The organism is Hymenobacter sp. CRA2, from assembly GCF_002007105.1.
Taxonomy (GTDB): domain Bacteria; phylum Bacteroidota; class Bacteroidia; order Cytophagales; family Hymenobacteraceae; genus Solirubrum.
On sequence record NZ_MVBC01000019.1, the window covers coordinates 57,672 to 104,315 of the forward strand.

40 protein-coding genes and 1 pseudogene (1 of these 41 cut by a window edge) are annotated in these 46,644 nt (G+C 62.1%); 15 read left to right on the forward strand and 26 right to left on the reverse strand.

The genetic code is table 11. The annotated features are described in order from the left end of the window. A protein-coding gene (gene dinB / locus B0919_RS22185) for a DNA polymerase IV (RefSeq protein ID WP_078014496.1) crosses the window boundary here: on the forward strand, positions 1-681 show its 3' portion. It extends 402 nt beyond the left edge of the window; the window shows 681 of its 1,083 coding nt (coding positions 403-1,083); the start codon falls outside the window, past its left edge; its stop codon occupies positions 679-681. Positions 682-755: 74 nt separating this feature from the next. After that, positions 756-1,202 (forward strand): hypothetical protein, encoded by a 447-nt coding sequence (locus tag B0919_RS22190; RefSeq protein ID WP_078014497.1) that lies wholly within the window; start codon positions 756-758, stop codon positions 1,200-1,202. Between the two features lie 10 nt (positions 1,203-1,212). Here the strand turns inward: B0919_RS22190 and B0919_RS22195 are convergent, their stop codons facing one another. Both B0919_RS22195 and B0919_RS22200 read right to left on the reverse strand, forming a co-directional pair. After that, positions 1,213-1,869, reverse strand: coding sequence for a sce7726 family protein (locus tag B0919_RS22195; RefSeq protein ID WP_078014498.1), 657 nt, complete (start codon positions 1,867-1,869; stop codon positions 1,213-1,215). A gap of 47 nt (positions 1,870-1,916) precedes the next feature. Next, positions 1,917-2,456: a GNAT family N-acetyltransferase gene (locus tag B0919_RS22200; RefSeq protein WP_078014499.1), complete on the reverse strand. Its 540-nt coding sequence runs from the start codon at positions 2,454-2,456 to the stop codon at positions 1,917-1,919. A gap of 321 nt (positions 2,457-2,777) precedes the next feature. Between B0919_RS22200 and B0919_RS22205 the strand changes: the two genes are divergently transcribed. Both B0919_RS22205 and B0919_RS22210 read left to right on the forward strand, forming a co-directional pair. After that, positions 2,778-4,778, forward strand: coding sequence for an FG-GAP repeat domain-containing protein (locus B0919_RS22205; protein WP_176133180.1), 2,001 nt, complete (start codon positions 2,778-2,780; stop codon positions 4,776-4,778). Between the two features lie 228 nt (positions 4,779-5,006). Continuing rightward, positions 5,007-6,047, forward strand: coding sequence for a LacI family DNA-binding transcriptional regulator (locus B0919_RS22210; protein ID WP_078014501.1), 1,041 nt, complete (start codon positions 5,007-5,009; stop codon positions 6,045-6,047). Positions 6,048-6,202: 155 nt separating this feature from the next. Here B0919_RS22210 and B0919_RS22215 read toward each other — a convergent pair whose 3' ends face one another. From B0919_RS22215 to B0919_RS22235, 5 genes are all read right to left on the reverse strand, one after another. Next, entirely contained in the window at positions 6,203-7,888 is a 1,686-nt protein-coding gene (locus tag B0919_RS22215; RefSeq protein WP_176133181.1) for a sodium/sugar symporter, read from the reverse strand. Between the two features lie 101 nt (positions 7,889-7,989). Further along, positions 7,990-9,300, reverse strand: coding sequence for a xylose isomerase (xylA, locus tag B0919_RS22220; RefSeq protein ID WP_078014503.1), 1,311 nt, complete (start codon positions 9,298-9,300; stop codon positions 7,990-7,992). 102 nt (positions 9,301-9,402) lie between these two features. Continuing rightward, positions 9,403-10,917 carry a xylulokinase gene (locus tag B0919_RS22225; RefSeq protein ID WP_078014505.1) on the reverse strand — a complete coding sequence of 505 codons (1,515 nt, stop codon included), beginning with the start codon at positions 10,915-10,917 and terminating at the stop codon, positions 9,403-9,405. 132 nt (positions 10,918-11,049) lie between these two features. Continuing rightward, positions 11,050-12,696, reverse strand: coding sequence for a glycoside hydrolase 43 family protein (locus tag B0919_RS22230; protein WP_078014506.1), 1,647 nt, complete (start codon positions 12,694-12,696; stop codon positions 11,050-11,052). A 747-nt stretch (positions 12,697-13,443) separates the two neighbouring features. After that, the gene (locus B0919_RS22235) at positions 13,444-13,800 is read right to left on the reverse strand and encodes a hypothetical protein (RefSeq protein ID WP_078014507.1); all 357 of its coding nucleotides are present in this window, start codon (positions 13,798-13,800) and stop codon (positions 13,444-13,446) included. A gap of 162 nt (positions 13,801-13,962) precedes the next feature. Between B0919_RS22235 and B0919_RS22240 the strand changes: the two genes are divergently transcribed. Then, positions 13,963-15,582: a sensor histidine kinase gene (locus B0919_RS22240; RefSeq protein WP_078014508.1), complete on the forward strand. Its 1,620-nt coding sequence runs from the start codon at positions 13,963-13,965 to the stop codon at positions 15,580-15,582. Further along, on the forward strand, positions 15,554-16,612 hold the full coding sequence (locus B0919_RS22245; RefSeq protein ID WP_078014509.1) for a response regulator: 1,059 nt from the start codon (positions 15,554-15,556) through the stop codon (positions 16,610-16,612). The genes B0919_RS22240 and B0919_RS22245 overlap by 29 nt, the downstream gene beginning before the upstream one ends. Positions 16,613-16,755: 143 nt before the next feature. On the opposite strand, the gene B0919_RS22250 is transcribed toward B0919_RS22245, so the two are convergent. The 10 genes from B0919_RS22250 to B0919_RS22295 form a co-directional block, all read right to left on the reverse strand. Continuing rightward, the gene (locus B0919_RS22250) at positions 16,756-17,646 is read right to left on the reverse strand and encodes a universal stress protein (RefSeq protein WP_078014510.1); all 891 of its coding nucleotides are present in this window, start codon (positions 17,644-17,646) and stop codon (positions 16,756-16,758) included. Positions 17,647-17,688: 42 nt separating this feature from the next. Next, on the reverse strand, positions 17,689-18,504 hold the full coding sequence (locus B0919_RS22255; RefSeq protein WP_254846645.1) for a sulfite exporter TauE/SafE family protein: 816 nt from the start codon (positions 18,502-18,504) through the stop codon (positions 17,689-17,691). A 57-nt stretch (positions 18,505-18,561) separates the two neighbouring features. Further along, positions 18,562-19,047, reverse strand: coding sequence for a FixH family protein (locus B0919_RS22260; protein WP_078014512.1), 486 nt, complete (start codon positions 19,045-19,047; stop codon positions 18,562-18,564). Positions 19,048-19,207: 160 nt separating this feature from the next. Further along, positions 19,208-20,620: a cytochrome c oxidase accessory protein CcoG gene (ccoG, locus tag B0919_RS22265; protein WP_078014513.1), complete on the reverse strand. Its 1,413-nt coding sequence runs from the start codon at positions 20,618-20,620 to the stop codon at positions 19,208-19,210. Between the two features lie 311 nt (positions 20,621-20,931). Next, positions 20,932-21,858 (reverse strand): cbb3-type cytochrome c oxidase N-terminal domain-containing protein, encoded by a 927-nt coding sequence (locus B0919_RS22270; protein WP_078014514.1) that lies wholly within the window; start codon positions 21,856-21,858, stop codon positions 20,932-20,934. Beyond that, positions 21,852-22,055 carry a hypothetical protein gene (locus tag B0919_RS22275; protein ID WP_078014515.1) on the reverse strand — a complete coding sequence of 68 codons (204 nt, stop codon included), beginning with the start codon at positions 22,053-22,055 and terminating at the stop codon, positions 21,852-21,854. Before B0919_RS22275 ends, B0919_RS22270 begins: the two co-directional genes overlap by 7 nt. A gap of 96 nt (positions 22,056-22,151) precedes the next feature. After that, positions 22,152-24,356, reverse strand: coding sequence for a cytochrome-c oxidase, cbb3-type subunit I (gene ccoN / locus B0919_RS22280; protein ID WP_078014536.1), 2,205 nt, complete (start codon positions 24,354-24,356; stop codon positions 22,152-22,154). Between the two features lie 349 nt (positions 24,357-24,705). Continuing rightward, on the reverse strand, positions 24,706-25,137 hold the full coding sequence (locus tag B0919_RS22285; RefSeq protein ID WP_078014516.1) for a hypothetical protein: 432 nt from the start codon (positions 25,135-25,137) through the stop codon (positions 24,706-24,708). A gap of 204 nt (positions 25,138-25,341) precedes the next feature. Next, positions 25,342-25,500, reverse strand: coding sequence for a cbb3-type cytochrome oxidase assembly protein CcoS (gene ccoS, locus B0919_RS22290; RefSeq protein WP_078014517.1), 159 nt, complete (start codon positions 25,498-25,500; stop codon positions 25,342-25,344). Between the two features lie 7 nt (positions 25,501-25,507). After that, positions 25,508-27,934, reverse strand: coding sequence for a heavy metal translocating P-type ATPase (locus B0919_RS22295; protein ID WP_254846646.1), 2,427 nt, complete (start codon positions 27,932-27,934; stop codon positions 25,508-25,510). A 274-nt stretch (positions 27,935-28,208) separates the two neighbouring features. On the opposite strand from B0919_RS22295, the gene B0919_RS22300 reads away from it, so the two are divergent. Both B0919_RS22300 and B0919_RS22305 read left to right on the forward strand, forming a co-directional pair. After that, entirely contained in the window at positions 28,209-28,706 is a 498-nt protein-coding gene (locus tag B0919_RS22300; protein ID WP_078014518.1) for a hypothetical protein, read from the forward strand. Between the two features lie 34 nt (positions 28,707-28,740). Beyond that, complete coding sequence (locus B0919_RS22305; protein WP_078014519.1) at positions 28,741-29,139, forward strand: group III truncated hemoglobin; 399 nt, start codon at positions 28,741-28,743, stop codon at positions 29,137-29,139. 57 nt (positions 29,140-29,196) lie between these two features. Here the strand turns inward: B0919_RS22305 and B0919_RS22310 are convergent, their stop codons facing one another. The 4 genes from B0919_RS22310 to B0919_RS22325 form a co-directional block, all read right to left on the reverse strand. Continuing rightward, positions 29,197-30,051 (reverse strand): phosphatase PAP2 family protein, encoded by an 855-nt coding sequence (locus B0919_RS22310; protein WP_217701063.1) that lies wholly within the window; start codon positions 30,049-30,051, stop codon positions 29,197-29,199. Between the two features lie 112 nt (positions 30,052-30,163). Further along, entirely contained in the window at positions 30,164-31,411 is a 1,248-nt protein-coding gene (locus B0919_RS22315; protein WP_078014521.1) for a sensor histidine kinase, read from the reverse strand. Then, positions 31,408-32,085: a response regulator transcription factor gene (locus B0919_RS22320; RefSeq protein WP_078014522.1), complete on the reverse strand. Its 678-nt coding sequence runs from the start codon at positions 32,083-32,085 to the stop codon at positions 31,408-31,410. The genes B0919_RS22315 and B0919_RS22320 overlap by 4 nt, the downstream gene beginning before the upstream one ends. Positions 32,086-32,279: 194 nt before the next feature. Continuing rightward, positions 32,280-33,914, reverse strand: coding sequence for a carboxylesterase/lipase family protein (locus B0919_RS22325; RefSeq protein WP_078014523.1), 1,635 nt, complete (start codon positions 33,912-33,914; stop codon positions 32,280-32,282). 478 nt (positions 33,915-34,392) lie between these two features. Between B0919_RS22325 and B0919_RS22330 the strand changes: the two genes are divergently transcribed. After that, positions 34,393-34,776, forward strand: coding sequence for a hypothetical protein (locus tag B0919_RS22330; RefSeq protein ID WP_078014524.1), 384 nt, complete (start codon positions 34,393-34,395; stop codon positions 34,774-34,776). A 219-nt stretch (positions 34,777-34,995) separates the two neighbouring features. Further along, complete coding sequence (locus B0919_RS22335) at positions 34,996-36,351, forward strand: carboxylesterase family protein (protein WP_078014525.1); 1,356 nt, start codon at positions 34,996-34,998, stop codon at positions 36,349-36,351. A 10-nt stretch (positions 36,352-36,361) separates the two neighbouring features. Here the strand turns inward: B0919_RS22335 and B0919_RS22340 are convergent, their stop codons facing one another. Next, complete coding sequence (locus B0919_RS22340) at positions 36,362-36,787, reverse strand: hypothetical protein (protein WP_078014526.1); 426 nt, start codon at positions 36,785-36,787, stop codon at positions 36,362-36,364. Positions 36,788-37,244: 457 nt separating this feature from the next. Here B0919_RS22340 and B0919_RS22345 point away from each other — a divergent pair, with 457 nt between their 5' ends. The 4 genes from B0919_RS22345 (at position 37,245) to B0919_RS22360 (ending at position 40,294) form a co-directional block, all read left to right on the forward strand. Continuing rightward, complete coding sequence (locus B0919_RS22345) at positions 37,245-38,462, forward strand: site-specific integrase (protein WP_139362324.1); 1,218 nt, start codon at positions 37,245-37,247, stop codon at positions 38,460-38,462. Positions 38,463-38,493: 31 nt separating this feature from the next. Then, entirely contained in the window at positions 38,494-39,366 is an 873-nt protein-coding gene (locus B0919_RS22350; RefSeq protein WP_078014528.1) for a hypothetical protein, read from the forward strand. Positions 39,367-39,512: 146 nt separating this feature from the next. Then, a complete protein-coding gene (locus tag B0919_RS22355) occupies positions 39,513-39,845 on the forward strand; it encodes a helix-turn-helix transcriptional regulator (protein ID WP_078014529.1) in 333 nt (110 codons plus the stop codon). A 26-nt stretch (positions 39,846-39,871) separates the two neighbouring features. Further along, entirely contained in the window at positions 39,872-40,294 is a 423-nt protein-coding gene (locus tag B0919_RS22360; RefSeq protein ID WP_078014530.1) for a hypothetical protein, read from the forward strand. 345 nt (positions 40,295-40,639) lie between these two features. On the opposite strand, the gene B0919_RS22365 is transcribed toward B0919_RS22360, so the two are convergent. From B0919_RS22365 to B0919_RS22375, 3 genes are read right to left on the reverse strand one after another with little or no spacing between them, the layout of a single operon-like run. Further along, on the reverse strand, positions 40,640-42,778 hold the full coding sequence (locus B0919_RS22365; RefSeq protein ID WP_078014531.1) for a DEAD/DEAH box helicase: 2,139 nt from the start codon (positions 42,776-42,778) through the stop codon (positions 40,640-40,642). A gap of 5 nt (positions 42,779-42,783) precedes the next feature. Then, complete coding sequence (locus B0919_RS22370) at positions 42,784-44,109, reverse strand: ATP-binding protein (protein ID WP_078014532.1); 1,326 nt, start codon at positions 44,107-44,109, stop codon at positions 42,784-42,786. Then, entirely contained in the window at positions 44,103-45,602 is a 1,500-nt protein-coding gene (locus B0919_RS22375) for a tellurite resistance TerB C-terminal domain-containing protein (RefSeq protein WP_078014533.1), read from the reverse strand. The genes B0919_RS22370 and B0919_RS22375 overlap by 7 nt, the downstream gene beginning before the upstream one ends. Positions 45,603-46,067: 465 nt before the next feature. On the opposite strand from B0919_RS22375, the pseudogene B0919_RS25775 reads away from it, so the two are divergent. Then, a pseudogene (locus tag B0919_RS25775) lies at positions 46,068-46,415 on the forward strand (DUF3375 family protein); the annotation flags it as partial. A gap of 39 nt (positions 46,416-46,454) precedes the next feature. On the opposite strand, the gene B0919_RS25780 reads toward B0919_RS25775, so the two are convergent. Beyond that, positions 46,455-46,644 (reverse strand): transposase (locus tag B0919_RS25780; protein ID WP_139362026.1); only part of this gene is annotated, 190 nt, incomplete at its 5' end.

A 46,644-nucleotide genomic window follows, 5' to 3' on the forward strand; every position in this document is an offset into this window, starting at 1 on the left:
ATCCTGGAGCAGACGCAGCTGACGGCTTCGGCGGGCATCAGCTACAACAAGTTTCTGGCGAAGTTGGCCTCCGATTACCGCAAGCCCAACGGGCAATTTGTCATCCGCCCCGAGCAGGGGCTGGACTTTGTGGCCGGGCTGTCGGTAGGACAGTTTCACGGCATCGGGCCGGCCACGGCCAAGAAGCTGAACGAACTGGGCATCTTCACCGGCCTGGATTTGCGCAACCAGTCCGAGCTGTTTCTGCGTCAGTACTTTGGCAAGGCCGGCGGCTACTACTACGCCATTGCCCGCGCCGAGGACCACCGCCCCGTGGTGCCCGATCGGGTGCGCAAGTCGGTGGGCTCCGAAACCACGTTTGCCCAGGACCTAACCAGCTACGAAGAGCTGGTGGAAGGCCTGCAGCCCAGCATCGACGAGGTGTGGGAGTACTGCCAGCGCGCCGAAATCCTGGGCCGCACCGTGACGGTGAAGGTGAAGTACGCCGACTTCCAACTGATTTCGCGCAGCCGCACCAGCCTCTCGCCGCTGGCCACGCCCGCGCTGCTGGCCCAGCTCACCGACGAGCTGCTGCGCGGGCTATTGCCCCTGCCCAAAGGCGTGCGCCTGCTCGGCGTGTCGCTCTCGAACCTGGAACCTATGGGCGATATGGCCGGGCGGCAGCTGGCATTTGGGTTCTGAGGGGGTGCTGAGTGCGCGGCTACATTCGGATACCGTGCGCCCGGGTACGAGCCGGCGGCGTAGCTTAGTGGCCTATGCAGCGGACTCCTTGCATCGACGTATACATCCTGTTAGAGCACTTTGATGAAGCTACCATCACCTTTTTTCGGCAGCACTACCTGGAGGGCCTCTCCGATACCCAGGATAAGTATTGGTGGCCCACTGATGCCGAGGAGCACGAAATTGAGCTCGAAACGACGGATATCTGGGAGATGATGCGCTTCCTGCTGGCGCATCCGAGTCGGTACATTTTCTATTTCTCGACCGCCGAGCCAGGCGCCACTAGCACCGGAATGGTGTTTTTCAACTCCGACAAAAGGTTGATTCTAGGCGTGGAAGTGCCGACGGCGCAGGAGCAATACTACCGTCAGAGGCTGTCCGCCGACTTCCATTCAAATCTGCTGCTCAGCTTGGGAGACGAGATACATCGGCCTGATTCCAAGGAGGAATTCATCCGCTGGATGAGCGCCTGCAACGGCTGATCCGCCGATGCTACGCCGCCCGCTTTTTTGCCCCCGGCACGTGCACCGGCCTGCCTTTGGCCCCGCCGGTGGGCTTGGGGCCGCGGGCCTTTAGGCGCTTTTTGGTGGCCCGTTCGGCCTTGCGCACCTCGCGGTTTTCCAGGCGCTGGGGCATACGCGCCATCAGCCGGTCGCGCACGAACTGGGCGAGGTGGGAGAGGGCAATGATCTGGGTGCCGTTGAGCAGCTTCACCATGTCACGGCGGCGCAGCAGGCTCACGTGGTGCAGGCCGTGGTCCATCAGGTACTGCTTCACCTCCGAGAGGCGCAGCAAACCGGCCACGGCGCCGCGCTCCACGGTGGCGTTGTAGCGGGCGGGGCGGTGCTCGTGTAGCCCCGCGGCCGAGGCCACCAGCACGCCTACCCAGTCGGGTACGGCATCGAGAAGCTTGGCGAGGTGCTTTTCCGTGACGACGAAGGTGACAAAGTCGTAAGCCCGGGCGTAGCAGGGCAGCTGCGCGGCCACGCGCTGCAGGGTGTCGCCGTCGCTTTTCAGCTCGTAGCCGTGCATGAAGTGCGCGGTGATGTGCACCACGTCGGCGCGGGTGGTGCCGGTGGGCAGCTCATCCACGTACACGCCGCCCTGAAGCAGCGGATACAGCAGCGCACGGATGTCGGGGTCATTCATGGAACCCCGAAGTTACACCGGCTCGGGCGGTCTGCCAAGCCGGGGCGCTAGGGCTGCGGCGCAGCGGCCAGCGGTTTGGTGAGTACCAGCAGCGTTAAGGCCTGTTTGGGAATGCCGTGCTGCGGGTCGTTGGGGAAGGGCCGCGTTTCGCCGCTGCGCCGGTAGCCGTGTCGCTCGTACCAGGCCACCAGCTCGGGACGGTCGGCCAGTACCGTCATGGTGGCCGTGCGGCAGCGGTGCTGCGCGCCGTAGGCTTCGGCCGCGGCCAGCAGGTGCTTGCCCAGGCCGCTGGCCTGCCGCTCGGGCGCCACGGCCAGCAGGCCCACGTACACCTCGTCGGCCCGAAGCTGCAGGTACACGCAGCCGAGTAGCTGCTGCGCCGCATCCCGCGCCAGCAGAATGCGGGCCTCGGGGGTACGCAGCAACTCGGCGAGGGCTGCCGCGTCGGTGCGCGGCCCTGCGAGCAGGTGGCTTTCGGCCGTCCAGCCCACTTGCCCGGCTGCGCCGCGGTAGGCGCGGTTAACCAAAGCTTCGAGTTCAGAAATATCGGCGGCGGTAGCAGTGCTGAGCTGAACGGGGGAATTCATGGCGCAAAATAATGGCCCGGCCGCATGCTGTGGTTTTTAGAATTCGGTAGCCTGTAAAGGCTGGGTAGACCTGCTGTTGAGTTTAGTTTAATTTTTTTGTGGTTTTGTTATAAAGTTTATAGCTTTCAATCGTAGCGCTACGCCGCCAGTGGTCAACGGGGCAGTTTGCCAGGCAAACTGAGAAGTAGGAGAAGTGCAGGGAACAAGGAAGTGAAGTAGGCCAATCAGAGCTAAGAATTCATACCAGTACCTGTCCGAGGAGCATGCATTCCCATTGTAAACCGCAGTATTATGACCGTATTGAGACACTGTGTACGGCCTTTGTCCCTTGTATTGGTTGCGGCGGCGCCCGCCGCGGCCCAAACCGCTATTAACGACCTTTCGCCCGCCGCCAATGCGACCAGCGCGGGGCAGGCATTGCCAGTAGAAGTAAGCTTCAGCCGCGCCATGCAGGCTAGTGCTGTCTCTGCCTTGCGGGTGTACAGCGCCCAGCGCGGCGGCTGCCGTACGGGTCACAGCGGTACGACCTCCGTCAACGGGGTGCACGTGAACTTTGCGCCCAGCTATAACTGGCGTCCCGGCGAAACGGTGGCAGCTACCGTCACGACGGCGGCGCGCAGCGTCAACAACCAGAACCTGGAAAAAGCCCGCGTGTACCAGTTCACGGCGGCGGCCGGGGGCAGCGGGCGGGGCTTCTTTCTGAGCCCGGGCAGCGCCGCCACGGCTGAGTTGCCCGTGGGGGCTGGTGCCCGCACCATCGCCGCCGCCGACGTGGACAACGACGGCGACCTGGACCTCATTACCGGCGACGCGGCCGCCGACGGGCGCAGCGGTGGGGCTCTCACCATTCGGCTCAACGACGGCCGGGGGGTGTTCAGCCTTGGTGGCGTGTACACCGTCGGCGACGAGTTTACCAGCCTGCTGAACCTCGTGGTGGGGGACGTGGATGCCGATGGAGACATCGACGTGGCGGCGTATTCTTACGGCCCGCAGGCCCGCGGTATGCGCATCTGCCTGAACGACGGCGCCGGGCACTTTACTGCTACCTCCGCCGGGGCGCCCTCCGTGGGGCGCTTCACCTTTGGCCTGACCATGGGCGACGTGGACGGTGACGGCGACCTGGACCTGGCCTCTACCACCACCGACCAAGGGGCCATCTACGTCCGCTTCAACAACGGCGACGGCACCTACGCCGCGACGGGCGCCGATGTGCCCGTGAGCAACGAGCCGCGCAGCGTGGCCCTGGCTGATGTGGATAGTGACGGCGACCTGGATATCGTGGCGAGCTGCGCCCGATTCGGCATAGTGAGCGTGCGCCTCAACAACGGCAGCGGCAGCTTTAGCGGCGGTGGCGACTTCATCGTGGGCGCCAATGCCAACGGCCTGCAGTTGGCCGACCTCGACCAGGACGGCGACCTGGACCTGCTCACCACGAATCTGAACGGCACCGAAGCCAGCCAACTGACCGTGCGCTTCAACAATGGCACGGGCAGCTTCAGCGGTGGCACCCAGTACTACCTCGGCGTCGATGCGCTGAGCGTGAAAACCGCCGACGTGGACGGTGACGGCGACCTGGATGCGCTGGCGCCGAACACGACGGACAATACCGTCTCGGTAGCCCTCAACAACGGCCGAGGGGTATTCGTCATGCAGCCCGCTATCAGCGTGACGACCAACCCCCAAGGCCTGGAAGTGGCTGACCTCGACGGCGACAACGACCTGGATCTACTCAGTGCCAGCGGGGCCGCCGTGAGCGTGCGCCTCAACCAGGCAGCCGCCGCTCCGCTGCCCGTGGCGCTGACGCGCTTTACGGCCGAGCGCCGCGGCTCCACGGCTTACCTGGAATGGACCACCGCCCAGGAGAAGACCAACGCCGGCTTTGCGGTGGAAGCCTCCGCTGACGGCGCCAGCTTCCGCCGCATCGGTTGGGTGGCCGGCCATGGCAACAGCTCCGTGGCCCACACCTACCATTTCACCGATGCGCGCCTGACCCGCTACGGCAGCAATACCGTGTATTACCGCCTGCGCCAGCAGGATACCGACGGCACCGAAACGACCTCGGCGGTGCAGGCCGTGGCCTTGCCGCCGGGCAGCCGCGAGCTGGCCCAGTTGGCGGTATGGCCCAATCCCGCGCGCGAAGCCGTGTGGGTAGAGGGGGCGGCTCCCGGCCAGGCCGTGCAGGTACTGGATGCCATGGGGCGCGTGGTGTTCAGCAGCGTAATGGCGGATTCGGGACCGGCGCAGCTAAGGCTGCCCGCGCTGCCGGCCGGCACCTACGCCGTGCGCTGCGGCCGCGAAACGAGGCGGCTAGTCGTCGAATAAGCCCGTCTGTCCGGCACGCGCGGGGTGCGTCGGCCTGCACGGCAGGTTCGGCGCGCCCCGCGGGGCTTTTACCTGCGCCCTGAACGGAGTAATTCAGTAGCTTCGCTGCCGGTGCCGGGCCGCGTTGGCGCGTATTTTTGCGCCGTCCGAAAGCTGGGGTAGCCGCTGCTACGCTTCCCAGGTCGGCACCTGCTGCCGCGGCCATTCAGGGGCGGGCGCGTTACCACGATGGCCAAAGCAAACAAGCGCGTTTCCATTGCCGACCTCGCCGCGGAGCTGGGCCTGTCCACTTCCACGATTTCGCGCGCCCTCAACAACGCCGTCGACGTGAGCGACGCGACCAAGGCGCAGGTATGGGCCCTGGCCGAAAAGCTAGGCTACCAGCCCAACACCCTGGCCGCCGCCCTGCGCCGCGGCCGCAGTAATCTGCTCGGCGTCATCGTACCGCACATCACCGGGGCATTTTTTCCGGCCATCGTGCACGGCATCGAGGACGTGGCCAGCAAGGCCGGCTACAATGTGCTCATCTGCCAGTCGAACGAGGACGTGGCGCAGGAGCAAAAGCACATCGATGCGCTGCTGCAGGCCCAGGTCGACGGGGTGCTGGTATCCATGTCGAATACCACGCGCGAGCTGACGCACTTCGAAAAAGTGCGCAAGCACGGGGTGCCGCTGGTGTTCTTCGACCGCATGCCCGAGCTGCCCGGCAGCAGCGGCGTGGTGGTGGATGACTACCGCGGCGCTTACCAGGTGATGGAGCATCTGATCAGCCAGGGCTGCCGCCGCATAGCGCACCTCGCGGGCCCGCTGCACCTGAACACCACCTACAACCGCTACCGCGCTTACCACGACGCGCTGCTGGCCCATCAGCTGCCGCACGACACGCGCCTGGTGTACCAGCTGCCCGATTCCAGCGTGGAGGCCGGCATGGCCGCCATGCGCGAACTGCTGCGCCTGCAGCCGCGCCCCGACGCCGTGTTTTCGGCTTACGACTTCCCCGCTGGCGGCGCGCTCCAATTGCTGGAGGAGGCTGCCCTGCGCGTCCCCACTGATGTGGCTTTGGCTGGCTTCAGCAACGAGCCCTTTACCACCATGATCCGGCCGCAGCTAACCTCAGTGGATCAGCGCGGGCAGCAGCTCGGCGAAATAGCGGTGCAGCTGTTTCTGCAGCTGCAAAAGCGCACCGAAAACTTCGCCGGGCAGCGCATCGTGCTCAAGCCCCACCTGATTGTGCGCGAGTCGTCGCGGCGGGAGCCGGTAGCGCAGTAGCTGCCTGAAGCTTATGACACCCTGTTTCCGCATGGAACTAGCTTTAGTGCTACCACAAACTAAAGGGGCTGCTCAGGCATCAAAACCAAACGGCGCCGGCCTGCTACATGGAGCAGGCCGGCGCCGTTGTCATTAGGCGCTAGATGACTCGCGGCTTACCAGTAAGCCGTGTAGAGCACCGTTAGCAGGGCAATGACCACCAGCGAGCCGATGGCGAAGCTGCGGTGCGGGCGGAACATGGCCGTATCCACGATGAGGCCCTTGGGCTGCACGCCGCGGCTAGTTTCGATCAGGCTGATGATGACCATGGCGATGATGCAGATGACGAACACGAAGCCCATCCGGTCGAGGAAGGGAATTTCGTAAACGCCGGCGGCATTGGGCACCGCGAAGCCCAGCGGGGCCAGGAACGACAGATCAACCATGCCCGGAAGGAACTTGAAGAGCACCGAGAGCAGGAAGCCGCCGATGGTGGCAAACAAGGCCGCCGAGGACGTGGTGCGCTTCCAGAAGAAGCCCAGGATGAACATGGCGAAGATGCCCGGCGACACGAAGCCGGTGTATTCCTGGATGTACTGGAAGCCGCCTTTCTTATCAATGCCCAGGTGCGGGGCGATGAGCACGCCCAGAATCATGGCTACTACCACCGTGATTTTACCCACGTTCACCATCTTCTTTTCCGAAGCGTCCACGTTCAGCACCTTCTTGTAAATGTCGAGGGTGAAGATGGTGGCAATGGAGTTGGCTTTGCCGGCCAACGAAGCTACCACGGCGGCCGTGAGGGCGGCGAAGGAGAGACCCTTCAGACCCGTGGGTAGAATGTTGAGCAGCACCGGGTAGGCGCGGTCGGGGTTCAGGTCGTCGCCCGTCCCGAACTCGGTGGCGCCGAACACGCCTTCCTTGTAGAGCACGTAGGCCGCGATGCCGGGCAGCACCACAATAACGGGCATGAGCAGCTTCAGGAAGGCGGCAAACAAGATACCGTTGCGGGCCGTGGGCAGATCAGCACCGAGGGCGCGCTGGGTGATGTACTGGTTGCAGCCCCAGTAGTTCAGGTTCACAATCCACATGCCGCCGAGCAGCACCGTCAGGCCGGGCAGGTCGATGAAGTCGGGGTCGTCGCGGTCCACGATCATGTGGAAGTGGTCGTTGGCGGCCTTGGTCATTTCGGAGAAGCCGGCCAGCACGCCCGTTTGGCCGAAGTGCTCGGCTACCATGTTCAGCGCCAGGTACGTAGTGGCCAAACCGCCCAGAATCAGGAAGAACACCTGAATGACGTCGGTAAAGCCGATAACCTTCATGCCGCCCAGCGTGATGATGACGGCGAAAAAGGCCAGGGCATACATGCAGAAATCCAGGTTCAGGCCGGAAATGCTGCTCACGGCAATGGCGCCGAGGTACAGAATCGAGGTCAGGTTCACCACCACGTACAGCGCCAGCCAGAAAATGGCCATGATCATGGCCACCGTGCTGTTGTAGCGCTGGCTCAGGAACTGCGGCATCGTGAAGATGTGGTTCTTCAGGTATACCGGGATGAAGAACGTGGCCACGATGATGAGCGTAAGGGCGGCCATCCACTCGTAAGTGGAAATAGCCAGGCCGATCTTGAAGCCCGAGCCCGACATGCCCACGAACTGCTCGGCGGAGATGTTGGAGGCGATGAGCGAGGAGCCAATGGCCCACCACGTGAGGGAGCCTTCGGCCAGGAAGTAGTCCTTCGAGTCGCCTTCCACGGTGCCGTCGTGGCCCGTCTTGCGGCGGTATACCCAAATGCCGTAGCCGGCGACAATCAGGAAATAAATGAAAAAGACGACGTAGTCGAGGGTGGACAGCTGGTGCACTGGCGGAGGATTGGAGTAGGCAATGGCGGTAAAAATGAGCAATGCAGCCGAGAGTACCATCCTGTAGAGGCGGTATTCTCGGGCTGCACGGCCCCTTTTTCCTAGATAAAGCGGTTAATCAGGTTCTCCAGGTACTCCTGGCGGCCGCTGACGACGGCGGGCTCCCCATTCTGGGCGGCGTAGTCGCGCAGCTGCTCCAGGCTCATTTGGCCCTGCTCGAAGGCCTGACCGGCGCCCTCATCAAACGAGGCGTAGCGCTGCTGGCGCAGCTGGCGGTAGTCCGATTTCTGCAGCACGTTGTCGGCCGTGATGAGGGCGCGGGCGAAGATATCCATGCCGCCGATGTGGGCGTGGAACAGATCCTGCACGTCAGTGGAGTTGCGGCGGATTTTGGCGTCGAAGTTGATGCCGCCGCCCTGCAGCCCGCCGTGCTCCAGAATCACCAGCATGGCCTCGGTCAGCTCGTAGATGTCGTTGGGGAACTGGTCAGTGTCCCAGCCGTTCTGGTAGTCGCCGCGGTTGGCGTCGATGCTGCCGAGCAGGCCGGCGTCGGCGGCTACCTGCAGCTCGTGCTGGAAGGTGTGGCCGGCCAGCGTGGCGTGGTTTACCTCCAGGTTCAGCTTGAAGTCGTCCTGCAGGCCGTACTGGCGCAGGAAGCCGATGACGGTGGCCGCGTCGTAGTCGTATTGGTGCTTGGTGGGCTCCATGGGCTTGGGCTCGATGAAGAACGTGCCCTGGAAGCCGTTGCGGCGGGCGTAGTCCTTGGCCGTGTGCAGGAACTTAGCGAAGTGTTCCTGCTCGCGCTTCATATTGGTATTGAGCAGCGTCATATAGCCTTCGCGGCCGCCCCAGAACACGTAGTTCTCGCCGCCCAGCGCGATGGTCGCGTCCAGCGCGGCCTTCACCTGCGCCGCGCCGTGGGCCAGCACGTGGAAGTCGGGGTTGGTGGCGGCGCCGTTCATGTAGCGGCGGTGCGAGAAGAGGTTGGCCGTGCCCCAGAGCAGCTTGATACCGGTTTCCTGCTGCTTCTGCTTGGCGTACTCCACCATGGTCTGCAGGCGTCGCTCATTGTCGGCCACGTCGTTGGTGTAATCCACCACGTCTACGTCGTGGAAGCAGTAGTAGGGCAGGCTCAGCTTGGTCATGAACTCGAAGGCCGCGTCCATCTTGGCCTTGGCGCGGCCGATGGGGTCGGCGTCGGCGTCCCAGGGAAACAGGTGCGTCGGCTCGCCGAAGGGGTCGGCGCCGGAGCCGTTGAAGGAGTGCCAGTAGGCGCCGGCGAAGCGCAGCCACTCCTTCATGGGCTTGCCCGCTACTACGCGGGTTTCGTCGTACCAGCGGAAAGCCAGCGGGTTGTCGGTGTCGCGGCCTTCGTATTTGATTTGGGGAATGCTGCTGAAAAGGGTGCTCATATGTAGTGGGAAGTGGGGTGAGTAGTAAAGGCGTAAAGGCCAGTCGGTTAAAGCTAAGGCTAGTTTCCCTCCTCAGATGAGGAGGGAAACTAGCTTCTAGCCCTAGCTCTGGTTATTCGTCAATGCAGCTTGGGGCTGGGGCAGGCGACTTAGCAGTTCAGTTTTCCAGCGCTGGTAAGTCTGTTCATACACCTGCGCTTCGGTGTCAGGCTCGATGCGTTGCAGGCGCTGCACGTGCTGGAAGGCTTCTTCGGGCGTGGCGAAGGTGCCCGCGCCGATGCCCGCGCCCAGCGCCGCGCCCACCGAGCCATCGGTCTGGTACAGCTCCACCGCGAGGCCGGTGGCATTGACGAAGGCCTGCGCGAAAATCTCGCTGAGGAACATGTTGGTCTTGCCGGCCTTGATGACGGTGGGGTGCAGACCGTTTTCGCGCATCAGATCCAGGCCGTAGCGGAAAGCAAAGGCCACACCTTCCTGCGCGGCGCGCAGCAGGTGGCTGGCCGAGTGTACGTTCAGGTCTAGGTGCAGGAAGTGGGCGCCCACGGGCTCGTTGGCCAGCATACGTTCCACGCCGTTGCCGAAGGGTAGGCACAACAGGCCTTCCGAGCCGGCCGGCACCTGCGCCGCGCGCTGGTTGATTTCGGGGTAGCTCAGCTCGCGACCCACCGCCTGCTTTACCCAGCGGTTCATGCTGCCCGCGCCATTGATGCACAGCAGCACGCCCAGCCGCATCTGCTCGGCCGTGTGGTTGACGTGCGCGAAGGGATTCACCCGGGAGAGTTGATCCACGAACAGCTGGTCCGTCACGGCGTAAATCACACCCGAAGTGCCCGCCGTAGCTGCTACCTCGCCGGGGCGCAGCACGTTCAGCGATAGGGCATTATTGGGCTGGTCGCCGGCTTTGTAGGTGACGGGGATACCCACCGTGAGGTCCAGCTCCTCGGCCACCGACTCGCGCAGCTGGCCGTGCGGGGCAAATACCTCGCGCACCGGCGGAATCAGGCCGCGGTCGAAGCCGAAAAAGCGGAACACGTCCTCCGAGAGCTGGTGCTCGGCAAAGTCCCAGAAAATGCCTTCCGACAGGGCCGAAATGCTGGTGGTGGCCTCGCCGGTGAGCTGCAGGGCAATGAAGTCGCCGGGCAGCATCACCTTGTCGATACGTTCATACACCTCCGGTTCGTGCTCCTTCACCCAGGCCAGCTTGGCGGCGGTGAAGTTGCCGGGCGAGTTCAGCAGGTGCGTCAGGCTGCGCTCGGCCCCGATGGCCTGGAAGGCGGCTTCGCCGTAGGGCACGGCCCGCGAGTCGCACCAGATGATGGCGTCGCGCAGCACGTGGTGGTGCTCATCCACCAGCACCAGCCCATGCATCTGGTAGGCAATGCCGATGGCGCCGATGTCGTGCGGGTTGTATTTCTGGGTGGCGTGGGCCAGCAAAATGGCCTGCTTGGCATCCTGCCACCACTGCAGGGGCTGCTGCTCGGCCCAGCCCGGCTGGCGCGTCAGGATTTCGCGCTCCGTGTCGGGGTAGCTCACCGATGCGAGGCACTGCTGCGTGGCGGCGTCCACCACCGAGACTTTCACCGACGAGGTGCCAATATCAATTCCTAGGAGAAGCATGAGTTGTTAGGCGTTAGGCCGTCATGCCGAGCGAAGTCGAGGCATCTCGCGTGCTGATGACAGGTAGTCAACTCAACGATTAGAGCTGCTATCCGGCGAGATGTCTCGGCTTCGCTCGGCATGACGTTCTGATTATTCGATTCTAAACCAGTCGATGTCGGCGCTGCCGCTGTCGTTGAACTTGCCGGGGCGGGTGCAGAACAAGCCGACTTTGGCCCCGATCCACTTGCCTTCCCGGGCCTGAAATTCCAATCCGAGGGGCTGAAACGCCTGCCCATCGAAGCTGTAGCTGAACTGGCACTTGGCGCCCTGCTTCACCGCCACGCGCAGGTAAATGGGCTGCTGAGCCTGGGCCGCGGGCACGGCCACGGCAGGTGTAGTCGTTTCGGCCGAGCCCTTGTCGGCGTCCTTGCACGTGCTCTGGCTGAGCCGCAACTGCCCGCCCTGGTTGGTCAGGCTGATGTAGCTGTAATCAAGGCCCATCATCACCAGACCCAGCTTTTCGCCTTCCAGGCGGGAGTCGAAGCGCAGCTTGGCGGTGGCCGTGAATACGTCGGCGGGCAGCTTCTGCAGCAGCAGGTTGGGTTGCTGCCAGAGGTTTTTGTAGCCCTCGGCCAGCGGCATGGCGTAGAGGCGCAAATACCCCTGCGGGCCGTTAAGGAAAGCCCAGTAGTCCTGCGGGTTGGCGTGCCACTGCCACTGCAGGCCCAGTTGGTTGGTGCTGAACTCGTCGGAAGTCGGCGGCGTAGCCAGCTCCTGGGCCTTGCCCTTGATGCGGGGCTTGCGGTAGGTCAGCACCGGCTGGCCTTTGCCGTCCCCATCGGGGTCTTCACCGATGACGGGCCAGTCGTTTTTCCAGACCATCGGCTGCAGGTGTACCACCCGGCCGTAGGGGCCTTGGTCCTGAAAGTGCAGAAACCAGTCTTCGCCGGTATTCGTGTCGACCCAGGCGCCCTGGTGCGGGCCGTTAATGTTGGTCTTGCCCTGGTCCATCACCATGCGTTCCTCGTAGGGCCCGTACACGTTTTTGGAGCGCAGCACCAGCTGCCAGCCCGTGGGCACGCCGCCCGCCGGCGCGAAAATGTAGTAGTAGCCGTTGCGCTTGTAGAACTTGGGACCTTCCAGGGTGGGTTGTCCCTTATGGCCGTCGAATACCAGCGCGTCGGGGCCGGTCAGGCTCAGGCCATCCGCCGCCATCGGCGACACGGCCAGGATGGTTTTGATGCCCGCCCGCGAGCCGGCAAAGCCGTGCACGAGGTAAGCCCGGCCGTCCTCGTCCCACAGCGGGCAGGGGTCAATCCAGCCCTGGGCTTCCTTGATGCACACTGGCGTCGACCACGGCCCCGCCGGGTGCTTAGCCTTGGTGACGAAGATGCCCAGGTCGGGGTCAGGGTAGAAGATGTAGTACTCCTTGTTGTGGTAGCGAATGGCCGGCGCCCATACGCCGTTGCCGTGCTGGGGCACGGCATAGCGGGCTTTGGGTAGCTGTTCGTTGAACACAGCCGCAATCAGCGACCAGTTGACCAGATCCTTGGAATGCAGGATCTGCAGGCCCGGCACTGCGTTGAAGCTCGACGACGTCAGGTAGAAGTCGTCGCCCACGCGGATAGCGTCCGGGTCGGAGTAATCGGCGTAGAGGACCGGGTTTTTATACGTGCCGTTGCCCAGGTCCGGTACCCATACTTTCGACAGAGTTGGGTTTTGGGCCCGCGCCGCACAAGGCAACAGACTGCCTGCTACGAGGACGCTAATCAGGCGCAGCCAGTCAGCAAAGGACATATCAAGCAAAGGAGAATTTGCGGCCGACAGCCACCCCGCGCTGATTATCCAGGCTAGGCTGCTACTCGACAGCTAGTGAAGAGCTCCTGCGCAAGTAAAGCATTTATGCGGATATGTTATATTCGGGAACGATTCCGGAAAGAAACGTAGGTTTTCGCTTTTTGTATCCTATCAAGTAATTGGTTCGGTGTAGGGGCAAGCCTTGAGCCTACATGAATGAGACTTAATATAGGTCATTATTTCATCTGCATGTTTACCAATAGCGGCTCAGTAGAGCATAAAAGCTATGATAGGTAGCTTAGGCTACTAATGATTGTTTACGCAGATATACAGTCTATAAATATGTCCGGGAACGATGCCGGAAAGTTTTTAAGAAATTATAATTGTTGTAGAAAAGTTATATTCTCCTACGAGTTAGTAGCAGCGCTTATACTTTGCGATTAGGTAAGGATAAGCAAACAAAGTGTGAAACAGCAGCTTCCAACAGCTTTAAATTGGTGGAGGTGTGTGGATGGCGAGGGCAAGAATGTTTCCCGCTGCGACATGCAGACGCCAGATTGCGCATGAGCACTCCGGCAGCCATCACATCTGGCTTCTGATTGACTACAGACTCCAGTAGCCGCTAAAGGAAAACCGGGCGCTCCAGCAACGAAAACGGCAATTAGCGCACTGCCCGGCCGCTGGATGTTGCGGTCGGGCAGTGCGCTAATCGGTTAAGGGGCCAGTTTGTGGTAAGGCTGAGCCGGGCTAGGCGGGTTGAGCCTTGGGCAGCGGTTTGGCGGCGGAGACTCCGGCAGAGAAAACAAATTGCTCGAGCAGTGAGGCCGTGACGGCCTCGTCGGGCAGGCCGGAATGGCGCCACAGCTCGATGCCTTGCTGCACCAGCACGCAGGCCGGCAATTCGGTGGCGTGGAAGCTGTGCACCACCGTGGGGTGGCTGGCTTCGTTTATTTTCAGGACGCGGATGCTGGAGCCTAAGCGGTGCTGCAGTTGCTCCAGCGCGGCGGTTGTCGGCTGCCCCTCGGGACGGGCTACCGGCAGCAACACCAGCAGCACGGCCGCTTCGGAAGCGGGCGGGAGCGGTTTAGAAGAGGAAGCCGTCATGGGATGGAAGCTAGATACGCCGGTAAAATTGCCCGCTTCCGCCGCCGAATTCCATGATATTCGTCAGGCCGCGGCGTAACTTCCATCATAAACGGCCGATTTATCCCCAATTTTGGCCCTGTCACCGGGTTCACCCGCCACGTACGCGCTGCTTCTTTGCCCATGCCCACCCACTCTTACGCGCAGGCTTTAACCGATTTGCTGTTTGCCCGAGCCTCCGGCTTGGTGGGCGTATATGACGAGCAGCTGGGCTGGTTTGCCCGCGTGAATCCGCAGGGGCCGCAGGTGCTGGGCTACGCCGACGAAACCGCATTCCTGGAGGTGCCCGACCGCGCCTTGCCCGTGCAGCCGCTGGCGGGCCAGACGTGGCCCGAGCTCCTGGCCATGGCCCGCCGCTTCGGCTACCACGCCACCAACGCCGACATTCACCGCCTCGACGGGCGCGTACTCGCCGGGCGCCTGGAGCTGACCTACTTCGAGCACGAAGGCCATGCGCTCTACCTGGTGCGCCTCAACGAGCAGAACCGCCTGGAAACGGTGGAGCGGCAGCTGGCCCAGAGCATGAACCGCTTCGAGGCCGTGGTGGCCAACGCCACCATTGGCATTGTGATGTGCGACCGGGCGGGCCGCATCGTATCGGCCAACCGCCTCTCCGAGCAGCTCTTCGGCTACGCAGAGGGCGAGCTGCTGGGCCAGGCCATTGAGGTGCTGGTGCCGCGCGACGTGGCGCCGCACCACGAACAATTGCGCGAATCGTTCAACGCGGCCCCCTCCGTGCGGGCCATGGGCGCCCACCGCGGCGACCTGCGCGCCCGGCGCAAAGACGGCTCGGTGTTTCCGGTGGAAGTCAGCCTGAGCTACTTTCACCTCGACAACGAGCTGTACGTGGTGTCTTACATCCTCGATATCACCTATAAAAAGGAAGCCGAGCGGGAGCTGATTGCCGAGCGCCAGCGCGTGGAGCGCCTCAATGCCGAACTGGAGCAGAAGGTGGCCGACCGCACCCACGCCCTGCTCAGCACTCTGGCCCAGCTGGAGCAGCGCAGCGAGGAGTTGACCAAAGCCCTGGCCGCCGAGCAGGAGCTGGGCGAGCTGAAGTCGCGCTTCGTGAGCATGGCCTCGCACGAGTTTCGCACCCCGCTTACGGCCGTGATGAACTCGGCCACGCTCATCGAGAAGTACCCCGGCGGCGACCAGCAGGACAAGCGCGTGAAGCACCTGCAGCGCATCCGTTCCTCCGTCAAGCACCTGAACGACATTCTGGAGGAGTTCCTCTCGGTGGGCCGCATCGAGGAGGGCCGCATCGAAGCCCGGCCGGTGGAGCTGCACATCGGGGAGCTGCTGACCGATACCCTGCCCGACGTGCAGGCGCTGCTCAAGCCCGGCCAGACCATTGAGCAGCACATCGGCTGCGCCGCCCCGCTGTGGCTGGACCCCTCGCTGCTGCGCAAAATCGTGGTCAATCTGCTCTCCAACGCCATCAAGTACTCCGGCGAGGGCTCGGTGGTGCGCGTGCACGCCGAATGCGCGGCCGGCGAGTTTACTTTGTCGGTCCAGGACCAGGGCGTGGGCATTTCCCAGGAAGACCAGGAGCACCTGTTCGAGCGGTTTTTCCGGGCCCGCAACGCCGGCAACGTGCCCGGCACGGGCCTGGGGCTCTACATTATTGCCAAGTACCTCGAGCTGATGGGCGGCCGCATCGCCCTGCAGAGCGAGCTAAACCACGGTACCACCGTCACCGTCACCATTCCCTATGAAAACCATTCTGCTGATCGAGGATAACGACCTCATCCGCGAGAGCACCGCCGAAATCCTGGAACTGGCCGGCTACGCCGTGCTCACGGCCGAAAACGGCAAACTCGGCGTGGAGCAGGCCCGCGCCACCCGGCCCGATCTGGTCATCTGCGACATTATGATGCCGGTGCTCGATGGCTACGGCGTGCTGCAGATTTTCAACCAGGATGCGCAGCTGGCGGGCATCCCGTTCATCTTCCTGACGGCCAAAACCGAGCGCACCGACATGCGCAAAGGCATGGAGCTGGGCGCCGACGACTACCTCACCAAGCCCTTCGACGAGAGCGAGCTGCTGAGCGCCATTACCGGGCGCCTGAACCGTTTCCGCCACCTCAAGCCCGACTACGACCTGCAGCGCGAAGGCCTGCAGGAGTTTCTGGAAGATGCCCGCGTGGTGGGCAACCTGCAAAGCCTGTCGGTGGACCGCAAAGTGCACACCGTGCGCAAAAAGCAGGACGTGTACAGCGAAGGCGACGAACCGACGCGGCTCTACTTCGTGAAGGCCGGGCGGGTGAAAACCGTGAAGACCACCGCTGCCGGCAAGGAGCTGATTACGGGCATTTACGGCCCGGGCGAGTTCTTCGGCTACATGCCCTTGCTGGAGCACACCAAGCACGGCGACTCGGCCGTGGCCGTCGACGACTCCGAGCTGGTGTACATCCCGAAGGACGACTTCATGCAGCTGCTGCTGCGCAACCCCGATGTGAGCCAGCAGTTTATCCGCCTGCTGGCCGGGCGCGTGCGCGAGCGAGAGCAGCAGCTGGTGGGCATGGCCTACAACTCCATCCGCCGCCGCGTAGCCGATACGCTGCTGCACCTGCACGAGCAGCACGCCGCCGACAGCAGCCTGGCGCCCACGTTTCAGCTTTCCCGCGACGACATGGCCGCCCTCGTCGGCACCGCGCCCGAGTCGCTGATTCGCACACTGAGCGAGTTCAAGCAGGACGGGCTGATCGAGCTGGCCGGCAAGGATATCCGTGTGCTTCAGCCCGACAAGCTGCGGCGCGCCAACTGGTAAGCCCAATCAACGTTCCGGCCGCTGTGCCGGCGCGGTACCGGCCTTTGGGCGGGTGCCGCGCCGGCACAGCGGCCGGGTGTTTATGCGAGCAGAGGCAAGAAGTGCTACGGATGGCATCCATAACGGGGCAGAGATGAGCGGGGTTAAGCGCCCACAGCCAGCGAGGCCGGGGCCACTGCAGATTTGGCGCGCTGGGCGCATTGCTCACAGCAGACGGCGTCGGTCGTGGCTGGCTGGGGCAGCACCAGCACCGGAATGCGGGTGTGGTAAGCGCGCGTTTTGGTGTAGCACACATCGAAAAAGCGTGGCAGCAGGCCGCTTTCGGTGGGCGACAACACGAGAAGCTGGGCCTGCATGTGGGCGCAAAATTCTCCGATGCCTTCCATGGGGTCATCGTCGAGCACCAACTGGCTGTCGATGGGCACGCCGCCCAGCGCGTGCTTGATCTGCTGCATGCCGCGCTTGATGCCGATGATTTCGGCCAGCTCCAGCCGCTGGTAGAAGTGCACCAGCCGCAGGTGGGCGCGCAGGCCGCGGGTGAAGGTGCCCAGCGTCGACAGCGCCGCGGCGGGCAGGTGCGTGAAATCGGCCAGGAACACCATGCGCGAGGGCAGCGGCTGGGTGCCGGGCGGCACCACCAGCACCGGGCAGCTGGCCAGCTCAGCAATGCGGGCGGCGTGGTTGCCGCTCAGCGCCACTTCGCCGCAATCGACGTGCTCCAGGTTCATCACTACCAGGGCGGCCTGCTGCTCGTCGATGACGGGCTGCACGTGGTCGTGCAGGCAGCCGGAGCGCACAGCGTAGCGGTAGCGGATGCGGCGGCCGTCCTGGCGCGTAAGCTGCACGTAGCGCAGCCGCTCGGCCAGCGTCTGCAGGCGCTTCTGGTAGTCGGCGGCTTCGGCCGGGCTGAGGGCGCCGTGGTGGCAGTAGAGCAGTACGACGTCGGCCTCCAGGCGCACGGCCAGCTTGTTAGCGTACACTAAGGTATGCTCCGCGGCAGCGGTAAGGTCGACGGGGACGAGGATGGGATTCATGGCAGCGAAGCGGTTAGGCGGAGGAAGGCAACTGGGTAAAGCTTATTGGGCCGGTACAGCGTGGCACACCGTGATGCGCGGCGCAGCGGAGCCGTGCGCTGCCTGCGTGATGGCCAGGCGCGGGCTCAGGTAGGGAATGCCGAGCCCCAGCCCGCGCACAATAAAGAGTATGGCCATGGTCGTGGCTACCACCGGCACGGCCTGCCGCAGCCGCACGCGCCAGTGCAGCGGCACTAGCTGCCCCGTGAGCGACAGGGCCAGCATCAGCGGCAGGGTACCCAGCCCAAACAGCGCCATATAGGCCGCGGCCCCACCCAGGCCCGGCGCACTCAAGGCGCCTGCCAATGCCAGGTACACCAGCCCACAGGGCAGCAACCCGTTTAGCACGCCGGTCAGGTACAAGGCCCCGAGGGAGTGCTGCTGAAACCAATACGCCAGCGCGTGCTTAAGGCGGGCCAGCACCCGGTCGAGGCCCACGGCTGCCGCGGCGCGGCCGGTGTAGCGCTCAGGCACGGCCACCAGCAGCAGAATCAGCACGCCCGAGGCAATGGACAGGCCCTGTTGCGCGCCCGCCAAGCGCAACGACTGGCCCAGCAGCCCCGCCCCCGCGCCCAGCGCTGTGTAAGTACTGATGCGGCCCAGGTTGTAAAGGGTGCGGCCGGCCACGTAGCGCCACCCGCGCTGCCCGGCACCCGGCAGGGCCAGCGCAATAGCGCCGCACATCCCTACGCAGTGGAAGCTGCCCAGAAGTCCGAAAAGAAAACCGGCCCAGAGCATGTCGGTTGAGGTGCTAATGAGGGTGAATGAGCTGAGGTGCTGATGAGCAGCCGGCAGCGTGGCCAAGGGGCGAAAACGCACGCAGGCGCTAACGAAGGGCAAGTTCGTCAGCGCCTGAGCCGTACGCTATGACAAAAATCAGTTGCCCGCCACCATGCTTTTCTCCACGAAGTAAGGCTGCCCGCCGGCCTCAAAATCCAGGCGCACGCGCCAGTAGCCGGGCTTGAGCTTGGTGGTGCTGAGCTGCTGCGCGCCGGTGGCATCGGGCCGCAGGGGCACGCTGAAGTCCAGCGTCTGGTCGGAGGGGCGGAAAAACTGCACCTTGCCGCTCACTTCCTGGCCCCGCAGCGAAGCGGGCAGCTGCAAGGTGAGCGTACCGGCCGTATGCGTGAGCGTGACGGTGCCGGGCAGGGCAGCCGTGCGGGCCACGGCATTCATGCGCTGCTGGTGCTGCAGCTCCTGCTCGTAGTAGTCTTTGCTCACCAGGTCCACGCTGGTGCCCATGGCCTGCTTGACCATGTAGCCGATAAAACAGGCGAAGAGCACGAAAGTGGCAATGATGGCGTAGGGCCAGAGGCTGCGCTGCTGCGCCGGGGCGGGTTTATTCACGGTGAGGGTAGTCATGATGGGGAAGGGTTTTGCGGGGCCAGGGGGCGTCTGTCGTCCTCATCCGGCGTACGGCGCTGGCCGAAGGACCTGCTCACATCAGCTGGCAACTATCCAGCGCGAGTCGTTTCGGCGTGAGTAGGTCATTCGCTCTGCTCAGGGTGACAGACGAGCTCTGTTACATGGGAGGGGCCAGAAACTTGGTTTGCTCCTCCGTAATCAGCCGGCCGCCGCTGTAAACGCCGATGCGGATTTTGTTGCTGGTGCGCGTGAGGGCCGTGCGGGGCAGCTCGGCAAAGAACACCCCGTCGACCTTGCCCTGGGCGGGCAGCTTCAGGCCGCTCTGGCCCACCAGCTGCACCGTGCCGCCGGCCGGCTCCAGCACCCGCAGCTCAATGGGCATGGCCTGGTTGGTTTTGTTGATGACGGAGACGTTGTAGAGGTTGGTGACGGAGCGGTGGTCCGTCTTCTGGTAGAGCTGGCCGGGCGTGCGCAATACCGTGGCAGCCACGTTGGAGCGCGTCAGCAGCAGGCCCGCCATCACGCCCAGCAGCAGCACCAGCACGGCCGAGTAGGCCTTGATGCGGCCCGTGACCCTGAACTTGGTGCCGGCTTCGATGTGCGCTTCCGAGTCGTAGCGGATCAGGCCCTGGGGCTTGTTTATTAGGTCCATGATGGAGTTGCACACATCGATGCAGGCGGTGCAGTTGATGCACTCCATCTGCTGGGCGCCGTTGCGGATGTCGATGCCGGTGGGGCACACCTGCACGCACTGCCGGCAGTCGATGCAGTCCCCGGCCTGGCGCTCCTGGTTTTTGCGCAGCTTCTCGCGCGGCTCGCCGCGGCCGTAGTCGTAGGCCACGGTAATGGTGTTCTTGTCCTGCATCACGCCCTGCAGGCGGCCGTAGGGGCAGGCAATGGTGCACACCTGCTCGCGGAAGTGGGCAAACACGGCGTAGAATACGCCCGTGAACAACACCATCGACGTGAGCCCGCCCAGGTGTTTGAGCGGCGAGTCGGTGATGATCTTCACCAAGGCATCAGAGCCGATGATGTAAGCCAGGAAGGTATTGGCAATCAGGAAGGAAATGAGCACGAACACGACGTGCTTGCCCGTCTTGCGCCCGATTTTGTTCCAGGTCCAGTCGGCTTTGTCCAGCGCCTTCTGCTGCGGGGCGTCGCCTTCGAAGAAGTACTCCACCCGGCGAAACACCATTTCCAGGAAGATGGTCTGCGGGCACACCCAGCCACAGAAAATGCGCCCGTACACCACCGTGAAGAGGATGATGAAGAGCACGAAGGCCATGAAGCCCAGCAGCAGAATGAAGAAATCCTGGGGCCAGAAGATCTGCCCGAAGATGATGAACTTGCGCTCCACCACGTTGAGCATCAGCATGGGCAACTCGTGGATGCGCAGCCACGGGCCGGCGAAGAGCAGAGTGAGCAGGCCGTAGCTGACCCACGTGCGGGCCGAGTAAAGCTTGCCCTTGGGCTTCTTGGGGTACAGCCACACGCGCTTGCCCTCGCTGTCTATCGTGGCGATAGAGTCGCGGAAGGATTCGGTGGCGGGTTTGTTGGCGACGGTACTCATCGGATGAACTCTGCGCTCGGCCACCGCTAGCGGCGGCGTTGGGGCGAGTATTGAAGTCTGCTACACATTCCGTCGGCCGGCGGCAAGCGGCCTGGCGTGGCGGCTGCTCCTTGCAGGCGCCGAAGAGCCCCGAAAAACGCCCGCCGCCAACGGGTGAGGCTGGCGGCTTATCCGGACGGGGGCTGTGCTGAAAGCAGCGTCCGGACGAACGGCGGGACAGAATTTGCCGCCGCGGGCTGGTTTTGCGTTTCCTTACTCTGGTCCGTCATGTCTCGACTAGCTCGATATGACGTTCTGTAGAGCAGAACTGATTACAGCTGGGCTACCGGCTTGCCGGCGGCGTTGCTGGCCGTTTCTTTCTCGCCTTGCGGGGCTTTGGCGTTGGCCGGTTTCGAGCCCTGCAGCGTCAGGATATAAGACGACACCTGCAGCATCTGCTTGGAGGAGAGCTTGCCTTTCCAGGCCACCATGCCCTTGCCCTGCACGCCGTACTTCACCGTGTGGTACACCTTGTTTACTTCGCCGCCGTGCAGCCAGTACTCATCGGTCAGGTTGGGGCCCACTTTGCCTTCGGCGCTTTGGCCGTGGCAGGCGGCGCAGTTCTGCGCGAACAGGGATTTACCGGTTTCGATGTCGGTGGCGGCCGTCAGCACCTTGTAGTCGGTGGGCTTGTTGGGGTCGTCGTTGGCGCCCATTTTGGCGGCCATCAGCGCGGCTTCGGCCATTTCGTTCTGGTACTCGGCTTCGCTGAGCTTACCGCTGTCCGTCACGTGGAAGTGGATGAAATAGGCCACGCCGAACACGATGGTCAGGTAGAAGCCGTATTTCCACCACGGCGGCAGGTCGTTGTCGTACTCCGTGATGCCGTCGTAGTCGTGGCCGGCCATTACGTCTTCCTGGTACTTGCCGGTCAGGCCCACCGTGTCGCCCAGGAACAGGCCCAGGGCGCGGCCGTACCACTGTTCGCGGATGGTTTCGATTTCGTAGATCTTCCAGAGCAGCGGGCGCATCTGCCAGAGCAGGGCGAAGAGCAGCAGCAGGATGAACACGATGAGCACCGTCAGCCCGCCCATGAGCCAGAGCACGGTGGTCAGCTCCGAGCCGGTTTCGGCAGCTTTTTTGGCGGCGTCGGCGGCCGGGGCAGCGGTGGCCGCGGCGTCCTGGGCCAGGGCCGCAGCGCCGCTGAAGAGTGTGCTCAGGGTGAGCAGCGCCGGGAGAGTAACCTTACGCGTTAGCACAGCGCACCTCCTTCCGTTTGGGCCGGCGCGGCGTGGTCGTCGTCCAGCAGCGGCATTTGCTTCATGGCCTGGATGTGCGAGCGGCTTACCACGGCCACGTACACCAGCAGGGAGAGGAAAAAGAGAAAGAAAATGGCGAAGGAGATGATCGGGTAGATTTCGATGCCCGCAATGTTCTCCAGAACGTTCTTGTACATGACTGCTCGGTCTTGGCCGGCCGTTAGGGGCGGGGCGCCGGAAGCAGGTGTTTCCAGCACGTCTTGGGTTCGGCACCCCGCCCGGGGCCATGATGATTACTCGGCGGCGGCAGCGGCTACGGCGGCCGCCTGCTCGTCCTTCACTTTGATGTCGGTGCCGAGGCGCTGCAGGTAGGCAATGAGCGCCACGATTTCCTTGTCCGACTTCACCTGGATGTCTTCCTTGGCCAGCTCGGCCACGATGCCCGCGGCCTGCTTGCGGGCCTCGGCCACGGCCTGCTGCTCGAAGCCCGCCGGGTAGGGCGTGCCGAGCTTGCGCAGGGCGTTGATCTTGGCGGGCGTGTCCGAGTAGTCGATGTCATTCTCGAACAGCCAGGGGTAAGGCGGCATGATCGAGCCCGGCGACATGCTGGTGGGGTCCATCATGTGATTGTAGTGCCAGGAGTGCGGGTACTTGCCGCCCACGCGGTGCAGATCGGGCCCGGTGCGCTTGGAGCCCCAGAGGAAGGGCCGGTCGTACACAAACTCGCCGGCTTTGCTGTACTCGCCGTAACGCTCGGTTTCGGAGCGGAAAGGGCGCACCATCTGCGAGTGGCAGTTCACGCAGCCTTCCTTGATGTACAGGTCGCGGCCTTCGAGTTCGAGCGAGGTATAGGGCTTCACCGAGGCAATGGTGGGCACGTTCGACTTGATCATGAACGTCGGGACCATTTCCACCAGGCCGCCGATGAGGATGGCAATGGTGGCGCCGATGCTCAGCTGCACGGGGCGACGCTCAATCCAGCGGTGCCAGTGCCCGCCCTCGTGGCTGTGCTCGTTGTCGATGGCAACGGCTGGGGCATGGAATTTCTCGTTGGCCAGCAGCGTGCCGGCTTTGGCGGTCTGGTAGAGGTTGTACACCATCAGGAACACGCCGCTCAGGTAGAGCACCCCGCCGATGCCGCGCAGGTAGTACATGGGCACAATCTGCATCACCGTCTCGAGGAAGTTGGCGTACTGCAGCATGCCTTCCTCGTTGAACTGCTTCCACATCAGGCCCTGCGTGAAGCCCGCCCAGTACATCGGGATGGCGTAGAACAGGATGCCGAGGGTACCCAGCCAGAAGTGGGTGTTCATCAGCTTGCGCGAGTGGATGGGGGTCTGGTACAGACGCGGCCACAGCCAGTAGAGCACGGCGAAGGTCAGGAAGCCGTTCCAGCCCAGGGCGCCGACGTGTACGTGGGCTACAATCCAATCGGTAAAGTGGGCAATGGCGTTGACGTTCTTCAGGCTCAGCATCGGGCCTTCGAAGGTGGCCATGCCGTAGGCCGTAATGGCCACCACCATGAACTTCAGGATGGGCTCCTGGCGCACCTTATCCCAGGCGCCGCGCAGCGTGAGCAGGCCGTTGATCATGCCACCCCAGCTCGGCGCGATGAGCATCACGGAGAAGACTACGCCGAGGCTCTGCGCCCAGTCGGGCAGGGCGGTGTAAAGCAAGTGGTGCGGGCCAGCCCAGATGTAGATGAAAATCAGCGACCAGAAGTGGATGATGGAGAGGCGGTACGAGTACACCGGGCGCTCCGCCGCTTTGGGCAGGAAGTAGTACATCAGGCCCAGGTAGGGCGTGGTCAGGAAGAAGGCCACCGCGTTGTGGCCGTACCACCACTGCACCAGCGCGTCCTGCACCCCGGCGTAGAGCGAGTAGCTCTTCAGCAGTGACACCGGGATTTCCATCGAGTTGACGATGTGCAGCACCGCAACGGTCAGGAAGGTGGCGATGTAGAACCAGATGCCCACGTACAGGTGCTTTTCCTTGCGGCGGGCAATGGTGCCGAACATGTTCCAGCCGAATACCACCCAGATCAGCGTGATGGCAATGTCGATGGGCCACTCCAGCTCGGCGTATTCCTTGGAGGTGGTGAAGCCCAGCGGCAGCGTGGCCACGGCCGAGACGATGATGAGCTGCCAGCCCCAGAAGTGGATTTTGCTGAGCAGGTCGGAGTACATCCGGGTCTTGCACAGGCGCTGCAGGGAGTAGTAGACGCCGGTAAAAATGCCGTTGCCGACGAAGGCGAAAATCACGGCGTTGGTGTGCAGCGGGCGGATGCGGCCGAACGTGGTGTAGGGCGTGCCCATGTTGAGTTCGGGGCGGGCCAGCTGGAAGGCCGCAATGACCCCGATGAGCATGCCGGCAATGCCCCAGAACACGGTGGCAACGCCGAAGTCTCGGACGATTTTGTTGTCGTAAAACGATGCGAGAACGGCCTTCGGGGAGGAATCCAGCTCCTGGGGCGGTTTCGCTTGGACCAGCACAGCCATAGCGCGAAACGGGTTGATTTTGAGTATCACAAAACTCCCCCAGGCGCGGCCGCGAAAAGATGACGAACGTCAGGCGTGCCGCCTGATTGATGTCAGCCGTCAGGCCGCTGCGCCCCCTGTGCTAGAATCAGAAGCTATAGTTAGTTCCCCTCCTCAGCTGAGGAGGGGCTAGGGGTGGTTGGCCAATTATTGAATGACTTCTAGAACTAGCTTCTAGCTCTAACCTTTCAACCACCCCCAGCCCCTCCTCAGCTGAGGAGGGGAGCTAGCTGTAGCGCTGTAGCCAAAAACAGCCGCTAGCTGGACCTTTTGAAGTCCAGCTAGCGGCTGTATTAGTAGTATTATCAAATTAAGCCCGTTGCTTCCGGCTGTTCCACAGCGCCTTCAGTGCCCCAGTGCTCCACAGGGCCCAGGCCACTAGCACCGGCTGGAAGAACAGCCGCGCCAGGCGCTTCTGGTCCGTGTCCAGGCCGAAGGCGCTCAGGTGGTGGGTGTACTGGTGCACGTTGCCGGGAAACACCGCCACGTAGAAGGCGCCCAGCGCCAGCCCGAGTATCGCCCGCTCACGTTTCCAGAACAGCAGCGACAGGCCTATCCCAATTTCGACCACGCCCGAGAGCAGGACGGTAGTGTCTTTGTCGAGCGGTACAAAGTCGGGTACCTGGGCCTGAAACGCGCGCCGCTGAAACGTGAGGTGGCCGGTGCCGGCCACCACCATAAAGGTGCCCAGGATGCTGCGGGCGGCATCCTGCAAAGTCGTGGTCTTGGTGTGGTGTTGCATGAGGGTGGGGCAGGGAAGTAGGCCCTGCTGCCTTGCTTACGACCAGCCGGACCGTAGGGTGGCGCCAGCTCAGATGGGCACCAAGGTCGTCGGTACGCTGCAGAGACGCATACACCTGCGTCTAGTCGTCGAACGATGGGCGCCCACACGGCGCTAACGAGGAAACGTGTATTCGCGTCTCTACACTACCGCAGCAAGCTTACCTCAAGGCGCGGGCTTCTCCTCCTGGTCTTCGAAGAGCATGCGCACGGCGGGCGTGTAGGTGTCGTCGTACTGCTGGCTGCGCACGGCCCAGACGAAGGCGAGCAGGAAGAGCACAGCCACGCAGAGCGAGATGGTGATGAGGCCGAAGATAATTTCCATGGCAAGGTTAAAGTTGGCGCCGGTGGGCGGCGTAGCGCACCAGCAGGGTGGCAAATACCATCACGCTCAGCGAGCTGATGGGCATTAGAATGGCCGACACGATGGGCGTGAACTTGCCCTGCACCGCGAGGCCCAGGCCGAGGCCGTTGTAGACGAAGGAGAGGACGAAGGTGGCCAGCACCACCTGCAGGCAGTCCTGGGTAAACTTCAGGAAGGTGCTCAGCCGCCCGAAGCTGGCGGCATCGAGAATGGCGTCGCAGGCGGGGGAGAAGTTGGAGAGCGTGTCGGTGAGGGCAATGCCGGCATCGGCCTGCTGCAGGGCGCCGGCGTCGTTGAGCCCGTCGCCCATCATGATGACGGTCTGGCCCTGGCGCTTCAGTTCGGCGATGTAGTCGAGCTTTTGCTGCGGCGTCTGGCGGAAGCGCAGTTCGGCCTGGGGCCCGAATAGCTCCCGCAGGCGCTCCTGCTCGGTGTCGTTGTCGCCCGAGAGCACGGCCAGCCGGTAGCGCCGGCCCAGGTCGGCCAGCACCGCGCGCAGCTCCTGGCGGTACACGTTGCGGAACACGAAGCAGCCGTTCAGGTCGCCCGCCCGGCTCACGTACACCCGGGACTGCATGTTGTCGGCGGTTTTTGAGGCTTGTTTGCCTGCCGGCCCGGCCCCTACGAAAGCCGCCGAACCAACCTTAATCAGCAGCCCGTCGACCATGCCGCGCAGGCCCTGGCCGGGTACTTCCACGAAGTCGCGCACGGCCAGCAGGCCGGCGGGCAACTCCTGGGTCAGGCGCAAGCTGAGCGGGTGCGTGCTCTGGGCCACCACGGCGGCCACGGCCTGCTGGTCACGCACGGTGAGCGTCGGGCCCACGTACTCCACGGCCGACTGCTTCACGTCGGTGAGCGTGCCCGTTTTGTCAAACACGATGGTGGTGGCGCGGCCCAGCGTTTCGGCGACGGCGGCGTTTTTCAGGAAAAACTTGTGGCGGCCGAACACGGTGAGGGCGCTGCCCAGGGCGAAGGGCGTAGCCAGCGACAGGGCGCAGGGGCAGGCAATGACCAGCACCGAGGTAAACGCGCGCCACATCATCTGCTGGTCGCGCGGCAGCCAGTAGGCAATGGCGCCGGCGGCAATCAGCAGGGTGGCGGCCACGAAGTAGCGGCCCACCTTGTTGGCGTAGGTTTCCAGGGTCTGCTTTTCGGCTTTCTGGAAGGCGGGATTGTTCCAGAGCTGCGTGAGGTAGCCCTGCGACACCTCGCGCACCACCTCCAGCTCCACGGCCTCGCCCACCTGCCGGCCGCCGGCGTACACCACCTCGCCCGCCACCTTGGCCACCGGCACCGACTCGCCCGACACAAACGAGTAGTCGATTTGGCCGGTGCCGCGCATCAGCATGGCGTCGGCCGGAATCACTTCCTGGTTGCGCACCCGGATGCGCTGTCCCACCCGCAGCTCCTTCACCGACACCGATTTTTCGCCCTCGGGCGTGAGCAGGGTCACGGCCACAGGGAAGTAGGAGGTGAAGTCCCGGTCGAAGCGCAGCGCGTCGTAGGTACGCTGCTGCACCCACTTGCCGATGAGCATGAAGAACACCAGCCCCGTGAACGAGTCGAAGTAGCCCGCGCCGCTGTGGGTGAGCACCTCGTAGGTACTCACGGCAAACAGCGAGGTCAGGCCCAGGCTGATGGGAAAATCCAGGTTGATGTAGCGCTGGCGCAGCCCGGCCCAGGCCGAGCGGTAGAAATCCTGGGCGGCGTAGAGCAGCACCGGCAGGGCCAACATCAGGCTCAAGTAGCCAAAAAAGTGCCCGAACTCGTGCGCCAGCTGATCGGTGAAGCTCAGGTAGTCGGGGAAGGCCAGCAGCATCACGTTGCCGAAGCAGAAGCCGGCCAGCCCGAGCTGGTAGTAGATGCGGCGGCTGCCGTGGTGGGGCTGGGCGCCCAGCTCGGCCAGGGTTATCTGCGGCTCGTAGCCCAGCGCGGCCAGCAGCTTCACCACGTCCTTAAGCGAGGTTTCGGCGGGCAGGTAGCTGATGCTGATTTCCTTGCGCAGGAAGTTTACCCGTGACTCGGCCACGCCCGGGTTCAGTTTGTAGAGGTTTTCGAGCAGGTAAATGCACGAGGCGCAGTGCATCTGCGGCAGGTGCAGCGTGAGGCGGGCCAGCTTCTCGGAGCGGAAGCTCAGCAGCTGGGCCTGCACCGATTCCTCAGTCAGGTAGTCGAAGCGGCCGGGCAGCTCCACTGCCTGCACTTTCTGGCCGGGGTGCTCGTCCGATAGGGAGTAGTAACGGCACAGGTTGTTGGCGTCTAGCAGCTCGTACACGGCCTTGCAGCCCTGGCAGCAGAAAGCCTTGTCCAGCAGCATAATCGGTTGCTCGGGGCAGTCGTCGCCGCAGTGGGTGCAGGCCGTGGTGGTATGCGTATGTTCGGCAGTGGTATTCACGCGAAGAAGCCACGCAGAGGTCAGCTCGGATGGCTCAGCAAATTTCCCCTGCCCCCGGCCGGCAAAAGCTGACGAACGTCAGGTGACCCGGCTGATCCTCGTCAGCGCCGCCGGCCCAACGCCGCCGGACTTTTGGCTGGCCGATCAGCGTGCTGCCGCGCCGGTAGCGGGCTGCAGCAGCCCAGGATTGTGCGCGGGGCCGGCGCGCCCCGACAATCGTCCGGCCAAACGCGGGCTAAAGCCCGCGCTGCCTTCGCCTTTTCCGTCTTGCGTTATGCGCCCTTCGTCCATTACTCTCTCGCTGCTGCTGGTGCTGGCCCTGTTTCTGTGGGCGGGCATGATCTGCGGCATTTCTTTCCTGGAAGCCCCGCTGAAGTTCACCGCGCCCAACATCACCGTGGTGCTGGGCGTGGGCATCGGCCGCATTGTGTTTCACGCGCTCAATAAGGTGGAGCTGGTGCTGAGCGTGGCGGCCCTGCTCTGCGCGGGTGTGCTGGGCGTGCCCTCGCGCATCTGGACCACGCTGCTGGTGGCCGTCGTCATCCTCACGGCCCAGACGCTGTGGCTGCTGCCCGCCCTCGACGCGCGCGCCCTAGCTTTGCAGGCCGGCACGCCCAACCCGCCCAACTCCCAGCACATGACCTACGTGGTGCTCGAAGCCAGCAAGCTGCTTTGCCTGCTGACCACCGGTGTGCTGGCTTTCCGCTGGACGGTGCGCATGGCCCGCCGCCACGAGTCGCACCGCTACGGCCGGCGGCACCAAAGCGCCTAGGCCGCTGTTCTTCCTGCTCTTCCTTTGCTTTAGCATGTCCGCCATTTCCTCTTCTCTGCCCGATATCAGCACCGAAACCGACATTCGGACGCTGGTCGACCGTTTCTACGACAAAGTCAACCAGGACGAGCTGCTGGGCCCAGTATTCAACGAAATAGCGGCCGTGCATTGGGAAGCGCACCTGCCCATCATGTACGATTTCTGGAGCAGCATCCTGCTGGGCACGGCACGCTACAAGGGGCGCCCGTTCCCCAAGCACCTGGCCCTGCCCATCGAGAAAGCGCACTTTCAGCGTTGGCTGCAGCTGTTTTACCAGACGGTGGTCGAAAACTTTGCCGGGGCCAAAGCCGAGGAAGTCAAGGTCAAGGCCCTGAACATTGCTACCATGTTCGAGTACCGCATGCGGCCAAAGTCCCCGCTGTCGATTCTCTAACGCCAAACGGCGCTGCCTCGGTCGGGGCAGCGCCGTTTGGCATTTTACCAGAGCAGCTTACAGCGCTACTATCACCGTGGCGCCAGCCGCGCCGTTCAGGTAACTGGGGATGACCACGGCTCGTTCGCCGAGGCCCTTGGTGAGCTGGCGGTGCAGCCAGGGGTATATCCAGTAGGCCAGCTCGGTGGAGGCAATGCCCACGCCGGCGCCGGCCAGCACATCGGAAAGCCAGTGTTTGTCCTTGGCAATGCGTAGCCCGCCCGTGGCCGTGGCCACCGTGTAGCCGCCCACGCTGTACCAGATGCTGCGGCCGCCGTACTCCCGGTGCATAAACGTGGCGGCCGAGAAAGCCGCGCTGGTGTGCTGGCTGGGGAAGGAGTCGAAGCCCGTGCTGGTGGGCCGCTGCACGTGGGTCAGGTGCTTGAGGTTGCTGGTGATGGTACTGTTGATGGTGTAGCTGAGCCCGAACAGCAGTGCCTGATTCAGGGTGCTGTGCTGACCTTTCACGCCCAGCAGGCTCAGACTCAGGGCGGCATAGGCCGGCACGTGGCGCAGCTGGTCGTCTAGGTTGGTGCGGATGTGCACGTACTTGTGCACCTCGGCGCGCAGCACCTCGTCGGTTTCCATCGCGTCTACCTTTTCGGTGCCGAGCACGGCCAGGCTCAGCAGTGCCACGGGCACGGCTGCCTGCCGCACTACCGGCTGAGCCAGCAGGTGCGCGAACGAGCGCGGCCACCGAAGCTGCATTGGATTAGCAGACGTAACGGGAATAAGCGAGCCGCGTAGGCTGTCGGCGGCCGAGCTAGGAGCGGCGGGCGGAGCTTGCGCCAGCGCGGAGCAGAGCGGGAGCAGCCACAGCAGCCAGAGGCCGGCCACGAAAAGCCAGGGGCGGGGAGACGTCGGAGAATACAAGGCTGGTTGGCAAAGAAGTGGTAGCGCCGGGGCCGAGCCTCCGGCGCTAAAAAATCCAACCAACAAGCTATTATCTGAATCTGTGGTAAATCTGGAGTCGGTGGCTGGTCGGCTAAAACTGCACCCGCAGGATGTGCAGCTGCTGAGCTGCGCGGTACGCATAGTGCAGCTGGTAGCCGTAGTGCGCGCAGATTTGCTGGGCGATGGACAGGCCCAGCCCCGGCGAGTCCGAAGCGGCGTTGTGCTTGCGAAAGCGGCCGAGCAGCTGCATTGGGTCGCCGCTCAGTGCCGGGCCGGTGTTGGCTATTTCCAGCGCTTCGGCCGTCAGGCTCACCCGCAGGCTGCCGCCGTGGCGGTTGTGCTTAATGGCGTTCTGCAGCAGATTGCTCACCAGGGAGTCGGCCAGGGCCGGGTGCATGGCCACCGTCAGCGGCGCGGCTACCACCAGCTCGGGCTGGAGCTGCTTGGCCTCGGCAAAGTCCTGGAGCTGCTCCAGCTTGTCGGCCAGCAGCTCGTCGAGGCGCACCGGGCGGGCGTCGGTAAACTGCCGGTTCTCGATTTTGCTGAGCAGCGTCAGGGCCTGGTGCAGGCGCGAAAGGCGCAGCGTGCCGCGGTACAGCTCCTGCACCGGCCGGGCCGCCGCGGCCGGCAGTTCGGGCAGCTGCATGAGCTGCTCCAGCTGCGCCTGCATGATGGCCAGCGGCGTCTGGGTTTCGTGGGCAGCGTTTTCGGTGAATTCCTGCAAGGCGCGGTAGTCGGCCGCCACGCGCTCGGTTAGCTGGGTCACGGCCTGGTTCAGCTCGCTGAACTCGTCGATGCGCGTGGGGGGCAGGGCCAGGGTTTGGGGCTGCTGCAGCTGGTAGCGGCGCAGCGCGGCCAGCGTGTGCTGAAACGGCGCCCACAGCCAGCGCGACAACCACCGGTTCAGCAGCACCAGGCTCACGAACAGCAGCGCCATCACCGGCAGCATCACCGTGAGCACCACCTGTAGCACGTCGGCCGTTTCGATCAGCGACTTGCGCACCGTGAGCCAGTACGGTCGCCCCTGCACCTGCACCCGAAAGGTTACTTGCCGAAAAGGCACCTGCGTGCCCTCGGCCGGGTCCAGCAACAGCGTGTCGCCGTAGCCCTCGGCTCGCGGCGCGGGGCTGATGCTGAACTCGTTGGGCGTGAGGATAGGCGGCAGGGCCTGCGTGCGTTGCACGCGCTCGGCCAGGAAGGTGCGGTGCAGGCCCAGCTGCTCGTCTACCTCATGGGCCAGGGCACGCTGCAGGCCGTAGTACAGGGCCGCCGTGCCGAGCACGAAAAGCGCCGTTACCAAGGCCAGGTGGTAGCGGTTGGTGGTAGTGAGCAGCTTCACGCCGGTTCCAGCTTGTAGCCCAGGCCATAAATGGTCCGGATGTAGTTGTCGGCCCCAAGCTCCTGCAGCTTCTTGCGCAGGTTCTTCAGGTGGGTGTAAATGAAGTCGAACGAGTCGGCCATGTCGGCCGCGTCGCCCCAGATGTGCTCGGCAATGGCCTCCTTGGTGAGCACGCGGCTGGGGTTGGCCAAAAAAAACAGCAGCAAATCGTATTCCTTGCGCGTGAGCGTGACGGGCTGCTCCTTCACCAGCACCAGGGCCTGGTCGGGAAACACCGTCAGGTCGCGGAAGGAGAGGTGGGGCTGCCCCTGAAACTGCCGCCGGCGCATCACGGCCCGCAGGCGGGCGTTCAGCTCGGCCAGGTGAAAGGGCTTCTGCAGGTAGTCATCGGCGCCCAGTTCCAGGGCCTGTACCTTATCGTCGAGGGCACCGCGCGCCGAAATGATGAGTACGCCCGCCACCGATTTATCGGCCTTGAGCGTGCGCACCAGGTCCAGCCCGGCGCCGTCGGGCAGCGTAAGGTCCACCAGCACGCAGTCGTATTGGTAGAGCTTAATTTTCTCGTGGGCCAGCCGGTACGTCTCGGCCGATTCACACACGTAGCCGCCGTGGCGCAGGTAATCGAGCAGGGAAGCGCGCAAAGCGGCCTCGTCTTCGACAATCAGAACTTTCAAGGGACGGAACTACAAGCGGTAAGCGGAAAAGGAAGGCGGCCCCGGTGCGGCTCAGGGGCCAGCGCCTTGCCGAAGCCGGCCAGACGTAAGGCCACATACGCAACGCCGCGCGGCCTGGGTGCCCGCTGCGTCAGCGGCTAGGCGCAACGCCCTGCACTTCGGGCGCGGCCGGTAAACGCAGGCAGAGCAAGACCTTACTTCAGGGGCTGCTGATCCAGGAACAGGTAGCGCGCCCGGTGCTGCTCGGGCTCGGCGCGAGTCGTCACGTCCAGGTGCAGCACTTGCGGTGTGGCGCCCGTAGCGGCCGGCCAGGCGGGCAGGCCTTTGCCGTTAGGGTTGCCGGTTTTGATGAAGTTGGCGAAGTAGCCCTGCGTCGTGGTCGATACCCGGTAATCGTCGGGCGTCCAGGCATATACCTTGTTGGTAGCGAGGTTGCCCAGCGCGTACTCGATTTCGGCCGAGTGCACCGCGCCGCGGGCCGGCGGCGCTACGGGCGCTTTGGCATCACCCTTCACCACGCCGCCCGCCAGGCCCGGCTGCGCATTGCCCATGGCCGGCACCATGGCCGGGCGCGGCCGGGCGTAGAGGTAGCGGTACACGGGCTGGCCGCCGGTGCGGGCGTGGGCGTCGGCCCACTTCCAGGTAGTGTAGGCAATGAACAGGTCGCCGGCCAGATCGGTGGCCGCCTGCTCCGCCTCGGCCGGCGTGGCGGCCGGGTACAGGCGCAGGACTTCCTCGGCGCGGCTCCCGAAGCGCTGCTGCACCGCCTGCCGGAAGTTGTCGGGGGTGGGCGGTTGCGCCCCAAGCAGGAAGTTGGGGCTCATTTCCTGCGAGTTCCAGCCCACCAGCAGCGGCACCCGCGCCTGCTGCCCGGCGGCGAAGATGGCAGCTGGCGCCTGCGGAAAAAAGTATCCATCGACGGTAGGAGCGAAGCGCGGGCTGCCAGGCTTGCCAGTAGCTTCCAGCAACTGCTGGGCCGGCAGGGCCCGCAGTTGCGCCAGCGACGTAGCGCCCACGCTCTGGGCGAAGGCTACGCCGGCTTGCTCAGCTTCGGCCAGTGGCACCGGGCCGAAGCCGGAGTTCAGAAACGAGCCGCTTTCCCCGATAGCGCGGGCAAACAGGCCCCGGGCCAGCGGCGAGGCCATCTGCGCACTCACCGACATGGAGCCCGCCGATTCGCCTGCTATGGTGACCTGCTGCGGGTCGCCACCGAAGGCCGCAATGTTCTGCTGCACCCAGCGCAGGGCCGCCTGCTGGTCGAGCAGGCCGTAGTTGCCCGAGGCGTGCCGGGCCGATTCCGCCGTCAGTTCGGGGTGAGCCAGGAAGCCCAACACGCCGAGCCGGTAATTCACCGTCACAACCACGATGCCGCGGCGGGCCATGCTTTCCCCATCGTAGCGCGGTTCGGAGCCGTCGCCGGCCACGAAACCGCCCCCGTAAAAGTACACCAGCACCGGCCGGCGCTCCTTGGCCGCGGCCGCAGTGGTCCACACGTTCAGGTACAGGCAATCCTCGCTTACGCCCGCCGAGCGAAAATTCATGTCGCCGAATAGCGGCAGCTGCATAGCCCGCGGCCCAAATTCCTTGGCCGCCCGCACACCCGTCCAGGCCGCGGCCGGCTGCGGCGGCTGCCAGCGCCGGGCATCCACCGGTGGCGCAGCAAACGGAATACCCCGGAAAGCGCGCACGCCGCTACTAAGCACCACGCCTTCCAGCTGCCCATTAGCGGTTTGCACCCGCGGCGCTCCAGAAGCCGGTTTAGGAGTTTGAGCCATGGCGGCGACAAGAACAGCGTGGGTAAGTAGCGCGAGCAACAGAAGGCGTTTCATAGGCCGGCAGCGAAAAAATAACGATGTGTGAAGGTAATGCTCCCCCGGAGCAGTCTTACAGTGGCAAGTGATGATACGGTAACGTGAGCTTATTGCCCAATGTGCAGCATGAGGCGCCATTAGCTCTGGCCTGAGAAAATCCACCTAAGGCTGAAAAGCAAGCTGAAACCCGGCACTTTGTTCAGTATGGTGGCCCGGTTACAGAGTTGATTTCGCAGAAGATAATTGCCACCTAAATTCAGCTCTGCTAAGGTTAAAAAGGGCCTGTAGCCGGTATTAAATGCCTTTTTGTAAGCTCTGCTCAACCCCTCGTGAACTGGCTATTACCCAGGGGTTATTTGCCAAACGTATTAGCAAGAAGTAACTTAGCTGAAACTTTTAGCTATTCTGTATGGCAAACGCTAAAAAAACAGCGTCAGCCAAGCGCGGTAACGCCCAGCCCGTTGCTCGCTTAGCGGCAGGCGCCACAGACGGGCCGTTGGCCGCTGTCGCCGAGCTCGACGACGCTCATGTGGTGCCCAGCGACGAAGACGCTTCGGCGCTCTGTCCCGAGTGCGGGGAGCTGCTGGCCTGGCACGAGCACCCGTGCGTGGCGCCCCCAGTGACCATGGCCGTAGCCGCATCCGATGTTGCTGCCGTGGCCCAAGGACCGGTTTATTACAAGCCTTCTGCCACCACGTACGCCTACGACGTGGGTCAAATAGTGCAGGCGGCTATCAACACCCGGGCGCATACCATCATTTGGCGCGGGCAAGTCAAGGAGCGTCACCCGGCTACCGGCCTGGTGCACCGGGTAAACGTGTATTGGCTGAACGACGGCTACTGGGACTGCTACCGCGAAGAGGAACTGCAGGTCGCCTAAAAAAGGCTGACCTAAGGCTGACAAGCTGCGGTTTAGAACCAAGGCCGCCTTGCGCAGCGCCTGTGCAGCGCGCGGAGTGCGGCTGAGGTAAAAATGACCCCGCGCCAACGCTGCCCACATCATCGGCGTACATGCGCAGCCCGGCCGTCGGCGGCACACAGGCCTGGCTGCTGGGCCGCTGGGCGCTAATAAAACCCGCTGCGCCGACTTCGAAAATTCATGACCACAACGCCGCAGCCTCAGTTCAAAACGCCCGCCGGTACCATCCTGGCCTACCGCGACGGCGCCGTGGTGCGGGCCCGCGGCATTCGCTACGCCCGCGCGGACCGGTTTCAGCCGCCCGTAGCCGAGCCGCCTTCCGCCGCGCCCATTCTCGCCACGCAACCGGGCCCGGTCTGCCCCCAGGTCACCGATTCGGTGTTGGCCCAAGCGCTTGGGCCGGTGCTGGCCGGCATCACCTACAGCGAAGACTGCCTGCGGCTCTCGCTCACCCTGCCTGCCGATATCCGAGCCGATGAACAGCTGCCCGTCATCGTGTGGGTGCACGGCGGCTCCTACGTCTCCGGTGCCGGCGACCTGGCCTTCTACGACCCCGCCTCGCTGGTTGCGGAGCAGCGGGTAATTGTGGTGGCTGTTACGTACCGGCTGGGCTTGTTCGGCTTTCTGGGCAGTCAAGGCGGCACCCCGCCCAACCTGGGCCTGCTCGATTTGCTGGAAGCCCTTCGCTGGGTGCAGCGCAACATCGCGGCGTTTGGCGGCGACGCGGCTTGCGTCACGCTGCTGGGGCATTCCTCGGGCGGCGACGCCATTGCGCACCTCTTGGTGGCCGAGGGGGCCCAGGGCCTGTTTCGGCGGGTTATCATGCACAGCCCACCCCTGGGGTTGGCGCGCAACCGCGCCGCCTTGACGCGGGCCATGACTGCCGCAGTCGGCAGTATCCCCACGTCTGCGTCGCCCGCCGATGTACTGCTACGTGAGCCCAAAGCCTGGGCAGCGGCCCGGCGGTTTGGTCTGCGCAGCGGCATGCCCTTCGGTACCCAGTACGGAGCCTTCCCGCTACCGGCGGAGGCAGACATTGATCAGGCCTGGCGCGCCGTGGCTCCCGGCATTGACGTGCTTATCGGTGCCACGGCGGAAGAGCTACGGTTTTTTGCCGTGATTGAGCCCAAATTCAACTGGCTGCTGCGCGTGCCGGTGTTCGGCTCGGCGCTAATAAAGCGGCTAGTCAGCTTCGGCTCCCACCGCATCTACCTGGACCCCGTCGATGCTTTTGCGCGCCGCCACGCCCAGGCCGGCGGACGGGCTTACCACTTTCTTTTCGCGTACCAGCCCCCCGGCAGCGTGCTAGGCGCGGCCCACACCATCGATTTGCCGTTTTTGCTCGGCTCACCTGCCACCTGGGCCAATGTTCCACTGGTCGGCGACGCCCCTTGGGCAGAAATAAACGCCGCTGGCAAGCAGGTCCGGCAGATCTGGGCCGACTTCGTCCGGACTGGGAGGTTGCCCTCCCAAGTGAGCGTTGCCGGCGTTGTGCAGGTGAAGCAGATAACGCAGGAGCAAGGGAAAGTAGCCTAAGCAGGTTACTTCAAAGAGAAAGCGCCCATAGGCGAGCTTGGTTAGGTTCGGTGAACAAACGTAGCGAGATATGGGAGCGAGGCCCGGAGTACTTGTCCAGCAGCGGCTGAAGTAGCTGCTGATTGGCGGGCAGGTCCGACACGATCATGGCGAATCGGTCGAGGCCCAGGTCGCAGTGCATATGATTGAGCATTTGCTCGGCCCAGCACAGGTCGCCGTGGGTCAGCTCGCCCAGGGCCCGGTCGTTGGCAATCCAGCTGGTAACGTAGTGGCGCTGGGCGAGCTGGGCCGCCTGCGCCGATAAGCGCCGTAATTCCTCACCGCTGCAGTGATTCAGCCAGTCCACTTCCACAGCCGCGCGGTACGAGTTGGTGAGCAGCCGAATGCTTAGGTATTGGTCGGCGTATAGCACTTTCGTGCTCGGGGTGAAAAGCATAAGATAGATGTGCCGTAGGTAGTCGGAAAGAGGGCTATTGCTTCGGGCGCAACTCCAGAAGCTCTAGGTAGTGGCAATAAGTAGCACGAATACGGGACTCAATGCCTCTGCGCCGGCCTAATTCCCCAGATACCCGGCTTTCAGGCAGCTCCGGCTTGCACGCCATAATTTTATCGACTTACAACAAAGACACACCAAAAGCACAAAACCCCGATTCTGAGTCAGAATCGGGGTTTTGCTTGGTAGGAGTGGTCACGTAGGGAGTCGAACTATTAGTTTGAATACGATGAAAGAAGATGCGTAAAATTTGCTTGAATAGCTTTAAAAGGCCTTTTTGTCAATAGCTGCTATTGCCTTATGTAGCCATTTATCGGGAGTAACCGAATTATTTGTACCCCTAGTTGTACCCCGATTGTTGGAAAGCTATACCTTTGGTGAGTCGCCAAACGACCTCATCATGGCCAAAATTTCCTTTCATCTGAAAGACACGAAAGCGGACCGCCCAACCGCCGTTTTTATTCTGTTGACCGCCGATGGCAAGCGCACCAAGATCTACTCGGGGTACAGCATCCACCCAGGCCAGTGGAATTCGGAAGATCAGCAAGCCAAGACTCGAGGCTACCCCGCTGCCAACGGTGAATTGAACCGAGGTCTGAAGCGAATGGGAGAGAAGTTGCAAACCTTTTACGCCGAGCAGCGCGCCGATGGCGTCATCCCAAGTGCCGAAGCGCTGAAGGCTGTAGTTGAACCGGAAGAGGAAGTTGTTGCTAAAGCTGCTGGCCCTACATTCTCCGAATTATTCGAGCAATGGATTGCGGCCTCGGCTTTAACCAAGTCGCCCAACACTATCCGCACGTACCGGACCACACTGCGACATTTACAGGCGTTTGAAAAAGCCACTCGCTACAAACTCAGCTTTGCCGCGCTCAACGCGGATTTTGCCGACAAATTCACTGCTTACCTGATCGAGACAGCAGGCCTCAACGATTCCGTTGTTCGGAAGAACGGGGCTATTCTGAAAAATTTCCTTGGTTTTGCTACCGACCGCGGGCTAAACACGAACCTATCTTTCAAGAAGTTTTCGTGGAAGCACCGCGAACCGGATGTCATAGCTCTGACCCGCGACGAAGTACGCGCCATTGAGGGTTTGGAGCTGCCCAAGGGACACTACTTGGACAATGCCCGGGGGCTGTTTCTACTGAGCTGCTACACCGGGCTTCGCTTCTCCGACGTGGCTGCCTTGCGTCGGGAGCACGACAAGGGTGACAGGCTCAAAGTGACGACGCAGAAAACCCGAGACACCCTAATCATTCCGGTCACGCCTAAGTCACGAGTACTGCTGAACCGTCTGTGGGCTGGTGAACTGCACCCTATCACCAACCAAAAGTTGAATGAGTTTGTGAAGGAAGTGACCCAACGAGCCGGGGTTGATGCTGCGACGGAGCACATGAGTTACCGCGGCGGGCAACGTCATGCTCAATCCTTGCCTAAATACGAACTGATCAGTTCTCACACCGGGCGGCGCACCTTTGTTACCTTGGCTTTGGAGAGCGGTTTGCCTTGGGAAGTTATCATGAAGGCCACTGGGCACAAGGACATGAAGTCGTTTCGGCGATACATTCAGGTGACGGAGGAGCGGCAGATAAAGGCCTTTGCTAATTTTCTCTGCGATTAATTCCTATAGGCGCAGGTGGTGCGCATTTTTCATGATTGTTTCCTACGCCGCCCTCAAGGCTTTTCTCAAGCATCTGAAAGGGCTGTATAAGCAGCCATCCAAAGCGAAGTACAGCTTCCAGTTGCAGGGCTTGTTGGATGAATCCGTGCAAATGTCTGTGGTGAGCCACTATAGAGCACTGCGCACCGAGGTACGCCAGAATATGGCTAGTCTACCTTCAGCAGACCGCAGCACTTACATAGCGGAAGCGTTGGCCGAGTTGGAACAGTCAAAGCTAAGTCCACTGATTCAGCGAGCAACCCAGCTTCGGACGGAGTTAACGGCGTCGTTACCTGTGCGTTTGCAGCCGAAGCGTGTGCAGGAAGAAGCCGAGATGCAATTGCTGACACTCGGCATGTTCCTGAACGAGCACATGCGAGCAGATGCAAAAAGGGTATGTGATGAAGCTGGCTCACTGGTGTTGCTCACCAGCAAAGCGGACCGCTATTTGAATAAAGTCTCGCGCATGCTTCGCCAAGTTGCGGAGAGTGGCAGAGAGGAAGTACTCGTTCCGAGGGAGCTATTAGGTGAGAATGCAAAGGCTCGCCAGCTGGAGCAAATACATCAGAACGTGTTCGTGCCAAACTTCAATGCTGCGATGTGTGAACAGGTGGAACAGAGCTTACAACTAGTGAAGAAAGCTCAGGGTACCCGTGGCTTCGCTGGTGTGGTCCGGGCTTTAGTCGATGCATTGGTAGAAGAGCAATGCACTTTCCCCTATGTCACCAAGCCGCAGGTCGTTGAATACTTCGCCGTCAAGTACGACCGTCCAACATTGAAAGAATATCCAGACAAACTGCAGGAAAGTCGGCACAGTGCGCTACTTCGTACGGCACGGGCTGCCATCAAGGACATAAGGAAGTAGGAGGTAAACGAGGGGTAAGGTTTAGCCAGTCTGCGTTGAATAACGGGTAAATCCGACGTTAACGGGTAACGGATCGGGTAAAACTGGCAAGGGCTTGGCGAGACGACTACGTTCGTGTTCGGATTTCAACAACACCCTTGCTACCCATGCAACAACTCATTATAAGCGGGGCCACCTACCCGCAATTTCTCGACGATGTGCGCGCCATTGTGCGCCACGAACTCGCCCAACGCGAGCCGCAGGCTGATTCGCCCCAGGCAGATGCAGAGTCTTCCGATGATCTGCTCACCGTGAAAGAAGTCGCCAAGCTGACCAAATCGTGTGAGCAAACGGTGCATTACCGCGCCACCAAAGGCTATTTCAAGCGCTACAAGCTTGGCGGCCGTACCGTCTTCAAGCGCAGCGAAGTACTAGCTGCCCTGCAAGCGCCAGGGCGTGCAGATGGGCGCCGCTCCAAGGCTCGCCGCACCAAGAAGTAAGGTTCTCACACATTGTACTGATCGGCATGCCTTACAAAGAACCTCGCCCGCAACTGAACTTGAAGGTTACTAATGAGGAGTACAGCGTTTTAGAATTCGAAGCTTTCCGCGCTGGCACCTCTGTTCACACCTACGTGCGCCATCTGGTACTCAGTAGAAAGAAGCAGCCGTTGGGAATCGAAGCCGCCCTCGTTCGGGTGTACTATAAAGCCCGAGAGGAAAAGATTATAGAGCAAATGGAAGAGTATCGCGAAGCTGCTTTTTCGGTGAACGCTATGAAGCAGCGTATCCGAGAACTAGAGCAGACGGTGCGCGAGTTGGCAGAGGCTAAATCGTTTCCCGAGATGGTAGATGAAGCCCTTGCCAGGCATGTTGCTTTGCTGCAACAGCCCAAAGCCAAGCCATTTCCGATAGATCGTTATGAAGATACCCCAGAAATAGAAGGATAAACACTCAAATCTGCCTCATCAACACATCAGATATCGAATTTCAGCAGCTTTTTTACATTCAAAATTGATTTTGAATTCATTTTGGATGGGGATAGCCCCGGGGGTAGTCCCGGGGATACTCCATACGCCCGCTGAGTTCTATAGAGAATTTTGACCAAATGTGTCCTTCAATCTTTGTAGGGATGGAAGGCAGTATTACATGTAAGGTTGGATGGTTTTGCAGTTCTGGGTTAACCAGGATCAAAGCCGGGAGGAATGGCAGCGAGTGAACTAGCTGATGATGTATCTCGCACTGGGATACCCAGAGCTGCGTGCTTCACGCCGTTAATTCTAGCACTACTACCGTCAGGCGAAGCGGACTAGTTCCGTTTTTTCTAAGAACTCCGCCGTCCCCTCGAAGTCGAAGTAGCGTTCCTTCAGGATGGCAACCTGGAAATGCGGCGGCAGAGCTGCTCCCCACTTAGCAAACTCCAGCAACCCGGGATTACTAGCAACCGCGTCTTGGAGGTGGAAGTCTACGTCCAAGGCGAAAAGGCGCAGTTGCTCAAATAAATCCTTCAGCAGCGCGGGCGCCACGGATAGGGTCAGGCTGCTTTTGCGCTCATCGGCGACGAACTCAATGTCAAGGCATTGAAGTAGAAAGGTAAGACTGCGGTTGATTTTGGTGCCGTTGAATGTGAAGAGAGTTAGTTTATCTTCCTGCACCAGTACTGGCCGCGCGTGCCCCGCTTCCGGTGGAAGCCCGCAGCCGGCAAATTCCTGTCGCAAGACGCGCAGAACTTCCCGCCCGGCTTCGTCCAGCTCAGCCGGCACCGTCTTAGTGCTCAGCAGTTGCAGCATCTGCTCCCGGATGCGCGGATGCACTACTCCGCCACCACCAAAGAACATGGGCTTTTTGCCGTCGTGGGCCGGCACCACCTCCACGCGCTTAGCTGGTACGTCTACGTATTTGATTTTCCAGATGCGCGCTGCCAGTAGCAAGTTCTCGTCGGCCTGCACCTGCGGCGAGAAAGGAATTTCGCCAACTGTCTGGCCAGCGTGTACCACCTTCAACGCCAGCTCGGTTTTAAACACGCTGTAGAAATCTCGTGAGTTGACTACGAACTCCCCATCAACCCCGATAATTAATTCTCCACCTAAGGCTTCTAACCACCCAATGCGGAGTAGTTCTTCCACCACGGCTTCGGCATCGGCTGCAGGTATTTCCGTGAAGGCGGCATTTTGACGCAACTGCATCAGCAAAGCAGCACGGCTACAGCCCGACCGTTCCTTGACGATGGACAGCGCTTGGTGCAGCAGCAGGTCGTAGGGCAGGCGGGCCGTGCGCAGTGGTTCCACAAAGCCTTCCTGGTACAGCTGCCAGCACGCCAGCGACTGGAGCAGGCTCCACGGCTCGGTGGCGTAGAGTAGCAGTTGGCTTTGCTCATCATTGCGGCGCCCGCTGCGCCCCACCCGCTGAATCAGCGAGGCGATGGAGTGCGCCGCATCCACCTGCACCACTTTTTCGACCGAGCCGATGTCGATGCCCAGCTCCAGGGTGGAAGTGCAGGCGATGCAGAAAGGCTGGCGTTGGTTGTTTTTGGCGAAGTGCTCGACGTATTCGCGTACTTCTTTATGCACCGATGAGTGGTGCGAGAAGTAGTGCGGGTGGCCTCCCACCCGGTCGGCTATCTGGCGCAGCTTTACGGCAATGACTTCGGCCAGGCCGCGGCTGTTAGGGAAAATGAGCGCCTTGCTGGTGCTGGTTTGCTTATACAGGTCTTTGAGCAGTGGCAAGGGCACGTCGCCCCCAGTGTCATCGGCCGGGAAGTACCGGAACTGGGCTACTATGTCCTTACCTGTGCGGTCGAGCAGCACCTTTGTGCGGCTTTCGTCGCCGGTAAAACGCTTGGCTTCCGAGTAATCACCGATAGTCGCCGACAGTCCGACGACGGCAAACTGGTTGGTGGTATTCACCGCCCGCAGGCGGGCCAGTAAGGATTGTAGGTGAATGCCTCGGTCAGTGCCTAGAAAGGAATGAATTTCATCGATGACTACGTAGCGCAGGCTGGCAAAGAGCGTCTTCACCTGGTATGGAGCGTTGACGAACATAGCTTCCAGCGACTCCGGCGTAATCAACACGATGCCGGCGGGCTGCTGCAAGAGCTTCTGCTTGGCTGTGCGGCTGGCCTCACCGTGCCATTTGGTCACCGGCACGTCGAGGTAGCGGCAAAGCTGCTCCACGCGCTGAAACTGGTCGTTGATCAGCGCGATGAGCGGGGAGATGTAGAGCACCGGCACGCCGGCCACCCGAAAATCCACCTTCGATAGAATCGGTAGAAAAGCTGCCTCTGTTTTGCCGGAAGCGGTGCGCGAGGCCAGCAGGTAGTTATCGTTGGTGGCCAGGATATGCTGAATAGCTGCCGCTTGGATAGGGCGCAACGATTCCCACCGCTGGTCGCGGATGTAGCGGCGGACGGGCTCCGCCAGCAACTCATAAGACATGGAAATCAGAGCACTTCGATGCTGTCGAGCAGGGCATCGACGGCGGTTTCGTCGGGGCGTTCATCGCGGATCTGAATGTCGCCGAACAGCTTCTGCTTGTCCAACTCGGGGTTTTGCCGCAGCAAGCTCAGGATGTTCAGGAAGTCGCGGATGACTTCGCGGGGCGTGAGGAATTCGCTGGCGCCTGGCTTGTTAAACATCTCCTCCATGAAAGCCTGAATATCGGCGTCGGAAATGGCGAGCTGGGTTTTGTAGTTAAAATCGAAGATTTCCTTCAGCTTCTGCAGCAGCACGAACACCTCGTTGTGGGTGAGGGGACGCAAGCGGATAACCGGCTGGGCAAAGTCGCGCACGGCCGCGGTTTCGAACTTGTTGGTTTCCAGCCGGGACTTTAGCGCCTGGTAGCTGAACAAGCCCCGCCGCTCGTTTTCCAGCACCTCGCGGGTGCCGGCGAAGTTGAGGAAGAAGTGGTTGATTTTGCCCTGAAAGCAGTCGTTGTAAATGGTCAGGATCTTCTCGTAGTTCTTCTCCCGCATTACCGCCGTCGAAATCTTGTAGAGGTTGATGGCCTCGTCCAGATTGATCATAAAGCCGCTGTAGCCCATGCTCACGAACAACCGGCAGAAGTTCTTGAGCATGTCGTAGTAATTCAGGTCGTTGACGATTTCGCGCACGCCTAAATCCTGCCGCGCCTCGGTCTTGGTGCGGTACTCGCCCTTCAGCCACTTTAGGGCATTGCGGCGCAGCAGGTCGTTGTCGGTGATGTAGCCCTCGTAGTATTTCAGCACCACGGTGCCGAAATCGAAGCCTCCTACATCGGTCAGCTCCTGAATGGTTTGCATGATGGCCGCCTGCATGCGTGGTAAGTGCTGCGGCTCTCGGGCCTCGGTCAGCGGAATCTGGTGCTGCTGCGCTGTCTGGCTAACTACCTGCTCGATCCACTTCTCGAGCAGCGTGGCTAGTGCCCCACCCTCGGGTTTGGTCTGAATGGCTATGTTGTCCATGATTGCCGAGTAGAGCGCCACAGCCTTGCCGTCGTTGGCGTACAGCCGGTTATCAGGCGTAAAGTCGGCGTTGGCTACTACGAACTTCTGCTTCAGCGCCACGGTGTTGAGCAGGTGCAGCATGAACGACTTGCCGGAGCCGAAGTCGCCAATCCAGAACTTGACCATACTGTGGCCGTTTTTCACGTCGTCGAGCGTGTGCAAAAACGCTTCGATTTCGGGCGAGCGGCCTACGGTGATGTGCTGTACGCCCAGCTTGGGCACGACGCCGCCCAGCAGCGAGTTGATGATGGCCGTGGCCTCTTTGGGTTTGAGGTTGTCTAGCATGGAGTAGTAAGCTGCTGAAAGTAGGGTTCGTAAATCGTGTAGTCATCGCCGCTTTCCTCGATGAGTACGTCATCGAGTAGCTCGTAGCAGCCGTCATTAATGCTGTCGATGAGCTGATTGCGCAAGGCACCACGGTCACGGGCAAATGCTTCTACTTGGGCCTGCGGCAGCGTTAGGGCCGCGTCGGCAAACAAGAGCAGCAAATCCTGTTGGGTAGCCGTCAGCGCGACGGTGCTGTTGAAGCGGCCGGTTGTGGCCGGGGCCGCCACGGTCAGTTGTATTTCGGATGAGTCGGCACTTGGGAGACCAACAGGTACTGGGTCGGCCGGCGGAGGCGTAAGCGCCTCCGGCTCGTCGCGCAGGTATTCGTTGAGCCGCTCAACGGTGCCGGAGTGTTGCTGCCGTACGGTCTGCACGGCACCCATGTCCAACTGAATTTTCCGGCGCTGGCGGGCATATACCTGCGGTACCTGCTCCAGAGCGCGGGCGAGGTCCTTTTCCTGCGTGAATTGCTGTACGATGGCCTCGAACCGCTCCAGGTGCTCAGGTTGAGCGAACAGGCTCTTCTGAATGGTTTTGGCCAGCTGCTTATTGTTGATAGTGGCCGATTGGAAATCGTGGTGCAGGTAGTGCAGGTATAACCGAAGTGACTCTTCGGGGTCGTGCCGGGCCAGTGTCCGTGAGGCCTCGAAAAAGATATTCTCAACGGCCGGATTGTGGGCATTCAGCTCGCCCAGCCGGTATACGCCCGCCGCGAAACCCGCTGTGTCGTGCGGAAGCTGTGCTGCCAGCTGGTCGAAAGCCGTTTTCCAGCGGGTGGTATTCTGGGCGTTCAGGTCCAGTTCGGTAGCGGCATCGGGGCCAGGAATTCGGGGTGCCAACTCAGGAAGTAGGGCTTGTACCCGATTGCCGAAACGTTGTTGGTAGGCTTGATCGAGCGACGTGAGCTGGGCGGAAAATTGGCTGCTGATCTTGCGCTTGTGGCCAAATTGCTCACGCACCGCGTTTTCACATTGCTTGAAAATGGTCAGGTACACATCGGCGCCGGCCTGCTCACCGGCCGACGTGTACGACCCGCCGCTATACCAGGAGTATGCCTGCCGATAGGCTTGCTGCGCCTGCGCGTCCAGAGCCTTCACTTCCTGGGCCAGCGTCGAGCCCTCGGCTTTGAACTGACGTTCCAGCTCCTTGAGCACGGCTACATAGAGCAGCACCGTGGCCTGCCGGGCGCCCTCGATGGCGAGAAATACGTTGTCGGGGCACCAGAATTTGTTGAGCCAGCTGATTTGCTGCGCCGTCAGTCCGAGCTGTTGGCCGTAAATCTTGCCCAGCTTGGGAGGCGCGTAATCGTAGACCGGGTACGCCGGCGGGACAGCAGGCGTAGCTGCCGGGGTGGGACTTACGGGCGCTGCCGATACTTGAATTATAACCGACGCCTGGCCGGTTACATCGATGATAGATGCATCGGCAGGGACTGATGTACTAACGGGCATAGGCGTAGCAGGGCGCGGGGGCGAGGAAGGAGTAGCCGCCCGCGAGGCTGCCGGCCGGGGTGCCGCCGGCTTAGCGGCGGAGGGCGTAGCCAGAGCCGGAGTTCGTGAAGTAGGTTTAGACGCAGGCACCGGTTTGGAGCCGACAAACCAGGTAGCCAAAAAAGCCACTGGTGGCAGAAGCAAGGCGAAAATACCCCAGCCCCAGGCCGAGCGGCCACGTTTTTGGGCGCGGGCTGCGCACAGCCAAATCACGCCGATATAGAGTAGCCAATACATCATAGGCACTACATGAATTATCGAAAAATGAGTCTTATGGAAGTTGGGCTAAAGTAATTACTTTGTTGCCAGCAGCAACTAATCAGCTAATTCATACTCGAATTATTATCACGTTCCGCACCGTTTATGCCGACCTATCCCGATTACCAGGCATTTTTTCACCCGGAGCGCGGTGCTGCTTCGTTGCGCATGCTGCGGGCCCGTAACGCCGCGCTGATTTTGTGTTTTTTGCAGCAAAGCTTCAAAGCCGAAACCTATAACCCCGTCATCAGCCACGCGGTGTTGCTGGCGCAGTTGACGGATTTTCTGCAGGACTGGGACATTGCGAGCGAGGAAGGCGACGTAGCGGCACTCGGGGCCGCGCCCGAAGAAAAAGCAGCGAAGCTCCTGCGCGATTGGGTGCAGCATGGCTACCTGACGCTCTATACCGACGACCAGGGAGAAGACCAGCACTGCCTGACGCCCGCCTTGGAAAGCGTACTTGACTGGGTGACCTCGCAACTCACCAAGCGCTCCTTCGTGGGCACCGAATCTAGGTTCCTAGACATCCTCCAAAAGCTGCGGGAATTGGAAGTGTTAACAGTCACGCAGCCAGAGCACGGTAGCGGCGAGGTGGATGAATGCCAGGAAATGCGCATCCAGCTTTTCATAGCGTGTGGCCACGCGCCGGAACTGCTTGAGGCGGCTGAAGAGCCGCTCGACCGGGTGGCGTTGGGCATAGCGTTGCGCGTCGAAGGCGCGGGGGTGGCGGCGCTTGCGCCGGGGT

Excerpts from the sequence above, each read along its gene's own strand:
- B0919_RS22285 (WP_078014516.1), bottom strand. The coding sequence starts at position 25,137 with ATGCAACACCACACCAAGACCACGACTTTGCAGGATGCCGCCCGCAGC.
- B0919_RS22275 (WP_078014515.1), bottom strand. The coding sequence starts at position 22,055 with ATGTACAAGAACGTTCTGGAGAACATTGCGGGCATCGAAATCTACCCG.
- B0919_RS22365 (WP_078014531.1), bottom strand. The coding sequence starts at position 42,778 with ATGTCTTATGAGTTGCTGGCGGAGCCCGTCCGCCGCTACATCCGCGAC.
- B0919_RS22355 (WP_078014529.1), top strand. The coding sequence starts at position 39,513 with ATGCAACAACTCATTATAAGCGGGGCCACCTACCCGCAATTTCTCGAC.
- B0919_RS22190 (WP_078014497.1), top strand. The coding sequence starts at position 756 with ATGCAGCGGACTCCTTGCATCGACGTATACATCCTGTTAGAGCACTTT.
- B0919_RS22345 (WP_139362324.1), top strand. The coding sequence starts at position 37,245 with ATGGCCAAAATTTCCTTTCATCTGAAAGACACGAAAGCGGACCGCCCA.
- B0919_RS22260 (WP_078014512.1), bottom strand. The coding sequence starts at position 19,047 with ATGACTACCCTCACCGTGAATAAACCCGCCCCGGCGCAGCAGCGCAGC.
- ccoG (WP_078014513.1), bottom strand. The coding sequence starts at position 20,620 with ATGAGTACCGTCGCCAACAAACCCGCCACCGAATCCTTCCGCGACTCT.
- xylA (WP_078014503.1), bottom strand. The coding sequence starts at position 9,300 with ATGAGCACCCTTTTCAGCAGCATTCCCCAAATCAAATACGAAGGCCGC.
- B0919_RS22360 (WP_078014530.1), top strand. The coding sequence starts at position 39,872 with ATGCCTTACAAAGAACCTCGCCCGCAACTGAACTTGAAGGTTACTAAT.
- B0919_RS22210 (WP_078014501.1), top strand. The coding sequence starts at position 5,007 with ATGGCCAAAGCAAACAAGCGCGTTTCCATTGCCGACCTCGCCGCGGAG.
- B0919_RS22200 (WP_078014499.1), bottom strand. The coding sequence starts at position 2,456 with ATGAATTCCCCCGTTCAGCTCAGCACTGCTACCGCCGCCGATATTTCT.
- B0919_RS22240 (WP_078014508.1), top strand. The coding sequence starts at position 13,963 with ATGCCCACCCACTCTTACGCGCAGGCTTTAACCGATTTGCTGTTTGCC.
- B0919_RS22340 (WP_078014526.1), bottom strand. The coding sequence starts at position 36,787 with ATGCTTTTCACCCCGAGCACGAAAGTGCTATACGCCGACCAATACCTA.
- B0919_RS22370 (WP_078014532.1), bottom strand. The coding sequence starts at position 44,109 with ATGCTAGACAACCTCAAACCCAAAGAGGCCACGGCCATCATCAACTCG.
- ccoS (WP_078014517.1), bottom strand. The coding sequence starts at position 25,500 with ATGGAAATTATCTTCGGCCTCATCACCATCTCGCTCTGCGTGGCTGTG.
- B0919_RS22230 (WP_078014506.1), bottom strand. The coding sequence starts at position 12,696 with ATGTCCTTTGCTGACTGGCTGCGCCTGATTAGCGTCCTCGTAGCAGGC.
- B0919_RS22300 (WP_078014518.1), top strand. The coding sequence starts at position 28,209 with ATGCGCCCTTCGTCCATTACTCTCTCGCTGCTGCTGGTGCTGGCCCTG.
- B0919_RS22325 (WP_078014523.1), bottom strand. The coding sequence starts at position 33,914 with ATGAAACGCCTTCTGTTGCTCGCGCTACTTACCCACGCTGTTCTTGTC.
- B0919_RS22195 (WP_078014498.1), bottom strand. The coding sequence starts at position 1,869 with ATGAATGACCCCGACATCCGTGCGCTGCTGTATCCGCTGCTTCAGGGC.
- B0919_RS22305 (WP_078014519.1), top strand. The coding sequence starts at position 28,741 with ATGTCCGCCATTTCCTCTTCTCTGCCCGATATCAGCACCGAAACCGAC.
- ccoN (WP_078014536.1), bottom strand. The coding sequence starts at position 24,356 with ATGGCTGTGCTGGTCCAAGCGAAACCGCCCCAGGAGCTGGATTCCTCC.
- B0919_RS22245 (WP_078014509.1), top strand. The coding sequence starts at position 15,554 with ATGAAAACCATTCTGCTGATCGAGGATAACGACCTCATCCGCGAGAGC.
- B0919_RS22225 (WP_078014505.1), bottom strand. The coding sequence starts at position 10,917 with ATGCTTCTCCTAGGAATTGATATTGGCACCTCGTCGGTGAAAGTCTCG.
- B0919_RS22350 (WP_078014528.1), top strand. The coding sequence starts at position 38,494 with ATGATTGTTTCCTACGCCGCCCTCAAGGCTTTTCTCAAGCATCTGAAA.
- B0919_RS22250 (WP_078014510.1), bottom strand. The coding sequence starts at position 17,646 with ATGAATCCCATCCTCGTCCCCGTCGACCTTACCGCTGCCGCGGAGCAT.
- B0919_RS22235 (WP_078014507.1), bottom strand. The coding sequence starts at position 13,800 with ATGACGGCTTCCTCTTCTAAACCGCTCCCGCCCGCTTCCGAAGCGGCC.
- B0919_RS22335 (WP_078014525.1), top strand. The coding sequence starts at position 34,996 with ATGACCACAACGCCGCAGCCTCAGTTCAAAACGCCCGCCGGTACCATC.
- B0919_RS22375 (WP_078014533.1), bottom strand. The coding sequence starts at position 45,602 with ATGCCCGTTAGTACATCAGTCCCTGCCGATGCATCTATCATCGATGTA.